This window comes from Mesorhizobium sp. WSM4806 (genome assembly GCF_055811635.1).
In genome coordinates this window covers 1-57,671 of sequence record NZ_JBVVQZ010000026.1, presented here as the reverse complement: position 1 = coordinate 57,671, position 57,671 = coordinate 1, and the positions used below count along the sequence as shown (strand labels likewise).

At 57.5% G+C, this 57,671-nt stretch carries 39 protein-coding genes and 14 pseudogenes; 36 read left to right on the top strand and 17 right to left on the bottom strand.

The genetic code is table 11. The annotated features are described in order from the left end of the window. Positions 1-601 precede the first annotated feature (601 nt). From AC0L2M_RS30665 to AC0L2M_RS30655, 3 genes and pseudogenes are all read left to right on the top strand, one after another. On the top strand, positions 602-3,076 hold the full coding sequence (locus AC0L2M_RS30665) for a GcvT family protein (protein WP_473536775.1): 2,475 nt from the start codon (positions 602-604) through the stop codon (positions 3,074-3,076). A 226-nt stretch (positions 3,077-3,302) separates the two neighbouring features. Continuing rightward, positions 3,303-4,729: pseudogene (locus AC0L2M_RS30660) on the top strand (aspartate ammonia-lyase). Between the two features lie 169 nt (positions 4,730-4,898). Beyond that, positions 4,899-5,366 (top strand): hypothetical protein, encoded by a 468-nt coding sequence (locus tag AC0L2M_RS30655; RefSeq protein WP_473536774.1) that lies wholly within the window; start codon positions 4,899-4,901, stop codon positions 5,364-5,366. Positions 5,367-5,695: 329 nt separating this feature from the next. Here AC0L2M_RS30655 and AC0L2M_RS30650 read toward each other — a convergent pair whose 3' ends face one another. From AC0L2M_RS30650 to AC0L2M_RS30640, 3 genes and pseudogenes are all read right to left on the bottom strand, one after another. Then, positions 5,696-7,081, bottom strand: coding sequence for an MmgE/PrpD family protein (locus tag AC0L2M_RS30650; RefSeq protein WP_473536773.1), 1,386 nt, complete (start codon positions 7,079-7,081; stop codon positions 5,696-5,698). 290 nt (positions 7,082-7,371) lie between these two features. Next, the gene (locus AC0L2M_RS30645; protein WP_473536771.1) at positions 7,372-8,133 is read right to left on the bottom strand and encodes an SDR family NAD(P)-dependent oxidoreductase; all 762 of its coding nucleotides are present in this window, start codon (positions 8,131-8,133) and stop codon (positions 7,372-7,374) included. Positions 8,134-8,662: 529 nt separating this feature from the next. Further along, positions 8,663-8,885 (bottom strand): annotated as a pseudogene (locus AC0L2M_RS30640) (IS21 family transposase); the annotation flags it as partial. A gap of 46 nt (positions 8,886-8,931) precedes the next feature. Here AC0L2M_RS30640 and AC0L2M_RS30635 point away from each other — a divergent pair. Beyond that, positions 8,932-9,132 (top strand): annotated as a pseudogene (locus tag AC0L2M_RS30635) (IS66 family transposase); the annotation flags it as partial. A 61-nt stretch (positions 9,133-9,193) separates the two neighbouring features. Here AC0L2M_RS30635 and AC0L2M_RS30630 read toward each other — a convergent pair. Beyond that, entirely contained in the window at positions 9,194-10,336 is a 1,143-nt protein-coding gene (locus AC0L2M_RS30630) for a M20 family metallopeptidase (protein WP_473536770.1), read from the bottom strand. Between the two features lie 31 nt (positions 10,337-10,367). Next, positions 10,368-11,558 carry an aminotransferase class V-fold PLP-dependent enzyme gene (locus AC0L2M_RS30625; protein ID WP_473536768.1) on the bottom strand — a complete coding sequence of 397 codons (1,191 nt, stop codon included), beginning with the start codon at positions 11,556-11,558 and terminating at the stop codon, positions 10,368-10,370. A 255-nt stretch (positions 11,559-11,813) separates the two neighbouring features. On the opposite strand from AC0L2M_RS30625, the gene AC0L2M_RS30620 reads away from it, so the two are divergent. Then, positions 11,814-12,275 (top strand): Lrp/AsnC family transcriptional regulator, encoded by a 462-nt coding sequence (locus AC0L2M_RS30620; protein WP_292662723.1) that lies wholly within the window; start codon positions 11,814-11,816, stop codon positions 12,273-12,275. 488 nt (positions 12,276-12,763) lie between these two features. Next, positions 12,764-14,158, top strand: coding sequence for an MmgE/PrpD family protein (locus AC0L2M_RS30615; RefSeq protein WP_473536766.1), 1,395 nt, complete (start codon positions 12,764-12,766; stop codon positions 14,156-14,158). Between the two features lie 300 nt (positions 14,159-14,458). Here AC0L2M_RS30615 and AC0L2M_RS30610 read toward each other — a convergent pair. Then, positions 14,459-15,212, bottom strand: a pseudogene (locus tag AC0L2M_RS30610) (IS3 family transposase); the annotation flags it as partial. 348 nt (positions 15,213-15,560) lie between these two features. Here AC0L2M_RS30610 and AC0L2M_RS30605 point away from each other — a divergent pair. The 10 genes from AC0L2M_RS30605 (at position 15,561) to AC0L2M_RS30560 (ending at position 28,303) form a co-directional block, all read left to right on the top strand. Beyond that, a complete protein-coding gene (locus AC0L2M_RS30605) occupies positions 15,561-17,144 on the top strand; it encodes an ABC transporter substrate-binding protein (RefSeq protein WP_473536765.1) in 1,584 nt (527 codons plus the stop codon). A 220-nt stretch (positions 17,145-17,364) separates the two neighbouring features. Further along, complete coding sequence (locus AC0L2M_RS30600; protein ID WP_473536764.1) at positions 17,365-18,951, top strand: GMC family oxidoreductase; 1,587 nt, start codon at positions 17,365-17,367, stop codon at positions 18,949-18,951. Between the two features lie 156 nt (positions 18,952-19,107). Continuing rightward, positions 19,108-20,538 carry an aldehyde dehydrogenase family protein gene (locus tag AC0L2M_RS30595; RefSeq protein ID WP_473536762.1) on the top strand — a complete coding sequence of 477 codons (1,431 nt, stop codon included), beginning with the start codon at positions 19,108-19,110 and terminating at the stop codon, positions 20,536-20,538. Positions 20,539-21,250: 712 nt separating this feature from the next. After that, positions 21,251-22,840, top strand: a complete 1,590-nt coding sequence (locus AC0L2M_RS30590; protein ID WP_473536761.1) for an ABC transporter substrate-binding protein — start codon at positions 21,251-21,253, stop codon at positions 22,838-22,840. Positions 22,841-22,851: 11 nt separating this feature from the next. Beyond that, positions 22,852-23,811 carry an ABC transporter permease gene (locus AC0L2M_RS30585; RefSeq protein ID WP_473536759.1) on the top strand — a complete coding sequence of 320 codons (960 nt, stop codon included), beginning with the start codon at positions 22,852-22,854 and terminating at the stop codon, positions 23,809-23,811. Between the two features lie 9 nt (positions 23,812-23,820). Further along, a complete protein-coding gene (locus tag AC0L2M_RS30580; protein WP_473536757.1) occupies positions 23,821-24,645 on the top strand; it encodes an ABC transporter permease in 825 nt (274 codons plus the stop codon). Continuing rightward, on the top strand, positions 24,645-26,297 hold the full coding sequence (locus AC0L2M_RS30575; protein WP_473536756.1) for an ABC transporter ATP-binding protein: 1,653 nt from the start codon (positions 24,645-24,647) through the stop codon (positions 26,295-26,297). Before AC0L2M_RS30580 ends, AC0L2M_RS30575 begins: the two co-directional genes overlap by 1 nt. A 74-nt stretch (positions 26,298-26,371) precedes the next feature. After that, entirely contained in the window at positions 26,372-26,533 is a 162-nt protein-coding gene (locus tag AC0L2M_RS30570) for a hypothetical protein (protein WP_473536755.1), read from the top strand. 281 nt (positions 26,534-26,814) lie between these two features. Beyond that, positions 26,815-27,099, top strand: coding sequence for a hypothetical protein (locus tag AC0L2M_RS30565; RefSeq protein WP_473536754.1), 285 nt, complete (start codon positions 26,815-26,817; stop codon positions 27,097-27,099). A 421-nt stretch (positions 27,100-27,520) separates the two neighbouring features. After that, entirely contained in the window at positions 27,521-28,303 is a 783-nt protein-coding gene (locus tag AC0L2M_RS30560; protein ID WP_473536753.1) for a maleate cis-trans isomerase family protein, read from the top strand. 163 nt (positions 28,304-28,466) lie between these two features. Here the strand turns inward: AC0L2M_RS30560 and AC0L2M_RS30555 are convergent. Beyond that, positions 28,467-28,791 (bottom strand): annotated as a pseudogene (locus AC0L2M_RS30555) (transposase); the annotation flags it as partial. A gap of 337 nt (positions 28,792-29,128) precedes the next feature. On the opposite strand from AC0L2M_RS30555, the gene AC0L2M_RS30550 reads away from it, so the two are divergent. Then, positions 29,129-29,482 carry a hypothetical protein gene (locus AC0L2M_RS30550; RefSeq protein WP_473536752.1) on the top strand — a complete coding sequence of 118 codons (354 nt, stop codon included), beginning with the start codon at positions 29,129-29,131 and terminating at the stop codon, positions 29,480-29,482. Positions 29,483-29,834: 352 nt separating this feature from the next. On the opposite strand, the gene AC0L2M_RS30545 is transcribed toward AC0L2M_RS30550, so the two are convergent. After that, positions 29,835-30,296: a transposase gene (locus AC0L2M_RS30545; RefSeq protein ID WP_473536750.1), complete on the bottom strand. Its 462-nt coding sequence runs from the start codon at positions 30,294-30,296 to the stop codon at positions 29,835-29,837. 294 nt (positions 30,297-30,590) lie between these two features. On the opposite strand from AC0L2M_RS30545, the gene AC0L2M_RS30540 reads away from it, so the two are divergent. The 12 genes and pseudogenes from AC0L2M_RS30540 to AC0L2M_RS30485 all read left to right on the top strand — a co-directional run bounded on the left by AC0L2M_RS30540 (position 30,591) and on the right by AC0L2M_RS30485 (position 44,851). Continuing rightward, the gene (locus AC0L2M_RS30540) at positions 30,591-31,676 is read left to right on the top strand and encodes an ABC transporter substrate-binding protein (protein WP_473536749.1); all 1,086 of its coding nucleotides are present in this window, start codon (positions 30,591-30,593) and stop codon (positions 31,674-31,676) included. A 70-nt stretch (positions 31,677-31,746) separates the two neighbouring features. After that, complete coding sequence (locus tag AC0L2M_RS30535; RefSeq protein WP_473536748.1) at positions 31,747-32,571, top strand: ABC transporter permease; 825 nt, start codon at positions 31,747-31,749, stop codon at positions 32,569-32,571. A gap of 3 nt (positions 32,572-32,574) precedes the next feature. Beyond that, positions 32,575-33,402 carry an ABC transporter permease gene (locus tag AC0L2M_RS30530; RefSeq protein ID WP_473536747.1) on the top strand — a complete coding sequence of 276 codons (828 nt, stop codon included), beginning with the start codon at positions 32,575-32,577 and terminating at the stop codon, positions 33,400-33,402. 4 nt (positions 33,403-33,406) lie between these two features. Then, the gene (locus AC0L2M_RS30525) at positions 33,407-34,489 is read left to right on the top strand and encodes an ABC transporter ATP-binding protein (RefSeq protein ID WP_473536746.1); all 1,083 of its coding nucleotides are present in this window, start codon (positions 33,407-33,409) and stop codon (positions 34,487-34,489) included. A gap of 328 nt (positions 34,490-34,817) precedes the next feature. Then, positions 34,818-36,653 (top strand): CocE/NonD family hydrolase, encoded by a 1,836-nt coding sequence (locus tag AC0L2M_RS30520; protein ID WP_473536745.1) that lies wholly within the window; start codon positions 34,818-34,820, stop codon positions 36,651-36,653. 662 nt (positions 36,654-37,315) lie between these two features. Next, a pseudogene (locus AC0L2M_RS30515) lies at positions 37,316-37,914 on the top strand (transposase); the annotation flags it as partial. A 550-nt stretch (positions 37,915-38,464) separates the two neighbouring features. Continuing rightward, positions 38,465-40,048 carry an ABC transporter substrate-binding protein gene (locus tag AC0L2M_RS30510; protein ID WP_473536743.1) on the top strand — a complete coding sequence of 528 codons (1,584 nt, stop codon included), beginning with the start codon at positions 38,465-38,467 and terminating at the stop codon, positions 40,046-40,048. A 19-nt stretch (positions 40,049-40,067) separates the two neighbouring features. Then, complete coding sequence (locus AC0L2M_RS30505; RefSeq protein ID WP_473536742.1) at positions 40,068-41,006, top strand: ABC transporter permease; 939 nt, start codon at positions 40,068-40,070, stop codon at positions 41,004-41,006. Between the two features lies 1 nt (position 41,007). Continuing rightward, positions 41,008-41,901: an ABC transporter permease gene (locus tag AC0L2M_RS30500; RefSeq protein WP_473536740.1), complete on the top strand. Its 894-nt coding sequence runs from the start codon at positions 41,008-41,010 to the stop codon at positions 41,899-41,901. Then, positions 41,898-42,917 carry an ABC transporter ATP-binding protein gene (locus AC0L2M_RS30495; protein WP_473536739.1) on the top strand — a complete coding sequence of 340 codons (1,020 nt, stop codon included), beginning with the start codon at positions 41,898-41,900 and terminating at the stop codon, positions 42,915-42,917. The genes AC0L2M_RS30500 and AC0L2M_RS30495 overlap by 4 nt, the downstream gene beginning before the upstream one ends. Continuing rightward, on the top strand, positions 42,914-43,933 hold the full coding sequence (locus AC0L2M_RS30490; RefSeq protein WP_473536738.1) for an ABC transporter ATP-binding protein: 1,020 nt from the start codon (positions 42,914-42,916) through the stop codon (positions 43,931-43,933). The genes AC0L2M_RS30495 and AC0L2M_RS30490 overlap by 4 nt, the downstream gene beginning before the upstream one ends. Before the next feature lie 696 nt (positions 43,934-44,629). Continuing rightward, positions 44,630-44,851, top strand: a complete 222-nt coding sequence (locus tag AC0L2M_RS30485; RefSeq protein WP_473536736.1) for a hypothetical protein — start codon at positions 44,630-44,632, stop codon at positions 44,849-44,851. A gap of 38 nt (positions 44,852-44,889) precedes the next feature. On the opposite strand, the pseudogene AC0L2M_RS30480 reads toward AC0L2M_RS30485, so the two are convergent. Next, positions 44,890-45,051, bottom strand: a pseudogene (locus tag AC0L2M_RS30480) (IS630 family transposase); the annotation flags it as partial. Between the two features lie 9 nt (positions 45,052-45,060). Here AC0L2M_RS30480 and AC0L2M_RS30475 point away from each other — a divergent pair. Continuing rightward, positions 45,061-45,358: pseudogene (locus tag AC0L2M_RS30475) on the top strand (transposase); the annotation flags it as partial. Positions 45,359-45,371: 13 nt separating this feature from the next. On the opposite strand, the pseudogene AC0L2M_RS30470 reads toward AC0L2M_RS30475, so the two are convergent. After that, positions 45,372-45,548: pseudogene (locus AC0L2M_RS30470) on the bottom strand (IS630 family transposase); the annotation flags it as partial. Positions 45,549-46,782: 1,234 nt separating this feature from the next. Further along, positions 46,783-47,428: pseudogene (locus AC0L2M_RS30465) on the bottom strand (helix-turn-helix domain-containing protein); the annotation flags it as partial. 961 nt (positions 47,429-48,389) lie between these two features. Here AC0L2M_RS30465 and AC0L2M_RS30460 point away from each other — a divergent pair. From AC0L2M_RS30460 to AC0L2M_RS30450, 3 genes are all read left to right on the top strand, one after another. Next, positions 48,390-49,784, top strand: coding sequence for an MmgE/PrpD family protein (locus AC0L2M_RS30460; protein ID WP_473536735.1), 1,395 nt, complete (start codon positions 48,390-48,392; stop codon positions 49,782-49,784). Between the two features lie 59 nt (positions 49,785-49,843). Continuing rightward, the gene (locus AC0L2M_RS30455) at positions 49,844-50,155 is read left to right on the top strand and encodes a hypothetical protein (protein WP_473536734.1); all 312 of its coding nucleotides are present in this window, start codon (positions 49,844-49,846) and stop codon (positions 50,153-50,155) included. A 160-nt stretch (positions 50,156-50,315) separates the two neighbouring features. Continuing rightward, positions 50,316-51,311 (top strand): aldo/keto reductase, encoded by a 996-nt coding sequence (locus tag AC0L2M_RS30450; RefSeq protein WP_473536733.1) that lies wholly within the window; start codon positions 50,316-50,318, stop codon positions 51,309-51,311. A 90-nt stretch (positions 51,312-51,401) separates the two neighbouring features. Here the strand turns inward: AC0L2M_RS30450 and AC0L2M_RS30445 are convergent. Further along, positions 51,402-52,057, bottom strand: a pseudogene (locus tag AC0L2M_RS30445) (transposase family protein); the annotation flags it as partial. A 326-nt stretch (positions 52,058-52,383) separates the two neighbouring features. On the opposite strand from AC0L2M_RS30445, the gene AC0L2M_RS30440 reads away from it, so the two are divergent. Then, positions 52,384-53,361, top strand: a complete 978-nt coding sequence (locus AC0L2M_RS30440; RefSeq protein WP_473536732.1) for a D-alanine--D-alanine ligase family protein — start codon at positions 52,384-52,386, stop codon at positions 53,359-53,361. A gap of 296 nt (positions 53,362-53,657) precedes the next feature. Here AC0L2M_RS30440 and AC0L2M_RS30435 read toward each other — a convergent pair. From AC0L2M_RS30435 to AC0L2M_RS30415, 5 genes and pseudogenes are all read right to left on the bottom strand, one after another. After that, positions 53,658-54,075, bottom strand: a pseudogene (locus AC0L2M_RS30435) (transposase); the annotation flags it as partial. Between the two features lie 526 nt (positions 54,076-54,601). After that, a complete protein-coding gene (locus tag AC0L2M_RS30430) occupies positions 54,602-55,183 on the bottom strand; it encodes a hypothetical protein (protein WP_473536731.1) in 582 nt (193 codons plus the stop codon). Between the two features lie 384 nt (positions 55,184-55,567). Next, positions 55,568-55,873, bottom strand: coding sequence for a hypothetical protein (locus tag AC0L2M_RS30425; RefSeq protein ID WP_473536730.1), 306 nt, complete (start codon positions 55,871-55,873; stop codon positions 55,568-55,570). 259 nt (positions 55,874-56,132) lie between these two features. Beyond that, positions 56,133-56,372, bottom strand: a complete 240-nt coding sequence (locus AC0L2M_RS30420) for a recombinase family protein (protein WP_473536802.1) — start codon at positions 56,370-56,372, stop codon at positions 56,133-56,135. Next, positions 56,346-56,629, bottom strand: a pseudogene (locus tag AC0L2M_RS30415) (IS110 family transposase); the annotation flags it as partial. The pseudogene AC0L2M_RS30415 and the gene AC0L2M_RS30420, both read right to left, overlap by 27 nt. 334 nt (positions 56,630-56,963) lie before the next feature. Here AC0L2M_RS30415 and AC0L2M_RS30410 point away from each other — a divergent pair. Together AC0L2M_RS30410 and AC0L2M_RS30405 are read left to right on the top strand one after the other, a co-directional pair. Next, positions 56,964-57,092: pseudogene (locus AC0L2M_RS30410) on the top strand (IS110 family transposase); the annotation flags it as partial. 148 nt (positions 57,093-57,240) lie between these two features. Next, positions 57,241-57,671: transposase (locus AC0L2M_RS30405; RefSeq protein ID WP_473536729.1), on the top strand; the 431-nt coding region annotated here is incomplete at its 3' end.

Below are 57,671 nucleotides of genomic sequence, written 5' to 3'. Positions count from 1 at the left end.
GCTCGATCGCTTCTTTTCTCAACTGCTCTCCATTCCTGGGTGCCGCCGGCCAAGGTGCTCAGCGCGTTCAATGGCCTTTTGCGCACGAGACCTTCAATCTCTGATCTACCCGGATCGCGTCGACGATATACCAGAAAAGCAAGCGCCGACCGTAGGTTGGCGCTATTTCGCCATCTGCAGAGCCGTGTCGGGCAACTACCAGACCGGTTCCGGCGACTCATAGTCGGGCAGAGACACCGGGTCGCCGTAGATCTTCCGCAGGGTCGTCTGCGTCAAGGACCGCTATCTGGAGAGGCGGGCAGGTTCCGATCTGGGACCTCGGACACGCGGCGCAACTGTTCGCTATCGCGCCCATACCGCGTCCGTTGGCGCCGCGCGGACCCGCGCCCGCAATAATTCAGCGCCGAACTTGCAAAATACGCAGAACGACACCGTTTTGCGCCCCCAATTAGGACGAACTGCGCGAGCTTCGCCCCTTAGTCTGCTGGAGACCAATGATCATGGGCTGAAAGCACGGAAACGCTGCCACAGAAGCTGGAGCTGGCTGAACTGTCGAAACACCATGGCGCTGCCATTTCCGCGTAACCGAACAGGGATACATATGATCACCAATCCAGCTTTCCGGCCTCGTGAAGTCCCGACGCGCCACCACGAGATTCTAATAGTTGGTGGAGGCATCGCGGGAGCGAGTATTGCCTTTCACCTTGCAAAGAGCGGTAAGAAGGACGTCGCGCTCTTAGAGCGCAACAGCCTTACGTCCGGCACAACTTGGCACGCAGCGGGTTTGATCATGCAGACGCGTGGTACTCACGCGCTAACGGAGATCGCAAAGTATAACGCAGAACTCTACTCCGCTCTGGAGGCCGAGACCGGACAAGCTACCGGATTCAAACGAAATGGCACGCTCGGGGTCGCCAGAACCAAAGAGCGCCTATACGAAACTGCACGCAATGCTTCGATCGCGAAAAGTTTTGGGCTTGAAGCCAATATCATCTCGCCGAGCGAGGCGAAAAAACTCTATCCAGCCCTCAACTCGTCAATCATCGAAGGTGCAGTTTTTATCCCTGGAGACGGTCAAACAAATCCTGTCGACACATGTATGGCTTTAGCTATTGGCGCCAAGAAGAATGGTGTAAAAGTTGTTGAAAACGCTGAAGTCACAGACCTTTGGCGAACATCAGACGGCCACTACCAAATTCGGACTAACGATGGGGTCGTTGAAGCTGATGTTCTCGTTCTTGCATGTGGACTTTGGACCAGAGACCTTGCCGCCAAGTTAGGTGCACGAATTCCGATCTACGCGGCAGAGCACTTCTATGTAGTAACCGACGCAATGAATTTTGTGACGCCAACCTTGCCTGTGCTGCGCGACCCGGACGGACATGTATATCTGAAAGAAGACACCGGAAAGCTCCTGGTGGGTGCGTTCGAGCCTTGGGGTAAACCGTTGCCGATGTTGAAGCTTCCGAAAGAAACGGCCTTCATCGAGCTTCCGGAAGACTGGGAACACTTTGAATTGCCGATGACCAAGGCAATAGAGATTGTTCCTGATCTCGCGAACGCCGGCATTGCCAAGTTTTTCAATGGTCCTGAAAGCTTCACCCCGGACCTTCTATTCATGATTGGTGAAGTTCCTGGATTGAAAAATCTTTTCGTTTCGACCGGTTATAATTCAGAGGGCATTGAATACGGCGCGGGAGCAGGTCGAGCTCTGGCAGAGTGGATCATTGCCGGCGAGCCTCAGATGGATATCAGCTTCGTCGATGTCGCCCGATTTCATCCCTTCCAGATCAATAAACGATATTTGCACGAACGCACGGCCGAAGTGTTGGGCCTCCACTATAAGATGCACTGGCCCGCTTACCAGCCTGAGACATCCCGAGGTGTCCGCAAAAGCGCTCTTCACGACCGGTGGGCGAGGCTTGGAGCTAGCTTTGGGGAAGGGATGGGATGGGAGCGTCCCATGTGGTTCGCGGGGGAGGGGGAGTCGACCGAAAACATCTACTCCTACGACGAGCCGAGCTGGTTCAAGTACACCAGTCAGGAGTGCAAGGCTGCCCGTAACAATGCTATCCTGTTGGACCAAAGCTCTTTCGGCAAACACTTGGTTCAGGGTCGCGATGCCTGCCGCTTTCTTCAGTGGCTTTGCGCGGGCAACGTGGCTGTACCGGTGGGAAAATTGGTGTATACCCATATGCTCAATGAAAAGGGCGGGATAGAGACAGACATCACTGTAAACCGCTTGTCGCAGACAGAGTTCCTAATTATCTCGTCAGCGACCGTCCATCCCCGGGATAAGGCCTGGATTACAAAACATATTACTGGTGAATGGAATGTCACGGTCACTGATCTTACGTCGGGGTACGCTGTCCTGTCATTGCAGGGTCCGCGATCGCGCGAAATCCTGTCCCAAGTAACCGATACAGATTTGGCTAACTCGGCGTTCCCATTCGCTACCAGTCAGGAAATTGATATCGGGTATGCTCGCGTAATAGCCAATAGACTGACTTATGTCGGAGAGCTTGGTTGGGAGCTTCATATTCCAACCGAAATGGCACAGCATGTGTTTGACGTTGTTTGGGAGGCCGGTCAAGCGTATGGCCTCAAGGCTGCAGGATATCACGCGCTTGAACATCTGCGATCGGAGCGCGCGTATCGAGAATACCAGCTCGATCTTACACCAGTGGACACGTTGCTTGAAGCTGGTTTGGGATTTACAGTGGACTGGAACAAAGAAGGCGGATTTATCGGAAAAGAGGCGTTGACGTCTCAGAAAAATGCCGGGCCACTAAAAAAACGGCTGGTATCATTCAGGCTTCGCGATCCGAGACCTGTTCTCTTTCATGAAGAGCTTATCCGCTGCGACGGGGGGATTGTCGGATATATTTCGTCTGGCGTGAAGAGCTTTACAATCGGAACGTCGATCGGAATGGGATATGTAAACGATCCGGCCGGTGTCACGAAGGATTTGATCGAAAACAGTCGATGGGAAATCGAGATCGCCGGCAAACTTTATGAATGCGACGCGTCGTTCCGGGCGTTTTTCGATCCAAATGGGGATCGGGCTAAGCAATAGGTTGTGCGCCACCATGGACGCGAAGGGAACTGGTTTTCTTCCGTCCCCGGACGGATCCGCTCCGCAACTACTTTCGAGGCCCGGCAGCCTCACTCTCCCTATGGCCTATTGGACCGCTCAGCCGCGCAGGCGGCCCATATTGCGAGGCTTGGACCAACTCCGCCTGGAGGATTCCAACTAACATCCACCTCCGGCCAACTGCGCCAGCGAAATGGCTGAGGTAATCATGGTGACGAGCGCTCCACAAACCGAACGCATCGAGAAAGACCCGCTTGGCCCCGTAAGCATTCCAGTCGATGCCTATTACGGCCCGCAGACGGCCCGGGGCATCGCCAACTTCCCGATTTCTGGTATCCGGATCAGCCATTTCCCGAACCTCATCAAGTCGCTTGCCTAGGTGAAAATGGCAGCGGCACGCGCCAATGCCGCGCTCGGCGATCTCGACAAGCAAAAGGCCGATGTCATCTGCCAAGTCTGCGAAGAAATCGCGGCGGGCGGGCACCTTGGCGAATTCCCGCTCGATGTGTTCCAGGGCGGCGCCGGGACCTCGACAAACATGAACATCAATGAGGTCATCTCCAACCGCGGCTTGGAGATCATGGGGCTGCGACGAGGAAAATACGACCAGCTGCATTCCAACAACGACGTGAACTTCGCTCAATCGACAAACGATGTTTATCCGTCGGCGATCCGCCTTGCGATCCTTCTTTCACGGGGGGCGCTGCAGCGAGCTTTAGAGCAACTCGCCGGCGAGTTGGAAGCCAAGGCCGAGGGCTTTTCGGACGTGATCAAGCTTGGCCGCACGCAGTTGCAGGACGCTGTTCCGTGACGCTGGGCCAGGAGTTTCAGGCTTTCGCAACGACACTACGCGAAGATGTAGCCCGTCTCGGTGAGATTGCCGCTTTCTTCCACGAAATCAACCTCGTGGCACGGCGATTGGCACCGGCATCAACACGAACCCCGACTATCAGGCGGCAGCTGTCGCGGAGTTGCGCGCGATATCCGGCGTGCCCGTCGTCTCGGCCGGAAATCTGATCGAAGCCTGCTGGGATACCGGCGCCTTCGTGCTCTTCTCTGGAATGCTAAAGCGGACGGCCACGAAGCTCTCGAAAATTTGCAACGATCTGCGGCTGCTATCCAGCGGCCCGCGTAGCGGCCTAAACGAAATCAATTTGCCGGCCCTTCAGCCCGGCTCCTCGATCATGCCCGGAAAGGTCAATCCTGTAGTGCCCGGAGGTGGTCAACCAGGTCGCCTTCCAGATCATCGGTTACGATCTCACGATCACTCTTGCCTCCGAAGCGGGGCAGCTGCAGTTGAACGTTATGGAGCCGGTCATCGCCTACAACGTACTGCACTCGCTCGAGCTTCTGACCAATGCCGTCGATGTGCTTCGCACGAAGTGCATCGTGGGCATTACAGCCAATGCAGAGACTTGCCGCAAACATCTCGAGGCCAGTACAGCCGTCGCAACAGCACTGACGTCTGCGATCGGATACGAACGGGTGGCGGAGCTTGCAAAGCAGGTCTTGTCCTCCGGCAAAACGATTCGCGAACTCCTGGCCGAGCAGCCGGACCTTTCGGAGGATCTAATCGCGCAGACTGCCGATCCGCACCTTTTGACCCGGCCAACGCGATCGCGATTGGCCTTGTAACAGGGGGCTGAAGATTGATCGACTCATTTGCGCAGCGGTCCTGCTGGCCGGCACAGTAGCCGGCGGTCTTTCTGTCGGCGAGCCGTTTCGAACAACGGACCAGGGACCGCTCAGAGGTGAAGCGGGTTCTTGAGACAGCGGCATAAGCTGGATCGAAGGACGATCTGGCATGAAGACCCGCAGACGTTTCTGGCCGAGTTCAAGGTTGCGGCGCGATGACGAAGCTGGCTACCCGCGCCAGAATAGCGGGCCGCTTGTGAAGCTGCAGGATCAACTTCGCAAGCGCAGCATTTTGACCTGCTCGGACGCGACATTTCGAAAATGGGGCACGATTGCGCAGGGTATCCGAACCTCCCGAGGGTCTTGGATGGATCGCACCCGGAAAGCCGGAAAGCGCGAGCAATGTCGACTGGCCATCATCGAGCAGCTTATTAGAGAGGCAACGCGGTATGCCGAAAGGGAAGGTGATTTCCGAAAATGCGCGGCGATTTTCGCTGGTCGCAGTACAATCAGGATAGCAGTGAGTGTGCAGCACGTTGAAGGCTATGCACCCGCCATAGGGTCGATCGACAATCTAAAGCCGGGAGTGGCGGGGTACGAAATAGCCGATCAAATTCATGCCTCAGAATCGTATTGATTCGCTTTGCGCAGGGTCTCGGTTCTCAAAGCAGGAAATCGGGTTTTCTCGTTGGCCACGTCGTCGAGCATCGCTTTGCGCCATATTACGTCAGCGGCTCACATCGTCGATGACCCCAACTCTGCCGCCGTGCGGTGTGCGAAAGCGCGCCGCCACCGCGGCCAAAGTCCGAACGAGTGATCCAGCGAAAGCGCCGTCGACATGCCTGCCGGTTGGCAATCCGGCAGGCAGTTTGAAGCAACTCCAAATTGATGCATCGCGAATTTAATCCGAGCTGTCGAGTCCCTCTTGTGCTTGAGACCTGTTGGCTATTGCCGAAATGCCTAGGGTCACTTGAGAGAAAGCAGAGGAAGGATGCTTGAAAACTGTTCAGCGTGCTCAATATCAAGGCACCGCTCAATAATGTGATCAACCTGACTTTCAGTCAGCTTGTTTTGTGAGCAAAGCAAAAATTTCTTGCGCAAATCGTCGTCTTTCATCGGATGGCTAGGATCCCCTTTCAGATCTTGCGGACCAATGAGTTGGTACAGCTCTCGTCCATCTCGCGTCCGAATTCGTACTTCGGCGGCCGGTAGATTGGCATCGAACTCAGGACCATGCACGAGTTCTACGCGATCGATCAAACTCCGCACTCGGGGATCGGTAAAGTTTTTCTCCTCGTAAATTCGCGGGGTTATCTCTCCATGCAGCACCGCCATCGCCGTAAGAAAGTAAGAGCTATGGTCGGCAGATTCTTTATTTCGCGGATATTTTTTTACTAGATCCCCGGTGTGTACGACCGCGCGTTTATTGGTACGAACGGTAATCTTCTCGATGTCGTCGGGGCTAAGCTTATGATCTCGAACCAGAGTCGTCGTTGCTTCCAAGTGGCCTAGCGTGGTTGATTCCGCCGGAACGTTCTTGATCTCTACCCTGGAAATAAACCACCGTTCGCCCAACGATTTTGGCAAATAACCGTCCGCGTTGCCAAGGATTGCATGGGCGAAGCCCTTGATTCCTTCAATAATTCGCACCGGACCTGTAAATCCTTTGGCCGCCAATTGACAGGCGAACAAACCCATTTCCGAAAGGACGCCGTCCGCGATATTTTTAGTCATCACATATTCCTCTCCGGTGGCGTCCAGAATATCTAGGCCGACCGAAAGACTGCCCGCAATCCCCATAGCATTTGCAATTTGCTCGGCATCCAGTCCCATAAGGCGGCCAGCAATGGCTGCGCCTACGTAAGGGTGTAGTGAACCATGATGAAAGGCCCGAGCCTCGAGCGAAGTCGTGAGGGCTTCGACCATGCAGCCGTAGACCTGATAGCCGGCGACAAGAGCTTCCAAAAATTCTTTGCCAGAAGCGCCAACTAATTCACTGACCGCGATAGCAGTCGGCAACGAACCGCTTGGATGTCCGCCGGCAACATCTCCATGCAAGAGCGAGATGCCCACCGTATCGTTGTAGTCCAGGAAACGCAGCATGCCCTCATTCGCGATTATGGCTCCCCGCAATGGCACACGAGTGCTCTCGCCCAAAATCGTCGCCTGCGCCGGCCCTTGTAGCTCATGGGCAAATTCACGGCAGATACGTCCAGTGGGACTATCAAAGCCCCCGATGATACAAGCAAAAGCATCAATAAGTAAGTGCTTTGCATGACGAGCAATATCATCCGGCAACTTATTGAAATCTACCGCAAGCGCTACTTCGGCGAGATCACGCGCTACACTCATTTCCAGCTCCTTTTGGGCTATTCTTTTCCATGATCCCTGTGGAATCCGACTCTGACCACTGGGGGCGTCGCGCCTTTTGGGTATCGGGCGCGTGTAGTCGCTGCCGACCCCGGACCGCCCTGTGAGCAATGATGTTTCCCAAGAGTTTCGCCGGGTGGAATCGGGATTCAGCCCGAAAATAGCGTCGGTATCGACAACCTTCCGCCAACACACGTTATTCGACCTGATATTTTCAAGAGTACTCCTGATGCTACGTCGCTGCCAGGCGCACTGTACTGCTGAATTGTCAGTTACAACATGCAGTCGCCGCCATCGACGTAAATTGTGTTGCCAGTCACGTACCCACCCATTTCCGACACTAGGTACAAGCAGGCGTTCGCGATATCTTCGACAGTGCCGAGGCGGCGCAATGGCAGTGTTTCCCTCGCGTGTCGATATATGTTTTGAATATCTGGATAGTTTTTCAAATCTCGATCTGTGTCGATCCAGCCGGGGCATATGCAATTGGCCGTTATTCCGTCAGAACCCAGCTCGAGGGCAATTGATTTTGCCAAGATGAGCATACCCGCCTTTGCCACGTTGACGTGGGCGCGGTTAGGCATAGGGACTACCCCTTCGGATCCCGAAAGATGAATAATTCGTCCAAATTTTTTCTCGCGCATGAATGGCACAACGGCCTTGGCAAGGTAGAAAGCCGAGTTCAAGTCAATGTTGATAACCTTATGCCAATCGTCGACAGAGATATCTGTAAATGCCTGGTGAGGCCTGATCCCCACATTCGATACTGCAATGTCGATCGATCCGAAATGCTTAGCCGCTTCTTTTACGACATCGGAAATTGCGTCTGGATCGGCCGCGTCAGCAAGGACGGCGTAAGAGTCGACACCAAGGGTGCGGATCTCCGCCGCCACCGCTTCGATCTTCTCATTATCGCGAAGCCCGTTAACAACGATGTTCGCGCCAGCACGCGCCAGAGTTAGAGCAATTGCTTTTCCGATGTTTTGGCCTGATCCAGTGACGATCGCCGTTCGTCCCTTTAAATCCTGCGTCATGCTCTACCTCCTGCACAATTGACAACGCCGAGTGCCGTCGCAAGGCCGCGAAATTCACCTACACTCACTCCCAGCTCCTTTTGAAAAAACTTAAATCCATGATCCATGTGGGGTCTGCGTCACGGTTCCGGTCCTGGCATAGGCAAGCCTGGATCGATTTCCGAGCCTACCCAGCTGGCGAAAGTTTTTGGCATGGGGTGTCGTGGGCATTGGCAGACTTTTCAGAACTGTATGTCCCCCTGTTTCTTTGACGATGATATTAACTTCGATGGGCCGCGTTGCGCGAATTATGATGTTGCGAACGCTGAAAATGAGCGCGTTTTCGCCTCCCACGCATCTAAGCAGCGATCGTTGGTTAGGAGTGGAAAATTCCCCGTACTTTGGTGATGGACGGAATTGGGTCCACCAAAGTTAGGGTTGTCCCAAGGCGCTGGATAAGTACAAACGATCACCGATGATTGACAAAGAGATGGGGAGGTACGGTAACTCACGCCAACCTAGTTCCGGTGCCGCCGCTACTCTTACGCGCGACGCCGGTGGTGCCGTGCTTACGCTGGTCGGCAATCTCGCGCGCGCACCGATCCAGATGCGCCTCGAACGCCGCCCAGCTCTCGAACCGACAGCCGGCGATCGCGTCTTTTTTGACGTAGCCGACTCCGTGCCGTTCGTTCGGCCGATAGGGAGCACAGGCCCAAGCGTGATGCCGCCGTAACGGCAAAGACGTGCAGCCGGACGTTGAATCTGATATAACGGCGTCACCGCGTCACCGCGTCACGGTGTTCATGTCGCCTGACATAAGCGTTCAATTACCGTCTCAAACGGTGGGCGAGCTTTACGCTGTTCTCCGAAGATGGGCGCGTTTCCTTGTGCCATAACGCCGCCGAAAGAGGGCTGCGCGGCATGGCCTGGGTAGAAAGTCATGGCGTCTTGCGGGTCCGACCACGGCGGACAGCGCGCTGCGGCCATGGCTACAGTCTCATCGTCACAGCCAAGGTGAACGCGTCAATCCGCAGGAGAGACGCCCTCAGATGCAGTAGAGCATTACAGAGTACAATGTTGCCTAATAGCTCAGCATAATTTTTTGGTAGATTTCGACTGCTTTGGTTAGCTGCTCTATCTCCACGAACTCATTTGTTGTGTGGGCCTGATCGATACTTCCTGGGCCGAGAATAACGCAGGGAATTCCTGCCAATGAGAGCTGGCTTGCATCCGTACCATAAGGCACGCCGACGTGCTTACCCGTCCCGGCAACTTCAGCACACGCTTTGGCCGACACTGCGGCAATTCTTGTCGCCTCCGCGCTCGGGGGGGCTGGATCTTCCAAAGCAGGTAGCAACGAGCGCACCTTGATCTTATCCGCACCTTGGCGCAGTTTTTCCAATATGTTCTCAACTTCCTGAAGTGCGTCCTCCGGGCGCTCTCCAGGCGTCAGTCGTCTATCGATCCAGACGCGGCATGATGGCGGAACAGTCGCCAACTCTGCCCCTCCTTCAATGAGAGTGACTGTGAGAGTCGGAGGACCGACCAACGGATGCACACGTTGTGACAAAGTCGCATTGATTTCATCGATCGCCAATATCACCTTGGCCATTCCTGTAATCGCGTTGACCCCAAGGTGAGGCTTGGAGCTATGAGCGGGCACACCCTCCACTTCAACCTGCCAGCGAACCGAACCTTTATGTGCGACGACAAGCTCCAGGTCCGTGGGCTCACCGACTACGGCTGCATCGTATGAAACACCTGATTGAGCAATTGCTCGAGCTCCCTTCTTGCGGTACTCCTCGTCCACGCTTGCGGCCAGTACGATCGTGGCTCTGGGCTTTCGCTCTCCAAGGGTGCTGAGTGCGATCAACATCGCTGCCAATGGGCCCTTATCGTCACAACTTCCTCGGCCATATATCCGTCCTTCCCTTTCCTGTGGGGAAAATGGATCTGCCGCCCAATTGTCAACGGGTACAGTGTCCATATGGGATATGAACAAGACGCGCTTAGCGGGGTCCTGCCCTGGGATCCAAGTAAAGAAGTTCGAACGGCCGTCAGTCACTTCCTGATATTCGAAGGGTAGATTTCGCTCCCTGCAAAAGGCCTCGAGATACTCGGCGACCTTTTGTTCCCCGCTCCCCTGTGCTGACGCTGATGGGTTGACGCTCTCAATCTTGACAAGTTGCTGAAGGAGCTCGACGGCCTGTGTTCTAGTAGACATAGTACCCCTATTTCTTAAGATGTGTTTGCGGCTAATCCAGCCAATCCTTAGCCAGGCTGACGACCCGGTCAGCATCGTCTGCGGTATTGTATAGATGAAGTGAGAAGCGCAGCATGCCCCGGCGTACTGAGACGATCACTTGATTGTTCGACAAATACTCGTGCAGCAAATGAATGCGGCTATCGGCTTCGCGCGAACCATCAAGCGCTGCTGAATCTCCAAGAGCAACAATACTTCCGGTGTGACCCGCGGGTGCTCCACCGCATACGGGTAGCCCGAGGTCTAACAAGCCCGATGCCAGTCGCCTTGCGACGGATGTAACGCTTTGTTCAATGGCCGGAATGCCGATTTCCATCAGTTGCCCCATTGATGCGTAGGCAGCTATTACGCCCGGAAAATTGTAATGCCCGATTTCGAAACGAAGCGCGCCGGCGCGCAATTTTACGGTATCGAATATGGGAGCCGATTCTAGCGCGTTCCCGAGATCGACACTAAAGCGGGCGAGGTAGGCGGGGCTTAGGCGATCAGCCCATTCTTGGCGGCAATACAGAAATCCCAACCCATACAGGCCCATCAACCCCTTGTAAGATGATGCCACCAGACCGTCGACGCCAAGCCGAGTGACATCAGTGTGAAGTATACCAACTGATTGGGACGCGTCGGCCAAAAGAAAGGCGCCAACCCGCTGGCAAGCTTCGGCAATCGGCTCCATCACTGTCTTGAAGCCCGGGACCATTGTGACCGTCGATAGGGTGACGATACGGGTGCGAGAGTCGATGGCCTCGGTAACAGCATCGGACGGAATTGCACCGCGATCAGCTTCTACTATCCGAAGTTCAATTCGGTGCTTGTCCCTGAGGCGTAGCCAAGGCAAGATGTTGTTTGCGTGCTCCAATTGCCGGCAAAGGACCACATTGTCTCCGGGCCTCCAAGCAATCGCGTTTCCGATTATATTGACGCCTTCCGATGCGTTCTTCGTGACAGCGATTTCATCTTTACCGGCGCCGACGAGTTGAGCGAATCTGGAACGTGTCCGCTCGACAAGTTCCATCATTGCTTCTTCGTCATTCAGGCCATTCAGTCTATTGTCGAGATGCTGATCCATAGATCTGCGTGTCGTTCTTGATATGAGCCCCTGATTTGCAACATCCATGTAAATGGCGCTTTTAATGGCCGGAAACTCCTGCCGGAGGACGTCCAAGGGAAGAAAGTGGCTTGTCATGTTCCTCATCAGTTCCGTGTTCGTGGGTAGGGAGTCCACGTGTGGGCAACAAATCAGCTTTAACAAACCGCTTCGCCGCTCTTCGCGCCAGCGGTCCACGGGTCCGATTTGCCAGTAGATCCACCGCGGCGGGGGTGGGGCAGCGGCTGTGCTAATAATCTCATTTTATAGCTTGATCATTGCGGAAGTGAGGCTATTGTCGCCAGAAGTGAGCAGTTTTTCTGCGCAATTGTACTCATTTTTGCAGTGATCGTTATGGACCTGGATCGAGTTGATCGGAAGCTTCTCAATGCAGTGCAGCGCGACAATCGGCTTACGACAGCCGAGCTGGGCGAACTTGCGGGCCTTTCTGCGACCGCTTGTCAGCGGCGGCTGAAGCGACTGCGGGACGATGGTGTGATTGAGGCTGATGTTGCCATAGTCTCGCCACAAGCCGTGGGTCGGCCCATGCTCATGCTGGCGTCTATCAGTCTCGAGCGCGAGCGGGTAGATATCATTGATCGCTTCAAGCAAGCGGTTCGGCGCACGCCTGAGATCATGAGCGCGTATTATGTGACGGGTGAAGCCGACTTCCTTCTTATGATTTCTGTGCGCGACATGGCAGAGTACGAGGCATTTACCCGTCGATTTTTTCACGAGTCTGATATCAAGGCAGTTAAGACGATGGTCGTAATGGATCGCATCAAGGCATCGTTGGCTCTGCCCATTGAGGAATAACGGCGGTATTCGCTCGCTTAAACTTTTGCGCTGCGACTTTGCTTGCTGAAACGCATAGTTCTTATTGTAGAATTACTGTATTGCTCGCCGCGTAAGTGCGCGCGGGCGGCAACATCGATGACATCGCCTACGGTCGGCTTCACTTGGGCTTCAGGAACTGCGGCGCGATTGACCGTCACGCACGTCCGTGAGTTTGTCGGCACAAAGGTGCCGAAACGACAGCCCGGTGACCGCTGGCGATTCGGCGGTCTCCACTCCCAACAGTCCTGGTTGTGCGCGCGAACAGCAGAAAAACGCAACTTTCCTGCGTTGGAATAGGGAGAATTACGCAAAGCGCACGCTGATGGGGCTGTACATCTAAATAGCAGCTTCGGCCTCATCGCGCGGATAGGATCGATTCGAGATAGTCTCGGCGGGCAACGTCGAGGGAAGGTGATTTACCTGCTCGCGCAAGGGGCTCTCGATCCACTTCGCTTGGAGGTTTGGCAATGGATGTAACGACGCAAATCATTAGGCACGTTCTCAATTCCGGGTTGGAGACGATACCTGAGAAAGCGATCGAACGTGCAAAGCTCTCCATCCTCGATACGATAGCGTGCGCGGTCGGCGGATCGAACGATCCGATCGCGCACCGCGCGCGCCAACTGGGCGCGCTGTCCGGTGGTAAGCCAGAATGCACAGTTTGGATTTCCGGAGAAAAGCTCCCATCGAGCTTGGCGGCACTCGTCAACGCAACGACAGCCAGAGCTCTCGACTTTGACGACACCTACGAGATTGGCATTAATGGCTGCCATGCGAGCGCATATAATGTCCCGCCGGCGTTGGCACTGGCTGAACGCGATCCCTCCATAACCGGAGGCCACTTGGTGTCGGCCCTTGCCACCGCTATCGATCTGCATATTCGTCTGGCGCGTAGCATCACTACCAATGCCATAGACACAGGCCGTGACAATATGGTTGCGGTCTGGGGCGCCACAGCGGTTTGTTCCAAATTGCTACGGCTTGACGAACAGAAAACGCGCAATGCGTTCGGAATCGCTTACGCCCACGCTGCAGGCGAATTCCAAATGTATGAAGAGAGTGCACACACGGTGGCGCTGCAGCAGGGATTAAGAGCCCGCTCAGGTCTTGAGTCTGCTCTCTCCGCCATGGTGGGCTTCAACGGCCCGCGAGATCCATTCTTTGGTAGGTATGGCTTCTACAACGCCTTTGAACCGGCCTATGATCTTGATTTACTTATGGACAAACTCGGCGAGGATTATGTGAACGCTTCTATTAGCTTCAAGCCCTGGCCGTCGTGCAGGGCTACGCATCATGGAATTGATGGTCTGCTTCAACTCCGTGGGAGGCACAACTTCACCGCCGAGGATATTATTTCAATTCAGCTCGGGTTAAATCAGCGCGCTGAGGGCGTCGTGGGCCAGCCGCGCGATCAAAAGTGGAACCCAAATGACCCGGTTCTGGCGCGGTTCAGCCTTCCATACGTCGTCGCTGTAGCGGCGGTCCGTGGCGGCGTAGGTATTAGAGATTTCCGCGCCGATGCCCTGGACGATCCCGCTGTGCGCCAAGTGATGGCGGCCACCAAAGTCGAAGTTGATCCACAAATCGATCTCACTCACGGCAGGTACGGGAATTCGCCGACTGCAGTTAAAGTGCAGCTAAGGTCTGGAGCACAGTATTCCATACGCATCGACAAGCCATTCGGCCATCCGGAGAGCCCGGCTTCGCTCACGGATGGTATGCTAAAACTTAAGGCTTGTGCCGAAATGTCGATGTTGTCGTTCTCCGAGAAGCAGCTCGGGTTGATAGGCGAGTTCATAGACGACCTTGATAAGCGGCCCACGTTGGCGCCGCTGTTCGATCTACTCCTTGGCGCCAAATAGGCGAGGGTCCTAGGAGTTACAAAGGAGTTTCCTTTGTGAAGCTACACTTGGGCGAAGCCGTTGTGCTTTTCAGATAGTTATGAGACAGATCTGCGCGTTCCATACGCGACGGCGTGGACTTGCAACGAGTGTCTGCTGCCCTACTCGGTAACCATTCAGCCAGGGCCGAGGTGATTTGATCTTCGGGCGACGGTTTCGCGGTGGGGTTGGTCGGTGTGTGACTCCGAGCCTTTGCGCAACGACGGATAGATTTGCTTTGAGCAACGACGGGTTCAGGTCCAAGGCGCTCAGCTTGTTGTCAGTCAGTTCCCGAGCAACGCGCCGACCGGAGATCGACGTGTCCGGGATCGCGGCAAGGCAATCTCGCGTCACGTCGTCGACGATGTTCAGCACCCGGAACCCCGCCCGCAGGCGAACTGGTCATAGACGAAGTCCAGCGACCAGCGCGTTCGGCTTCGCCTCAACCAGGATCGGCGCCAGCGTGCCGACCGCTCGTCGCGTGCCCGGCGCTTGCGCACCATCAGCCCCCCCTCGCGGGAGCCGGTAGATGCGATTGACCCCTGATGGCTCGCCCTCTCGCTGGAGCAGATGAACAGCCGTCGATAGCCGAAGCGGCGGCGCTCGTTGGCTAGGTCGCGCAACCTTGTGCGCAGCTCCGTCTCCGGCGGACGCCGGGACCGATAGCGGACCATCTTGCGATCGGCACCGACGAAGGAACAGGCCCGACGCTCCGACACGCCCATGACGGCCTGCAGATGCGCGACGGCTTCGCGCTTGGCGGCGGGTCCTACCATTTTTTTGAAAGAAGCTCGCGCAGTGCCGACGCTTCGAGCATCAGGTCGGCGAGCAGCTTCTTCAGCTTTGCGTTCTCGTCTTCCAAGGCTTTCAGCCGTTTGGCATCGGAGACGTCCATCCCGCCATATTTCGCCTTCCAGTTATACAGCGTCGCCTCGGAGATCCCATGCTTGCGCGCCAGGTCGCCCGCCTTTGCTCCCGCCTCATGCTCACGCAGAACCGCGATGATCTGCTCTTCCGTAAACCGCTTTCTCTTCATCAGTCCGTCCTTCAATCGAGGCCGGACTCTAATCTCAGATGAGGAAATTACCCGTGGCAGGTCAGCGGCCTTTCGCCTCGCCCGCGATCGCAGAATTTTGCTTGCGATCGAACACGCAGTCCGCGTTTCCTACTCCTCACCGACATTGTCGGGGGCGGAAATTTCACTCTCTCCGCTAGCGATGCGTTTTATGCGTGTGCAGCCAGAAAAACGCCGATTTGCTGCGTTCACAAGCAGTATTTGCCCAAAGTTGGCCAGTTGCGCTGGCGTACCATTCAGTTTGTAAGAAAGGGAAGCCAAGCGCATGGTTTGCGCTAGCGCAACACCTCACAAAAATGGGAGATCTCTATGTCACAGGAACTCGATTATCTCAGCCGCCGCGTCGCTGCAGGGGGGATGAACCGACGTGAATTTCTCGGCCGGGCGACGGCGCTCGGCGTCAGCGCGACCTTCGCCAACTCGTTGCTTGCCGGTGCTGCGCTTGCCGAGGGACCCGTTCGGGGAGGCATCATCAAAGGCGGTCTCAGTGGCGGTGAGGCGACCCAAGACCTTGATCCGGCGAACTTTATGATGGCGCCATTGACCTTCGGCAAATGCTGGGGCGAATATCTCGTTGCAGTTGATGCCGACGGCGGACTGGAGCACCGCCTCGCCGAGGAAATCGGCTCGTCGAAGGACGCTAAGGTCTGGACCTTCAAGATCCGTCAGGATGTGGAATTCCACAACGGCAAGACTGTTACGGCGGAAGACGTGATGGCTACGATGGAACGTCATTCCGACGAGAAATCGAAGTCCGGGGCCCTTGGTGTCTTACAAGGCATCGAGAGCCTCAAGTCGGACGGCCGGAATTTCGTTGTCACCCTCAAGGAGCCGAACGCCGATCTGCCCTACCTGATGACGGACTTTCATCTCGTCATTCAGCCCAACGGGGGCAAAGATAACCCGACCCAAGGCGTCGGCGCCGGACCGTACAAAGTGACCGTCAACGAGCCCGGTGTTCGGCTAGGCGGCGAGCGCTTTGCTAATTTCTGGCAATCAGACAAGATGGGCTTCGCCGACCAGATCGAGATGATTATCATCAACGACGACACCGCCCGCATCTCTGCGCTGCAGGGCGGCCAAGTCCATATTATCAACGCGGTCCAGCCCAAAGTCGTTGATCTCATCAAGCGCGTGCCCAACTTGAAGGTCGAGACCGGATCGGGCCCGGGCCACTACAATTTCGCCATGTTCTGCAATACGGCGCCGTTCGACAATAAGGATCTCAGGATGGCGCTCAAGCTCGCCATCGACCGGGAGGAAATGGTGAACAAGATCCTGCGCGGCTACGGCACGGTCGGTAACGACTTTCCGATTAACGCCCCCTATCCGCTCTTCTCAGACGATATTGAGCAGCGCGTTTTCGATCCGGAAAAAGCCAAGTTCCACTATAAGAAGTCGGGCCACAGCGGGCCGATCCTGCTGCGCACGTCGGACGTTGCCTTCCCTGGCGCCGTCGATGCCGCGCAGCTTTTTCAGCAGAGCTGCGCCAAGGCCGGCATTACCCTTGAGGTCGGACGTGAGCCAGGCGATGGTTATTGGGCGGAGGTCTGGAACAAGAAGCCCTTCTTCGCGACCAACTGGCGAGGACGCCCGACGCAGGACCAGATGTACTCCACTACCTATCTTTCTACGGCGGAATGGAATGAAACGCGTTTCGTTAACGAAAAGTTCGACAAGCTTCTTATGGAGGCCCGCGGAGAACTCGACCAGGGTAAGCGCAAGGTCCTCTATCGCGAGATGGGTATCATCGTAAGGGATGAAGGCGGCGTGATCTTGCCCATGTTCAATCATTCCATAGACGCGACGTCGGACAAGATCGGCGGGTTTGTCGGCGGCCGTGCTGAGCTGATGGACGGCTACGCGTTCGCCAAATGCTGGCTTAAGGCGTGATCCGTAGCGCGGCGTGTAGGCGGAATTGTGGAATAGATCTGCATCAGCGCGCGACGGTCAGCGCGCTGATGCCTTGAGTCGATTTCCGTAAGCAAGCCGGCGGATGGACCCCACGTCGCCCTGTCGATCATTGGCTAGCAAGCCACGCTGGTGCTCCTTGATAAGTTACAACGTCCACAGCCTGTGCGCCGCGCCTATTCCAAGTGACCGAGGTTGAACAATGGAATTCGACTACATCGTCGTCGGTTCCGGCAGTGCCGGATCCCCAGTTGCTGCTCGTCTTGTGGAGAAGGGAGCCCGCGTCTTGCTGCTTGAAGCTGGCAAGCGTGAAAAACTTCACGTAACGCGGATCCCGGCATCGTCAATGTATACCGTCGGCAACAAGCGCTATGACTGGAATTATATGACTGAGCCGGATCCAACGCGTAATGGGCTCAAGGAATTATGGCCGCGTGGCCGCGTCCCGGGCGGCTCGTCGGCCATAAACGGTATGATCTTCATTCGCGGTGCACAGAGTGACTTTGACGCTTGGGGGAAGCTCGGCAACAACGGATGGGACTGGAATTCTGTTCTTCCGTACTTTCGTAAGATGGAGACTGCGGATAAATATACAGACAATGACGCCTATCGCGGGGGTATGGGGCCACTGCACGTTTCGACGCTGCGTTGGCGCATCCCGGTTGCCGAGAAATTCATCGACAGTCTTGTGAATTTGGGCGTCCCGCATAACCCTGACCTCAATGGAGCCTCACATGAGGGAGTTGCTTGGAATCAGGGCTCCACGAAGGACGGGATGCGCCATTCAGCATTCGACGCATATATTGGACCGCTGCAGAAAGACCCTAATTTGGTCGTCATGGACGACGCCTTAGTCAGCAGTCTGATAATGGAGACGAATCGTGCAAAGGGCGTCGTTTTTACGCGCGGTGGTCAGGTCATCCGCGCAAGTGCGCGACGCGGCGTCGTGCTGTCAGCCGGTGCACTTAATTCGCCACAGATCCTGATGCTGTCCGGCATTGGCCATCCTGCCGAACTTTCGAAGCATGGCATAAAAACCGTTGTGACCAGCCCCGAGGTGGGCCAGAACCTTTTAGAGCATCCGTGCCTCCATGTCCTCGCCGAGATGAATATAAAGACGGGAAACGCTTACGCGTTAGGGTTTGGACGGATTCGCGCGTTCGCAGAATGGGCTTTTGCAAGGAAGGGAGTGCTCACCGAGTCCTTGGCGCAAGTCATAGCATTCCTCAAGTCCACTCCTGATCAAAAAGTGCCCGACCTTCAATTCCATCTTTTGGCCTTCGGATTTTTATTGAAGAATGGGAGGCGACACATCCCACCGCGAAATCTTGTAACGATCTACGCCAATGTAAACCATTCAAAAAGCAAGGGCTTTTTATCGCTTAGATCGAATGATCCCCGAGACCCTATAGCCATTTATCCCCGCCTGCTCGACCACCCAGACGACTTAAAACGGGTCTTGCTCGGCCTAGATTGGGTTCGGCGGCTGGCGTCCACGCCACCCTTCGGCAATCATGTGCTCCAGCTTATAGACGTGCCTCCCCGTGAGGCGGGGCCTGAGGCCGACGAAGATTATGTGCGCAACTCGACTGGGCCTGGCTTCCATCCTGTCGGCACATGCCGAATGGGCATCGATGACCAGGCCGTCGTGACTCCCGACCTACGTGTGCGTGGGACTGAGGGCTTGTGGGTTGCGGATGCGTCGATATTCCCAACTCACATTGCAGGCAACACCAACGCCACGTGTATTATGATCGGTGAGCGCGCGGCGGACCTTATACACCCCTAGCTGAACAAGGACAGGCGTTGCCGCCACGATGCGATGGGACTTTAACCCCTCCTTGAGCCAAAGGACATTGCCAAGGTTCAGTCTGAATTTGGTATCGAATTCTCGGAAACTCGGCGTCGAAAAGGCTCAACGCCAAGATTTAACAGGGAGTGAGAATTGCAGCACGAACGCGAACACTATGTGAATGGGGAATGGGTCGATCCCTTGGAGTCAACTCTACTGGACGTGATTGACCCCTCATCCGAGGAAGTATTCACTCGCATCGCTGGGGGCGGACCAAGGGATGTTGATCGCGCCGTGGCTGCTGCTCGCGCAGCGTTTCCTAAATTTTCTACAACTACTCCACGTGGACGCTTGGATCTACTCCGAGATATCCTTTCAGAATACGAGAAGAGACAAGAAGACATTGCTTCGGTGCTTTGCACGGAATTAGGTGCGCCGCTTCAAATCGCCCGCGAGTGGCAGCTGGCATCGGCTGACCTTAGAAGCGTTATAAAAGTCCTGGAGCACTATCAGTTCGAAGAATTACAAGGAACGACCAAGATCATCCGAGAACCGATCGGAGTCGTCGGATTGATCACACCTTGGAATTATCCGGTGCTTCAGATCATAATGAAGGTTGCTCCAGCGATTGCCGCGGGTTGCACGATGGTGCTCAAACCTTCCGAAGTGGCCCCGTTGAATGCTATCATTTGGTCCGAAATCATGCATGCTGCCGGTGTGCCCGCTGGCGTGTATAACATGCTCCAAGGGGAAGGCGCTGTTGTGGGCGAAGCGATTTCAGCGCATCCCGGAATAGAAATGGTTTCTTTTACTGGTTCGACACGCGCCGGTATCTTGATTGCTCAGTCAGCCGCGAGAACCGTCAAACGTGTAGCGCAGGAACTTGGAGGAAAATCGGCGAATATTCTGTTGCCTGATGTGGACTTCGAAAGTGCTGTCACGAAGGGTGTGCTTGGAGTGATGCGCAATAGCGGCCAAGCTTGCAGCGCACCCACCCGTATGTTTGTACCAGCAGACCGCCACGACGAGGTGAAGGGGATCGCCAAGGCGGTCGCACAACGGCTGATCGTTGGGGATGTACGTGACCTCAAAACAAACATCGGTCCAGTAGTCAATAGAAACCAATTTGACAAGATACAGGGCTTTATCCAGGCTGGCATCCAAGAGGGAGCAGATCTCGTCACTGGCGGGCTTGGTAGGCCGGAACATCTGAACCGAGGCTATTTCGTCCGGCCAACAATATTTGCTGGCGTCCACAATGACATGACTATCGCGCGAGAGGAGATTTTTGGGCCAGTTCTGTCAATCCTACCGTACCGGGATGAGGACGAGGCGATCGAGCTCGCCAACGATACGGTTTTTGGCTTGGCAGCATATGTTCAATCGTCGGACCTTGCGCGCGCCCGCAGGGTGGCAGCCCGTATGCGGGCCGGCAGTGTGCATATAAACTATCCAGCATTCGACCGAGCCGCGCCGTTCGGTGGCTACAAACAATCGGGAAATGGGCGCGAAAATGGCAGATGGGGCTTGGAGGAGTATCTCGAAGTGAAGGCGCTGCATGGCTACGACGCCCCTATGGCGTAATCTGCGTCGCGTCCATATAGGCCTTGTGAGACTAATCGTTCGTTGGCGCGTCGTGACCGTTTTTCTTTTCCTTTCGGTCGATTTTCCAGCGTGGACGACATCGCCCAGTCGATCCAACTACCCTGTTATCTGGACAGTCCGAGAGGGTCGGACTGTAGCGTACTGGAATGTAACAGCAGCGGCTGGGACTAACGGCTAAAAACGGCTGCTATGTCAATTCGCCAATTCGCTGGCGTGTGTGAAGGCATGCGAAGACTGCGGTTTCAGAACACAGATAGGCGTCGGCGAGCGAGGCGTATTGATAATCCACCGAGGGAGGCCTTGGTAGTCGAGCAGGCACGCGCTGCGGCTCAGGAAAGCTTCCGAATGTGCAGTCGAACTTGCCGGGTGCACATTATCAGATCTCCAGCCGGGTAGCCGTTGCATGTCGCGTATATAGCAGTCCTCGAGCCATAGTAGGCAAGTGAGTTTGTGTGTGTCGGCGATCATTTGCAATCTAGTCTGACCGGTGCAAGTGCGTGACGTTGAGGTGCCGTAAAACCCCAACACGGGAAACGCGGGACCTCGTTGACCGTCGCATTACGTACATAGAGGCAGGAAAATGCCGTATTCCTGCATGGAGAAGAACATCATTTGGGTAGAACGGCTCAATTGCCGAGTTACGATCAGCAAACGAACGCCATGTTGTCGGCACTAGGAAAAGGACGAGCCAATGTCGCAGGAACTCGACTATCTCGGCCGCCGCGCCGCTGCGGGCCAGTTGAGTCGACGTGAATTTCTCCGCCATGCGACGGCTCTCGGCGTCAGCGCCACCGTCGCTAATTCGCTTGTTGCCGGTGCCGTTAAGGCGCAGGCGCCCCAAAGGGGCGGTATCCTGAAAGCTGGCCTTCAAGGCGGTGGTGCCACCGACAGTCTCGATCCAGCGCTTCCGGCGGGGGCACCCCCAATCACTTTTGGCAGATGTTGGGGCGAGATGCTGATGGAAGTGACCCCCGATAACGGCCTCGAATACCGCATCGCTGAGGAAATTGGCTCGTCGAAGGATGTCAAGACGTGGACTCTGAAAATCCGGAAAGGCATCGAATTCCACAACGGCAAGGAAGTGACGCCCCAAGACGTTGTGGCCACGCTAGAGCGCCATTCCAATAAGGAGTCCAAATCCGGCGCCTTGGGCATCCTGAGCGGTATTGAAGCCATCAAGGCCGATGGTCGTGACGTCGTGATCACGCTCAAAGAACCCAACGTTGATTTGCCCTATCTCATGACTGACTATCACCTGATCATCCAGCCCAATGGCGGCAAGGACGATCCCGCCGCGGGCATCGGAGCTGGCCCGTATAAGGTCGCGGTCAACGAACCGGGTGTGCGGCACGTCGGGGAAAAGTTCAAGGATTACTGGCAGGGTGACAAGCTCGGCCACGCCGATCAGGTCGAAATCCTCGTCATCAACGATGCCTCAGCTCGAATTGCGGCCCTACAGGGCAATCAGGTCCACATGATCAACCGCGTCGAGCCGAAGGTCGTCGATCTGGTGAAGCGCGGCCCCGGTGTCACCATTCAGAATGTGACCGGGCGCGGTTGCTATCTCTTCAATATGTTCTGCGACACCACGCCGTTCGATAACAACGATGTCAGGATGGCGTTGAAGCTTGCATTAGACCGCGAACAAATGCTGGACAAGATCCTTCGCGGCTATGGCGCAATAGGTAACGACTTTCCTATCAACGATGCTTATCCGCTATTTTCCGATGACATCGAGCAGCGCGCCTTCGATCCGGAAAAAGCCAAGTTCCACTATAAGAAGTCGGGCCACAGCGGGCCGATCCTGCTGCGCACGTCGGACGTTGCCTTCCCTAGCGCCGTCGATGCCTCGCAACTCTTCCAGCAGAGCGCGGCCAAGGCCGGCATCACGCTGGAGATCAAGCGGGAGCCTGGAGATGGTTATTGGTCGGAGGTCTGGCAAAAGCAGCCCTTTTATGCCTCCTACTGGACCGGGCGCTCAACGCAAGACGAGATGTACTCGAGTGCCTATCTGTCAACGGCACAGTGGAACGACACGCACTTCTTCAACGAGAAGTTCGACAAGCTTCTCATCGAGGCACGCGGCGAACTCGACCAGGACAAGCGCAAGAACCTCTATCGCGAAATGGCCATCATCGTTCGTGACGAGGGCGGCGTGACCGTGCCGTTTTTCAACCAGTTCATCGACGCGACGGGGCCGGACGTGAAAGGCTTCGTGAAGTATCCAGCGCGGGACATGTGCAACGGCTACGCATTGGCGCAATGTTGGCTCCAAGTCTGAAAAGCATGCTTATGGGCTCGCCTGTTCTGAGTCTGGTGGCCCAGCGCATTGCGCTGGGCATCCTCCTTTTGTTGGCCGTATCGGTCCTGATCTTCGCCGGCACCCAGATCCTGCCCGGCGACGTCGCGCAAGCCATCCTGGGACAGTCGGCGACACCGGAATCGCTCGCCAATCTGCGCGAGCAGCTCGGCCTCAACGATCCGGCCTTTATCCGCTATTTCCGCTGGCTCGGCGGCGTCGTGACCGGCGATCTCGGCACTGCCATGTCGAGCGGTCAGGATATTGCGACGTCGATCCAGGGGCGGTTATGGAACACGCTGTTCCTCGCCTTCTGGGCGGCGGCCGTCGCGGTGCCGCTGGCGATCATCCTCGGCCTGATTGCAGTGCGCTACCGCAATGGCTGGGTCGACAAGCTGATCTCCGGACTGGCGCTTGCCTCGACGTCGTTTCCCGAATTCTTCATCGGCTACGTGCTGGTCTATTTCTTTGCCGTGAAATACCAGATCTTCCCCGGCATCTCGACGGTCTATGACGGAATGCCTTTCGGCGAGCGCATGCAGGCGATCATGCTGCCGGCGGCAGCACTGACGCTGGTGGTGCTCGCCCACATGATGCGCATGACGCGCGCCGCGATCCTCAACGTCATGCAGTCGGCCTATGTGGAAACCGCCGAGCTCAAGGGGCTTTCGGCATTTTCCGTCATCCGCAGGCATGCCTTCCCCAATGCGATTGCGCCGATCATCAACGTCGTCATGCTCAACCTCGCCTATCTGATCGTCGGCGTCGTCGTGGTCGAAGTGATCTTCGTCTATCCGGGCATGGGCCAATATCTCGTCGACCATGTCACCAAGCGCGACGTGCCAGTGGTGCAGGCGGTCGGCCTGATCTTCGCCGCCGTCTACATCAGCTTGAACATCATTGCGGACATAGCGGCGATCGTCGCCAATCCGCGTCTCAGACATCCGAAATAGGGAGCGGGCATGCTCGACATAAAACGCATCCCCATCCCTGCGCTGATCGGCCTGGTGCTGACGGCATTGTTCGTGCTGGCGGCGATCTTCGCGCCCTGGATCGCGCCTTACGGCAATGGCGAGATCGTTGGCGACGTCTGGGCACCGATGTCGGCGACACATTTGCTGGGCACCGACAATCTCGGCCGCGACCTTCTTTCGCGCATGATCTACGGCGCCCGCGTCACGCTGTTCATCGCGGTGCTGGCCACCGCGCTGTCGTTCTCGCTCGGCGCCATCCTCGGCTTCTCGGCGGCGGTTTTCGGTGGCTGGTTCGACACGCTTATGTCGCGCCTCGTCGATCTCCTGATGTCGATCCCGACGCTGATCATGGGCCTCGTCGTGCTCTCGGTATTGCCAACCAATCTGGTGACGCTGATCCTGGTCATGGGCATTCTCGACTCGACCCGCGTTTACCGCCTGTCGCGGGCGGTCGCCGTAGACATCAACGTCATGGATTTCGTCGAGGCGGCCAAGCTGCGCGGCGAAGGCAGCGCGTGGATCATCTTCCGCGAGATCCTGCCCAATGCGTTGTCGCCGCTGGTTTCGGAACTCGGCCTGCGCTTCATCTATGCCGTGCTGTTCCTGTCGACGCTGTCCTTCCTCGGCCTCGGCGTGCAGCCGCCTAGCGCCGACTGGGGCGGCATGGTCAAGGAAAACAAGGATGGTATCGTCTTCGGTATAGCGGCGGCACTCATCCCTGCCGCGGCGATCGCGATGCTGGCGATCTCCGTCAATCTTGTCGCCGACTGGGTGCTCAACCGCACGACAAGCCTCAAGGGAGGGCGCGGATGATGGCTGACCAGCGAGCAAAGTCCATGCTGCTCGACATCCGCAATCTGCGCATCGAGGCCACCGTGTTCCCGCCGGGCGAGGCGCCCAAGAACATCGTGCTTGTCCACGACGTCTCGCTGACGCTCGAGAAGGGCAAGGTGCTCGGCCTGATCGGCGAGTCCGGCGCCGGCAAGTCGACCATCGGCCTGGCGTCGATGGGCTATGGCCGCGGCGGCGTGCGCATCACCGGCGGCGAGGTCATCCTCAACGGCCGCGACATCCTCAAGGGCGGCAAGGAGGGCTTTCGCAAGCTGCGCGGCCGCGAGGTCTGCTATGTCGCGCAATCGGCTGCTGCCGCCTTTAACCCGGCGCACAGACTGATGGACCAGGTGGTCGAGGCGACGCTGCTGCATGGCACGGCGACGCGGGCCGCGGCCGAAAAACGCGCCATCGCGCTGTTCAGGAAGCTCAGCCTGCCGAACCCCGAAAGCATCGGCGAACGCTTTCCGCACCAGGTGTCCGGCGGCCAGCTGCAGCGCGTGATGACGGCGATGGCGCTGTGCTCCGAGCCCGACCTGATCGTCTTCGACGAGCCGACCACGGCGCTCGACGTGACGACGCAGATCGACGTGCTGGCGGCGATCAAGGACGCCATCTGCGACACCCATGTGGCGGCGCTCTACATCACCCATGACCTTGCCGTGGTCGCCCAGGTCTCCGACGAAATAATGGTGCTGCGGGACGGTAAGATGGTGGAGCACGGGGAAACCCGGCAGATCATCAAGGAACCGCGCCAGGAATACACCAATGCGCTGGTGTCGGTGCGTTCGATTGAGCATGAGGAGAAGCAACCGACGCCGAAGCCTCTGTTGTCGGTGAGGAGCGCCACTGCTGCTTATGGTGGCGGTGCCGTGAAGGTTTTGCAGGACGTCTCGATTGACGTCCATCACGGCCAAACGCTCGCTGTCGTCGGCGAGTCCGGCTCCGGCAAATCCACCTTGGCCCGCGTCATCACGGGGCTGCTGCCGCCCATCGCCGGCAGCATCACCTTCGCTGGCCGCACGCTCGCGCAAAGGCTCGCTGACCGATCCAAGGATGATCTTCGCGAATTGCAGATGATCTATCAAATGGCAGATGTAGCGATGAATCCGCGGCAGACGGTCGGCACCATCATTGGCCGGCCGCTTGAATTCTATTTTGGCATGCGAGGAAAGGAGCGCGACGCCCGCGTCGGCGAACTGCTCGACAAGATCGAGATGGGCAAGGGGTTCATCGACCGCTACCCGGCCGAGCTTTCCGGCGGGCAGAAGCAGCGCGTCTGCATCGCCCGCTCGCTCGCCGCCAAGCCGAAGCTGATCATCTGCGACGAGGTGACATCGGCGCTCGACCCGCTTGTCGCCGATGGCATCCTGAAACTGATCCTTCGCCTGCAAAAGTTCGAGGATGTGGCCTATTTGTTTATCACCCACGATCTTGCGACCGTGAAGGCGATCGCCGATTCCATCGCTGTCATGTACCGCGGCGACGTTGTCCGCTACGGCTCCAAGACGTACGTGCACAGGCCTCCCTTCGATCCCTATACCGAACTATTGCTCTCCTCGGTTCCTGAGATGGAGGTTGGCTGGTTGGAAAGGGCCATCAAGGGACGCCATATGGAAGGCGCGGGACACTGAGCGTCAATGGGGCGCAGGCAGAGCTTGCATACTACCTGGTGCTGTTTCATGCAGTCCATTCGGAGCAGCCGGGGGTGCCGAGACTGCCGACCGCTGCAGCCGCGCTTGGTGGAAGGCTCTATGCACGCGAATACAATCCAATAACCGAGATCTTTGAAAAACGGCTCGTCAATCTCGAAGGAGCTGAAGCAGGGCTGGTCGTCGCCTCGGGCGATGGCGGCTTTTCGGCACGCTGATCCTGTCGCTGCTGTCCCAAGGCGACTAACTCATTGGCCATAAGACCTTTACGCGAACATCTCGCCATGGTCGAACAGGCGGTCCCGCGTTGGGATCAAGGTCATCGCGGTCGATCTGTCACAAAATACATCAGCGGCCATGGCGATGTCGGCGGGGCCATCCTAGGTGATGCGAAAAAGACTCCACACGTTGCACGAAACCGGATTGCGCTACATCACCGGAGCGGCGGCACAGCGCGGTCGCTCTTTCGACCGAACAAGCGCTCAAAGCGCATCCTGCGGTGGCATGGGTGAGCTATCCGTCTCGACTCGCATCCCGATCAGGCGATTGCAGGAAAGCAGATGTCCAAAGGATCAGGCATGTTGGCTTTCGGCCTCCACGCAAGACGATGGACCGGCTCAACCTGGTCACTCGAGCGGTTAGCCTCGGTGTTGCTGACAGCCTCATCTACCATCCGGCCAGTCTGACACGTGCCCGTAAAAGCATCTGCAAGGATGCTCATCTGCCGACGGCATCGGCCAGCCTCATGTGTCTCTCGCCGGTCTGGAAGACGCCGGCGACTTGATCGCCGATCTGAGGCAGGCGCTGGACCTGCTCTGGCCTACACCACATCAACTTGGCACATTGCGATGCCGTTGGTGAGGACGGCAACCCCCGTCTTGTTCTGACCCGCATCAGCGAGCCGGACCGACCGCATCGGGCTGCCGTCGTCGGCGATTCGAGGCCTCCGCGTCCAATTGCGACAAGCCGGCCGACGGCTTGGGCGAATGATCTCACGAGATCCCGCCAGTTGCTTAAAACCGGTCTCGGGCGGCAGCTAGGGTGCTGTGTAAGTTCGATGCAGTTTTGGAATCGGCGTTGCGATTCTCCAACTTTGCCGAGAAGGAAGCAGAATTCCATCCCGATAATGAGTGTTTTCGGCGACATTTGATTTGCCGCGCGCGGTATTCTGCGAGATCCCAACAACCAACAGCCAGGGTATTCGAATGCCTGCCGCAGCGAAAAACGACACCACGCGCCGTTTCGGGCGGGTGGATACCACCGCCGAATTCGATGAGGGCCCGGGGAAGTACAGAATCGGGCTACTCGCATTGTCCAATGATTATGCCACTGAACGCGACTTTATGAATATGCGGCCCCACGATGACGTGGTCATCTATACGAGCCGATTATTTCATGCATCTGACTGTTCGGTGATGTCGCTGAACGAAATGGCGCCGCTCATCACCGACGCTACTCGCCTCCTTGTGCCAGAGGGGCGTTTGGATGTGGTTGCGTACTCCTGCACGTCGGGAACGGCAGTAATGGGGTTCCAAAGGGTTCAAGAACTTATTCAAGCGGGGCGTTCCGGCATAGCTTGCAGCACCCCTATCACAGCCGCCTTAGAAGGGCTTGAACGATTGGCAGCACGACGTATCGCCGTTCTGACCCCCTATACCGACGATGTGAATGAGATTATCGCCAGCAATATTGAAGCATCCGGAATGAAAATAACAGCATTCAACAGCTTCAATATATCAGACAATGAACTGGTGGCGAAAATCACGCCAGAGAGCATTTTTCATGCCGCTGCCGAGATGGACACATCTGCCGCAGATGCATTGTTCATTTCGTGCACAGCCATCAGGGCCGTTGAGGTGATCGAAAAGATCGAAGAGAAGATAAAAAAGCCGGTGGTCACCGCTGTACAGGCGCTATTTTGGCAATCTTTACGGCTTGCGGGATATAGCAAGCCAATTCCTGGGTACGGAAGGTTGTTGAGGCTGTAGGTCCAGTATAATAGTATGATGGGCGCAGATGAAGGTAAAGCAGCGGATGGATGAGACTGGTCTTGACCTCGTCGTCTGGTGAGACGGCTGCATTATGGTCCGGTCTTGCTCAAGTCCACCACCGACATTTCGCAACATCAGCAGCTATTTTGACCCGTTGAGGCATCTCCGCAAGCGTCGCCACCAAGGCCCGCTCCGAACGCTGGTAACGCTCGAAAAGCTCGGTGGAGAAGCGGCCGGCCCGGTCCTGCGGAACTCGCAGCTCAAGCTTGCCGACACGGGTGACAAGAGGGCGGCCATAATAACCCGAGCGATAGCCGAGCCGCTCCGGTGTGCGCTCGCCTTTCGAAGCACCCAGAGCCTCGTCCATCTCGGCCTCGTAGCACCTCCTGCATCACCGCCCGGATGACTTCGTGCAGACCTTGCGGGCCCGAAAGCAGAATGTCTTTGACGGCGGCGCTGGCGGTCTTACTTTCAGTCTTGGTCATGGTGGCGTTCCTTCGCGGGAATCAGGTGACGTTGAACATCACCAGCCTGCCATGACCGCCCCCTCTCAGCGAATTGCAGAACTCTCAGCATACTACCCGAACAGGCAGGATCTTGCAGACCCGGCTGGCGCAAACAATAAGCCGAAGGGGATGCGGTTCGGGAATTCGGAGCGCCCCATAGTACCATCGAAAGCGGGGAACCGTGGCCAGCGCAACCGGTCGAGGGAAGGGGGCGTCGAATGTAGTCCCCACCGACTTGGAAACATCGGAGGGGAGCCCCACACGTGTACACAAACAGCAGTGGATAGCCGAACAGGCGAGGGAGCACCCGGACCGGGTGCTTACGTCCCTGCACCCCCTGATTGACCCTGAATGGATGTTCGAGGCGTGGGCCCTGACGCGCAAAGATGGCGCGGCGGGCATAGACCGCCGTACGGCTGCCGACTATGAGAGGGATTTGGAGGTGAACCTTGAAAGCACTCTGTCGCGGATCAACTCGGGCAGCTATCGCGCGCCGCCGGTGCGGCGTCACTACATACCGACAACAGGTGGGTCGAAACGTCCGCTGGGCATTCCGACCATTGAAGACAAAGCTGGCGCAACGGGTGATCTTGATGCTTCTGGAGCCGATCTACGAGCAGGACTTTTTGAACTGTTCTTTCGGCTTTCGGCCGGACCGTTCTGCTCATGATGCCTTACGCCGATTGCGCGTTGGCATCATGGGACAACGACAGTATTGGGTGATTGACGCGGATGTCTCGAAGTACTTCGACAGCATCGATCACAGGCATCTGCGATCCTTCCTCGACCTGCGGATCACTGACGGCGTCATTCGACGCAGAATCGACAAATAGCTGAAGGCAGGAGCACTCGAAGGAGGCTCCCTGCAGAACTCGGTGACTGGAACCACGCAGGGAGGCGTGATTAGCCCGCTTCTCGCGAACATCGTTCTGCACCATGTGCTGGACGAATGGTTCGTGGAGGCGGCGCAACCGCGCCTTTCTAGGTGAAGCCAAGCTGGTGCGTTCAAGCTGATGACTTCGTCATAACCGTAGCTTGGCTTGGTGGCCAAAGGGCAGCCATAGTTTGATTGAGGCGAGGGCCACGAAGCCAAGATAGGATTCCTTGGTCTTGTGGTAGCGTGTGGCAATACGGCCCCAGTTCTTCAGCTCGTTATCCAGGCGCTCGACGAGGTTGCGCCAACGGCGGGGATGACCGCCTCGAGCTTTGGCGATATCTTCGCGGATTGCGTCGGAGTCATAGCCCTTGTCCGCCAGGAGCGCCTCGATACGGTCGGCGATCATTCGAAACAGCGGCCCGAAGCCTTGAATATCATGCGCGTGGCCAGATATCAGGACGAAGCCCAGAGGTCGACCTTTTTCGTCGCACCGCGCATTTTTTTGGTGGTAAAGCCGGCGCGCGATCGGCCAAGCGCCCCCAGTTTCCTGAGTCCTTTTTATGCCGACTGGGGGCCGGCCACCTCTAGATACTCCGACGTCTTCCACTGATGCGATGCAGGGTTGTCACCAAATGGATCGCCTCGCGCCAACAGCCCGCCTGCAAGCCACTGCCTAGTCTAGTCAACCGTGAGTGAACAACAGAGATCCTTCCCGCGCGGCCACGCGAAAAGACGCCGGGGTCGATGTGCGCGTACGCAGAATTTCGCCAGACTGCCCCCGCGATACGCACAAGACAGTCGCGGCTTGGGCAAAATTCGACGGCAAAAGCATTGCGGGCACTATTATCATGAAAATGTAGAAAAATTTACACTAAATGCGTACCAAAATGGGGAGCAGGTCATGATGTTTAAGGCCTCGCGACGTGAATTTCTCAAAGCCGCCGCTTCCACTGCGGCTGTGGGCACTGGCATGTGGCTCGCAGGCCCCGGTAGATCTCGGGCCGCGGAGACCATCACTGCGACCGAATGGGGGGGGGTCTATGTGGACTCCATCAAAGCGGTTGCAAGCGAGCAATCGTTTGTTGAGATCAATTGGCAACTTTATACCGGAAGTGGCGCCACAATTCTGCCAGTTATCAAAGCCCGCTGGCCAAAACCTGGCATAGACCTTGTAGCGGGATGGACCGGCATGTGGAAAACTATCGCCGACGAGGGCTGGGCGGAGCCAGTCACCGTGGAAAAAGTTCCAAATCTCGCCGACATTCCACAAAAGCTACTCTACAAGGACAAAGCGGGAAACATTATAAACATCCCTCGCAAAACAAGTAGTATCATATGGTTCTATCGGGAAGACACTACTCCCTTCGCGTTAACCAATCTCGATGACCTCTTGGACCCCCGCCTCAAAGGCAAGATTTGTTTTCCGGTTCCTACGTTGAGCAGCAACCTTCATATGGTATCAATGGCCCTGCACAAAGGGGGCGACGAACGCAATATGGAGCCCGCCTGGGATTTCATGAAAAAATTGGCGAGCAGCGGAAATATCGGACGCATCGCAAATTCGGATATCGACATTCAGAATTCCATCACTTCTGGCGAAACTAGCGTTACCATTCAGGCCAGTAGTGCTGTTGCGGCCATGTCTTCGGACTTCAAAATCCGATATCTGACTAAGATGGAACGGCAGACCGGCTTCGTAACGTTTATTTTCGACGAGGGCTGGTGTGTTCTGAAAGGCGGGAACACGGAAGCCGCGTTCAAGTTCGCGAACTTTGCCATTAACCCGGAGAACGACGAATTGCTGAATCGGATTAGCGGCGGTGTGCCTGCTAATATCAAGTCGAAGGCGTCCGACCTAATGAAGCCCTTCATGCTCAACAACGAAGAGACGGATCGATACGCCTACATACCGGACTGGACCTACCTCTCCGAACAGTCAAATGCCTGGATGCAGCGCTGGGAACAGGAAATCGTTCCTCTGCTTTAAGCCGAAAGCGCTTAAGGCGGGGCGGGATATCGGGTGGAGAGAACTAGTGATCCCTGCGAGAGTGAGCCTAATGCTACTGCTGCCTGCGGTGGCCGTATTTCTGCTATTTTTTCTGCTCCCGTTGTTGCTCGTTCTCGAGGAGAGCTTTCGCGCATACGTACCCGGCCGTATCGGAGGGGTGGAAGGGGTTCCGCTTACTGTAAAGAATTATACTGAACTTCTTCACCCAGCATATGCCCGCTACTTTATTCAAACGTATTTCCTGTCGTTCTGCGGGTCCGCTCTCGCTATTCTGATTGGCTTTCCAATAGCTTACAACATTGCAAGGAACGCCTCCCCGCGCGTGCAAAAGGCTTGGATAGCCGCGTTCATCGGCCTGTTGTTCCTGAGTGCACTAGTTAGGATCTTTGCAATTCAGTTGACATTCGGCTCCGTTGGGATGCTTGCACCGATCACCACCTTCCTGGGTGTCAACATTAATGGTGACACCTACACCAACTTAGTCATCATCGCGGGATTGCTTCATTATGAGATACCTTTGTCTGTCTTGATCTTGATGGGACCGATATTGAGCCTTAATCCCCGCTTGACGGAAGCTGCTCAGTCCCTGGGAGCGTCGAAACTGGAGTCTCACCTAACGGTAACAGTGCCCTTGTGCATCAAAGGACTAGTCGCGACATTTCTGGTGTCAATGACATTTGGCGTAAGTGCGTTCGTCATACCTTGGATACTGGGGCGTGGGCGCGTAGTATTCATCTCAAACCTTATTTACAGTCGATTCAGCGAAACTGCCAATCACCAGAGCGGGGCTGCGATCGCTATCGTCATGTTGGTGCTTTCGGCGCTGTTAATTTTCGCTCTCTCCAGATTAACTACATTGTTTGATCGGAGCTGAAAATTGCTCACCAAAAGAATCGTTGACTTAGGTATCACCGTTTTCATAAGATGTATTACGCTATTAACGGCATTTTTTCTGCTTTTGCCAGTGATCATAACCATTCTAATGTCCTTCGACTCGCGCAACTACATTGGAGTGTTTCCTCCGCCTGGCCTGTCTACTCAATGGTATGTCAAATTGTGGAAGAATGATTATTTGTGGTCTGGCCTCTACACAAGCCTGCAGCTGGCGATTGCAACGACCGTGCTTGCCACCGTAATTGGAGCGTTGGCGGCGCTGGCGATCAACCGAATGCCGCCTCAGCGGCGCGACTTGTTCACTACGGCATTCCTGTCGCCTCTCCTGTTGCCCGGGGTTGTACTTGGGTTCGGACTGCTTATGTTTTTGTCGAGTTTCACTTGGTTGCCGCTGTTTCCGCAGCTGCTCGCCGGTCATCTGATCATCTCGCTCCCCTTTACGATAAGGCTGACACTAATCGCGCTTTCGGGGGTAAGTGAAACGCTTCGGGAGGCGGCATTGAACCTCGGCGCGAACGAGCGGCAGACATTCTTCACGGTCACGTTGCCGCTGGCCAAGAACGGCATTGTTGCGGGGGCGGTTTTCGCATTTGCGTTATCCATGGACGAGCTGGTGATCAGTGTCTTTCTGAGCAATTTTGAAACCTATACACTTCCAGTAGCGCTCCTTACTCTGATGAGATCGCAATTTGACCTTACGCTCGCTGCGGCCGCGGTGGTGCTGACGGGGCTGGTTATAATCATGCTGTTTGCTCTGGATCGCGCGCTCGGTCTGGAACGAGTAATAGGCCAGGGTCCCTACAGGGTTTGATCTTATGAATGTCCTCGAACTGAAAAACGTCACCAAAAAATATGGACAACTCTTAGCGGTCGATGATGTTTCCCTGGAGGTAGAGCGTGGGCGCGTGATCTCGCTGCTGGGGCCAAGCGGCTGCGGAAAGACGACTACTCTTCGCATAATCGCGGGCTTTACCTCGAACCATAACGGATCCGTGGAAATCGGTGGCAAAGACGTTAGCCAACTGAAGCCTTATGAGCGCAACGTCGGCCTGCTTTTCCAGGATTACGCTCTCTTTCCTCATATGACGGTCGCCCAAAATATCGCATACGGCTTGCGGTACCGCAGAACGCAGGCATCAGCGATACCTTCTCACGTCGACCGAATGCTTTCGCTCGTGCGATTGACCGGTATGCAAAGCAGGTACCCGAGAGAGCTGAGCGGCGGCCAACAGCAGCGTGTGGCACTCGCACGAGCGCTCGCGATCGATCCCCAAGTTGTCCTTCTAGACGAACCTTTGTCGGCGCTTGACGCGAAGCTTCGACTGGAACTGCGCATTGAGTTGAAGGAGATCCTCAGATCGGTCGGGGCGACTACGATCGTCGTCACGCATGACCAGGAAGAGGCTCTCAGTTTGAGTGATGAGGTCGTCATAATGAATGCAGGAAGGATTGTACAACGGGGATCACCGACTGAGGTCTACGACACGCCAGCCGACAAGTTCGTCGCCGAATTCGTGGGGAGGTCTAATTGGTTCCATGGATCGAGGCGTGACGGTCCGGGTGACGTTAGCTCCTATGTCACCGGCGATGGACTCGAAATTCGGGCGAGATCAGCCCCATCCGGGTGGCAAGGCAGTGCCGACCTTTGCGTTAGGCCGGAAAATATCGAGATCATTGACGGCGCTGCGGCTAAGGTGACGGAAGGTTACGATTCTAATCTACTGACCGGCGTTGTGATCGATATTGCGCCCCTTGGCGCCGACGTGCACGTGGTCGTCGAATTGGCGGGTAAGGTCCGGTTACTCGCGATCCGCAAGAATTACGGGAGAGTTCCGGAATTCGTTGCTGGACAGCCTGTAGTTGTCCTCTTTTCGGCATCCGATGTCCTCGTGTTCTAAGATCTCAGAGCGTCTTTGATTCTAAGCGCTGTCCCGGTGGCACCTTTCGCGCGTTGACGTGAGGGACGATGTTGGGAAGCTCTTGAGGGCTTCGGCACATGACGATTTCAGAGCTTATGCTAAATCCAGCGATCACGAGCCCGCGCGCCGGTTCGAGGTGTTCACAGCGCCGCCCATCGTCTCGCGCATAAGCTCGCAAGCCGGTCCTTGGGGCGTGCTCCTCGCGTGGAGATGGCCCGCAAGCTAGACCGGCAAACGACCCGACACTTTGTTACCAACGTGACAGTCGCGCAGTGCTCATCAACCCGACAACCGAAGGAGCGTCAAGATGACCCAGGACTCAACGATGGCGAACGTGCAGGCGCGCGCGCGCCCCACCGGCCAGGTTGCCGCACCCGCCAGCGGCCAAGCGGCCGATCCCGGCGTCGTGCCATTTCCAAAGCCCCAGTTCGAGGTGGATCTGGAGCAGGATGTCCGCGTCCCCATGCGGGACGGGGTCGGACTCTACGCCGACATCTATCGTCCGCGGGGCGCCGGGCAGCGGCTTCCGACGATCCTGATCATGACTCAGTACAACAAGGAGCCCTATCGCGAGTGCGCTTTGAATACGCACGCCGGCGTCCCCTATATGTTCGCGGGCCAGGGTTTCACGGTCGTGGTGCAGGACATTCGCGGCCGCTTCCGTTCTGAGGGCGTTTTCCGTCCACACAACGATGCCGACGACGGCTACGATACCGTCGGCTGGGTGGCTTCGCAGCCTTGGTCAAACGGTAAGGTCGGCATGTACGGCTGTTCGTCGCTTGGTATCAACCAGGTGATGATTGCGACGCGGCGCCCGCCTGCCCTGGCGGCCATCCTGCCGCAGGGCTCAGGCACCGCGATTCGTAACAAGCTGGGTGGGTTTATCAACTCCGGCGTGCCGGAGCTCGGCTGGGCATTCGATTGGTTCCGCACAGACGGCAATCGGACATCCCAGAGCGGTCCAGACATCGACCTCCAGGAATTCCTGAAAACCCTGCCCCTTGCCGACATGACCGAACGGGCAGGCGGTTTCCCCAACGACTGGCGAGATGTGGTAACTCATGAACTGGGAGACCCTTATTGGCGGCAGTTCGCCTCCTTCGACGAGAAGTCGTGTCCCAACGTGCCTGCACTGTGGGTCGAATCCTGGTATGACAATGCGGTCAACGACACCTTCGAATTGTTCAATGGGTTCAAGAAACAGTCGACAACGGAACGCGCGCGGCACAATCAGTATGTAATCATCTCCCCCACCGGTCATTGTCAGAGCGAATCCGCCCGGACGCCGTTCATAGTGGGTGAGCGCGACGTCGGGGACGTCCGCCAGGACTACTGGTCGATCTATCTGCGCTGGTACGACCACTGGTTGCGTCGCGACGGCAAGGGCGATCTCAACATGCCGCACGTCCAATATTACCTGATGGGGGCGAACCGCTGGAAGACCGCCGACGAATGGCCGCTGCCGGGCACTCGATTCACCCCCTTCTACTTCAGCAGCGGGGGACACGCGAACACTAGTAATGGCGACGGCAAGCTGTCCACAGCGATGGCGTCGGGACCCGCCGACCACTATCGCTACGATCCTGCCGATCCCACCCCCAGTCCTGAAGCCATCCGTCGATGCGATGCCTCCGGCAGCGCCGCGGACCAGCGCGAGGTCGACTTACGGTCTGACCGCTTGGTCTACACAACCGAGCCGCTTCGGTCAGGCGTGGAGGTGACGGGTCCACTGCGCGCCGTGCTTTACGTTTCATCATCCGCGCGGGACACCGACTTCGTCGTGACATTGAGCGATGTTTATCCCGATGGCCGGGTTTTCAATCTGCAAAAAGGTATCGCGCGAGCGCGCTATCGCGAGGCCTATAAGGCGCCGGTGCGCTATCTCGAGGATTATAGCCGTCCTAGTCTGATGACGCCGGGGAAAGTCTATCGCATCGATGTGAACATGGCGGCGACGGGCAATTGGTTCGGTCCCGGCCACCGCATCCGCGTGCAGGTGGCGAGCAGCAGCTTCCCGCACTTCGCTCGCAACTTGAATACCGGCGGCGACAATGTCACTGAAACCGCGGGTGTGGTTGCGGAGAATTGCATCTACCACGACCGCGGCCACCCCTCGCATGTCATCCTGCCGCTGGTGCCGTGAGACGGACGCCCTCAACGTGACGGTCTTCAATCGGAGAGCGCACGCGCGTCCACGCTCATCCGCTGCAGGATCTGCAGGGCGCGGCCGAAATGGTGGCTGCATCCACTTCGTGGAAAGCCCGCAGGCCAGGCGCCCAGCACCCTCCTCACGCCAAGCAGGGGGTGGCTCGGATCCGGCGCATAGAGGTGACCAAAACCGGCTTTCTTGTCAGCGTGCAGATGGCCGTGACGGTCCCGAGCAGCGTCTCGGCTTGCTCGTCCAGAGGCCTTTCTTGAGGTGGCCTTCAGGAAGGCGTGGATTGGCGCCAATTCCGATACTGGACGCAGTGATGTCGTCGCTCGCCAATTCAGGCAGCCGACAGGTGCCACTGAAGGAGAACTTGGGTCGTTTATCCCTAAAGGAACTCAGCGCCTGGCGGCCTGCATTCAGGGAAATCTAGTTCCAAGCGGGCGCTATTATACCCGACGACCTGAACCCACGCTCTTTCGGAGTTGTTAACGGCGTCCCAGACACGCGTTCAGTCGGGATCGTGAACCTTGAACGGAAGCTGCCACCTGTTGCGGAGCCTGCCGCAGAGCACTTCTACGTCGTCACCGAGCCAATCCCCGGCCTTGGAACGCATTTTGATTCACTTCGCCTGGTGATTTGCTCGGAGGCGTTGGATGCGGGGACAGGCGGGGTTCTGGGACATTGATGAGCGTTATGTGCGGCTGAGCGAGGCCGGCGATCCACTGGAGAAGCTGAACACGGTGGTGCCTTGGGAGGTGTTTCGCAAGCCGCTGGCCAAGGCGCTGAAGCGTTCCGATGGCGCCAAAGGCGGCCGGCCGCCCTTTGATGCGGTGATAATGTTCAAGATCATGGTGCTGCAGGCGCTGTACAGTCTCTCGGACGATCAGGCCGAATTTCAGATCCAGGACCGGCTTTCCTTCATGCGCTTCCTCCGGCTGGGGCTCGGCGACAAGGTTCCGACGCCAAAACGATCTGGTTGTTTCGGGAGCACCTCACGCAGGCCCGGGCAGTGGAGAACCTGTTTGCCCGTTTTGACAAGCACCTCAGCAAGGCCGGCTATCTGGCGATGGGCGGGCAGATCGTCGACGCGACGATTGTGGCGGCGCCCAAGCAGCGCAACACGGACGCCGAGAAGGCCGACATCAAGGCGGGCAAGGTGCCGGACGAATGGAAGAACAGACCAGGCAAATTGCGTCAGAAGGACCGGGATGCGCGCTGGACGGTGAAGTTCTCAAAGGCCAAGGCCGACGAGGTGATGGGCTAACCCGGGGATGGGTGGCATCCCCGCGGACTTCTGTTTCGATCAAACTGCCGGACGACCTCGATCATTTCTTGCCGTACTTCTTCGCAATCCGCCACTGCGGGGGCGGCGCAGATGAGCCGGCAATCCCGAGGTCGATCTTCCAGACTGAGCCGGATTATCGGAGATATTTTTCGATGAAGCTCTGCGGCGAACCGAGTACCACGCTCGAAAGAGTGGCAGCGGATTGTTTCGAAAAACGGCGATCCTGCGGTTCCCACCACTCCCCTTCTCGTGCTCGTCGGAACTCTCCCTCCGCCCTGTCCGGTTTTGGCGGCCCTACGTGTGCCTAAGCCGAAGGAATTAACATCTCCCGTAGTACAGCAGCGGCTACGTCGCTGCAGAAAAAGAGCGGGCCTCTGCGGATGATCGTAAGAGATTGCAGTTTTCCTGCGCGGATCGGTTTCACTTTGCACATCCCCGCTCGGGAGTTGCACTAAACTAAGTTGCGTTAGTCTGAAAGCGAGCAGCGGATCGCTTAACCAAAAGGGAGGAAGAAATCATGAATCACGTCGCAGGCAGCGTGAGCCGCCGAACTCTTCTCAAAACCGGTGCCGCGCTCGGTGGAGGAATCGTAGCTGCCGGCATGCCGCTCTCGCAAGCCATCTGGGCCGCCGAGGGCAAAGTGCTCACGGTGCGCTCATCTGCGGATGTCGGCCAACTCGACCCCGCGTACTACGGAGGGCACGAAAACTCCGAGGTAATGAGCTGCATCTATTCGAAGCTAATCCGGTATAAGGCGGGTTCTGAATGGGGCTGGGAACTCGAAGCGGCAGAAAAAATCGAACAAGTCGATCCGACCCACGTCCGTTTTAAACTCAAGAGAGGCATAAAGTTTTCGGACGGCTACGGCGAACTAACCGCCAAGGATGTCAAATTCTCGTTTGAGCGTCCGATCAAGCTAAAATCAACCCAAAGTGATGATTTTGGCCCGCTTGATCACATCGAATTGGAGGATGACTATACAGGCGTAATCGTATTCAAGGCGCCGTTCGCGCCGGCTTGGACCCTCGCGCTTCCCTACGGCTTAGGCCATATTGTTTCCGAGGCTGCAGTTGTGAAAGCAACCAAGGATGGCGGCGGTTTTGGCATGAAGCCTACTGCCTTCTCTGGCCCGTATGTTTTCGCCGATTGGAAGCCGAAGCAGCAGGTGCTATTGACTCGTAATCCGGAGTGGTCTGGCCCGAAGCCGGGATTCGACGAAATCCGTATCGTGCCGATTGTTGATATCAAGACGGCGGAACGCGCCTATCAGGCCGGCGACGTCGATTTCACTTCTATTAGCGTCGATTCACTTGCAAATTTCAAGAGCAGTCCGCCCGCTGACACTAAGGTCGAGGAAAAGCCCTCACTCGACTTCACCTATGTCGGCATGAATATCGACCACCCCAAGCTGAAAGATATCAATGTCCGAAAGGCGATCCAGTGGGCGATCAATGTGCCGCAGATCTTAGATTCAGCCTATGCGGGCTATGCGGAGGCGGCAACCGGCGTACTTGCACGAGGTCTAATTGGGTATCGCGATAGAGCACTCGTCCCGCCGGAGGGCGACCTCGCAAAGGCAAAGGCGTTTATAGAAAAGGCCGGTGTGAGCGATCTTACGCTGACCATCGATTGTTTAAACCAGAGCGAGTATTTGACAATGGCCCAAGTGCTGCAGGCGCAATTGTCGCAGATCGGCATTGCCGCCGAGATAAACGCCCAAGATTCCGGCTCGTTTTACACGATCGGCATGGAATCCAAAGGCGATCGCTGGAAGGAAATGCAACTCATCATCCAGCATTTCAGCATGGTGCCGGAGCCGTATTATGGTATGTTCGGCTATACACGTGATCAAATCGGTAAATGGAACTGGGAGCGATTCAGTAACGAGCGTTACGATGAGCTCCACGCAAAGGCGATCACGGTCTACGACCCGGGCGAGCGCGCGAAACTTTACCAAGAGATGCAGGATCTGATGGAGGATTCAGGCGCCTACCGGTTCCTGACCACCGGTGCGTCACCGATCATGTACCGCATTACTCGAATGCAGCCTGCAACCCGCCCGGACGGACGACCGTCTTATGTCGAATTCAAACCGGTTTAAGTTCGACTGGTCTAGGTAGATGTGGCTCTATCTTCTCAAAAGAACCGTCCTCGCGGTCGCAATTATTGCGACCGCGGTGACGCTGCTGTTCCTGATGATCAGAGCGGTGCCCGGCGATCCTGCCGCGGTTCTGCTTGGACCCCGGGCGACATCCGAAATGATGGCGCTGCTGCATCAGCAGATGGGGTTGGATAAGCCGCTTGTCGTGCAGATCGCCATGTTCTTCCGCGGGCTGCTCCACGGCGATCTCGGCTTTGACGTATTCAGTCAGAGGTCGGTTGCCGACATTGTCTTTCAGCAATTGCCTTATACGATCGAACTGATTCTGGTCTCGATCTTCTGGGCGGTCGTGATAGCCGTTCCGCTCGGCTGCTACTCAGCGATGCGGCGCAATTCCTTGGTAGATCAGGTGGCCGGCGTCGTGACGGTCGCCACGATCGCAATTCCTTCCTTCGTCGTGGCGGTCTACGCGTTGATGATTTTTGCGGTGACTCTGCGCTGGTTGCCAGCGGTCGGAGCCGGCAACGGTTTCTGGGACGGACTTATCCATCTCATCCTCCCAGCCTTTGCCATGGGGATTGGCTGGGTCGGCTACATTTCCCGACTGGTACGTGCATCAATGCTTGAGATCCTAAGTGAAAACCACGTGCGCATGGCTCGCTCGTTCGGAATCTCGGAATGGCGCATTGTTGCGCGCTACGCGCTGCCGCTCGCGATCCTGCCGACCGTGACCATCCTCAGCGTAGGCATAGGTTGGCTACTTTCATCCGCGGTTTTTATCGAAGTGGTCTTCGCGAGACCTGGCATCGGCGCTTTGATTGTGAACGCGGTCAATACGCGCAACTATCCGATTGTGATGGGCGTCGTGCTCGTGAGCACGTTCCTCATTGTTAGCGCTACGACGCTCTCCGATGTGGTCAACGCATTCCTCGATCCGCGATCCCGGGAGAAGCTCTGACATGGTGAGTATGGAAGCCATCCGTCCCGAACTCAGCGATGCCATTGATACCGGCGCCTTTCGCACGTTTTTGAGGGAATTTCGCAAAAACCGCCTGGGCATGCTCGGAGCAGTGCTTGTCATACTTATAGCAGCAATCGCGATCTTCGCTCCACTGATTATCACGCATGATCCGATCCGGATCATGGTCGGACCGCGTTTGGCTGCACCTTCACTGGACTTTCTGCTGGGTACCGACCAACTGGGCCGCGACACGTTTTCTCGCGCTATCATGGGCGGCCGCATCCCGCTCCTTGTCGCTTTCGCCTCCCTCGGCAGTTCACTGGCAGTCGGCCTATTACTTGGTTTGATCGCCGGGTTCGGTCCACGCTGGCTCGACAATTTGCTCCTGCTTTTCTTCGATACGATCCGCTCGTTTCCAGGTATCATTTTTGCGCTGGCCATGATCGCGCTTCTGGGACCAAGCTTGGCGAGTGTCATTCTAGTTATCGCAATAACGTCTATGCCCATTTACGCGCGTGTCGTGCGCGCCCAGACAGAAGCGCTGCGTAGCAGTGAGTACATCGCCGCGGAGCGCAGCATGGGTGCCGGCACGACACGCATTCTCGCCGTGCACATACTGCCTAATGTGCTCGGCCCGCTTCTCATTCTGGTGAGCATGGACGTTCCTGCCGTCATCGCCGTGGAGGCGGGTCTCAGCTTTCTGGGAATGGGCGTACGGCCCCCGACGCCCGATTGGGGAGCTATCCTCAACGATGGCTATAGCTACATCGATCAGACGCCCTGGCTTGTCATAGCCGGCGGTATTCCCATCGTTCTCGCAACGCTTGGCTTCACGTTCCTAGGCGAGGCGCTGCGCGACATATTCGATCCCAAGCTGCGGAAAGACCTATGAGACGAGATGATCCGAGACCGCCGCTCTCATCCAGTCGCCCGCTTCTAGAGATATGCGACCTAAATCTCGATTTCGGCACACCGCGTGGGCGCATTCATGCCCTGCGTAACGTGTCGCTCAATGTTCCGGCCGCCCAGGTGGTTGGCATAGTCGGCGAAAGCGGGTCTGGAAAATCGACGCTCGCATACACAGTGATGGGCCTGCTTCCCCAAAACGCGGATGTGATAGCCGGCAGCATCCTGTTCGAAGGCAAAGACCTGCTCAAAATGCCCGTTCAGGCGCGTCGGAGCCTGCTCGGCGATCGTCTTTCGATGATTTTCCAGGACCCGATGACCGCGCTCAATCCGGTGCGGACCATCGAGAGCCAGATGATCGATATCCAGCACCACGAACAAGGAAGCCGTAGCGAAAAACGCGCTCGTGCCCTCGAGATGCTTCACCGGGTCGGAATTCCCGATCCCGAAAGCCGGATCGGCGCCTATTCGCATCACTTCTCCGGTGGCATGCGTCAGCGTGTTTGCATTGCCATGGCGCTTCTGGTGAAACCAGCGCTCCTCGTCGCCGACGAGCCAACCACTGCGCTCGATGCAACGCTGGAAGTGCAAATCATTCATTTGCTCAAGGATCTGCAAAAAGAAATTGGTTGCTCGATTCTCTTCGTCTCCCACCACCTCGGCGCGGTGGCTGAGTTGTGTGACCGGGTCGCTGTCATGTATGCGGGCGAAGTGGTGGAGCAGGGGGCGGTCCGAGACATCTTCCACAATCCTGCTCACCCCTACACCCGCGCGTTGCTTGAGTGTGATCCCGGGCGTATCAAAATAAGCACACGCACTTTGCCGACCATACCCGGCGAGGTGCCCAGTCTACTTGGCAGCAAGAAAGGATGTATCTTCCGAACCCGGTGTCCCCAGGCCTTTAATCGCTGCTTGCAAGAGAACCCGGTCGAGTACCGCATCGGCCTGGACCAAGTCGCGCGATGCCATCTGCTCGACGAAGAGCGGTTGGTTTCGGCATGAGCGCGCTGCTTCGGGTTGAGGACCTACGGGTCCGCTTCCGTACCATGGGTCCGCTGAAAGCGCTCGCGACCGGGACGAAAGCCCCTTTCATCGACGCGGTATGCGGTGTGTCCTTTGAAATCCGCAAGGGCGAGACGCTCGCCCTTGTCGGTGAAAGCGGCTCAGGAAAATCCACCATCGCGCGCACGATAATCGGTTTGCAGCGGGCTGTGAGTGGCAGCATCAGCTTCGATGGACAGGAAATTGAGGAACTCACCGGGCCTGGACGGAAGCCCTACTTGCGGCGCATGGCAATGGTGTTCCAGGATCCCGTCGGCTCACTCTCCCCGAGGCTGACTGTTCGATCGCTCTTGACAGAGCCTTTTCGCATCCATGGATTAAAACGGCGCGATGCCGGAGGCGAAGCGGAGCGCCTGCTTCGGATGGTCGGCTTGCCTGCGGATTTTGCTCGCCGCTATCCCCATCAGCTTTCCGGAGGTCAGGCCAGGCGCGTGGGTATCGCGCGTGCTCTTGCGCTGAATCCTGACTTGATTATCGCCGATGAGCCGACCGAGGGCCTCGACGTCTCAGTGCAGGGCGAGGTGCTCAATCTTCTCGCGCGGCTTCAGGACGAACTCGGAATGGCCATCCTGATTATCACGCACAATCTTAACGTAGTGCGTCACATGACCGATCGCATGGCGATCATGTACCTCGGCCGCTTTATTGAGGTCGGCTCGACCGAGCGTATCTTTGAGTACCCGCGTCATCCGTACACCGAGGCGCTGCTTGCGGCCAATCCCCAGCCGGACCCGGATGCGGTGCTGAACCGAATAGAGCTCAAGGGTGAGGTGCCGAGTCTGTTGAGGCGACCATCCGGCTGCGAGTTCCACACCCGTTGTCGTTACGCGCAGGATATCTGCGGCCGCGTCTTCCCCAAACCTTCAGGAAGCCCAGATTATACGGAGCACAGCTTCAGATGCCATTTCCCGCTGGAGCGCGAAACCGCCCGTTGGAGTAGAGACAGGTGTCTGTAACTGGTCCAACAATCGCTCCACGTAGCCCATGCGAAGAAAATAGAAGAAACAAAGGTCGCTCAAGTGAGACTGAGTGAATATAGGGAACGATGACATCGGTTGGGCCGCGCTCCGGGCAAAGTGGCATCCGCGATCGATGCGCCTGCCTCGCCGGGCGCACGACGAGGTCAATTCGTGCATCAATGTCGTCATCGAGTTCGACAAAAACATGCTGCGGTCGTCGCCCCGGCACGCACGGGGCCTTTCGAGGGGTGCCATTCCTACGTACTTCGGAGTTACCGAAGCCGGGGAGCCAGCGGGCGTCGCTCGGCGGCGAGACTCCGATGCCCAGTCGCAACCAAACGCAGCGCGCTGAGGCCTGTATGCTTGAAGCCCTCACCCGGCAGCATCTTCGGCGGCCAGAAGCCAGCGCTGGATCGGCAATGAGGCCACTGAAAGACACGCACAGTGCTATGAGCCCCATGAACACCCCTACTGCGAAGGCTACCGCATATCGCTCCACTCCATCGCCAATCCCGACCTCGTAATCGACAACACGCCGCGCTGGAACCTGCCCGACCACCGCCGCAGTTGCTTCCATAACCTCCACACGACGATGCGTTATGCCATGCCCCTGCGCGCGCCCGGTGTGCTGCCGCTCAGGAAGGAGGTTGACTGGACAATCGGCAAGCGGCCAAGGTCGCACGCTATCTTGCCATGCCACATTTCTCAGCTTTGGTCGTGGTGCGCGACGATCGCTTTTTTACGAAGCTTATGCGCCGGATTTCGGGCCCGACAGGCCGCATCCCGACGCTCAACCTGATGCTTGGCCGTGCGGTGGCCGACGGCCTCGTCAATCTCAACGAGCAAATAGGCACTTATCTGCCGGAGATCGGTACGGCTACGCTGAGGCAACCATCAAAGCAGTTGCAGACATGAACGTCGCCAATGATCTAGAGCACGTCTGGTTTAATCAGCTATCCTGCGGCCTTGAAGTAGTTTGCGCATTCTGTTGGCGTAACAAGGTCGACAGCGCGCCGACGGTGTCCCATAGGGCTGCGATTGTCCGCTCGGCCCTCGCCCGCAGGAGCGGCCTTGAGCTTTGCGAAGGCGTTTTCGATGGGGTTGAAGTCGGGGCTTTAGGGCGCGCACTGGAGCAAGATCGCCCCGACATCCTGAAGCGCCGGGGACGGCCAGCTCGACCTCGATCCGGCAAAGCTCGTCTTCATCGATGAGACAGGGCCATCGACCAAGATGGCTCGCCTGCGCGGGAGAGCGCCGTGCGGCGAACGCTGCCGGGCCGGCATGCCGCACGGGCACTGGAAGACCACGACCTTCGCCGGCGCGCTAAGGCTGACCGGAATGACCGCGCCCGTCGTCTACGGCGGCGTCATGAACGGGGTCGTGTTCCTCTCCTATGTCGAGCAGGTGCTGGCGCCAACCCTGGCGCGAACCCTGGCGTGTGCAGACTTTTTTTGAACGTCCAGCCGTGCCCCCGCGGCCAGCCGCTCAACGTGCTGCGGCCGATGCGCATGGACCGCCTGGCCAAGAGCCGCTCCACCATCTCGTTCAGCGTGATGTCCTTGCGCTCCTCGATCATCCCGACGATGAAGTCGGCATCGGCGTCGAGAGACGCGAGCCGGCCGTCGTCCCTGCGGTCGATCCCGAACCGAGCCGCGGCCTGGCGAGCCGATGATTCTTCACCCGCAGCCTTCACGACACGTGACCGCAGATCCTCACCAAGTGCTCTCGCCATCATCCACCTCATAAAAGTGGACTTTGAATCAGCCAAACCGATTTGCGTCACATCACAATCGATTCATCGATCCCCGGACGTGCTCTTGCGACCCCTACGCGGCGATCTACAACTGGGAATCCGCCAACGGCTGGCGCTTGCCTCCTGAGGGCCAGAAGGAAGGGCCGACACGCTCCTTCACGATGTACTCGGCTGGATCATCGAACGCGTCAGCGACCGGCCGCTGCGCGACTGGCTGATCGAGATTGTCGAAGCGCAGGCCTCGAGGGATGCTTTCACATCACCTGCGACCGCGCGGGTGTGCCGCTGGTCGACGGCGGCGTCTGCCTCGCCGCCCGCGATCTCGCGCGCTACGGCCTGCTCTTCGAGCGCTAGGGCGAGGGCGTCGACGGTCGCCGCGTCGGCAATCCCGATTTACCCAAAGAGGCCGAGCATGCTGGAGCCTTACGAGGCCCGGATTCGGACATGGCTTATGGCCGAGCCGACACTCTCGGCAGTCACGGTGCTCCCTGCCCTGCCGACCAGCCTGTCGAAGGTCTCTTTGACGAGGGTATCCGCTCGGCGCGAGGCAAGCTGTTCAGCTATGAGAACATCTGGCTCCTAGGCCACCGTCGCGGAATCCCTGCAGCCAAGATCCACGGCGTCGCAGCCAATCCGCCGCGCTGGCCTGATGGAACCTACTCTGTACAGGGCGCAGCCACCGCGATCGGCGTGACGGCTCAAACCATACTACCTCGCCCAGGGCCTCACGGTCGGCAAAGCACGAAAGGCCAGCCTTGGTAGATCCGCCTTTCCAGCGACCAGATCGATCAACTTCAACGCCGACTGAGACCAGGCGATCAAGGAAATGTGCATCATGAAGCAATCGCGGATCCCACGCTCGGTGATGCGATCCTCGTTCACAACGCTCACCGCCTTGAACTCACTGCGCGCCCATGCTCTTGACGCAGTCGCAAACACCTGAATCAATGAACAGGTCGGTCGAAGCGGCCGCTCATGATCGCGTGAAATCCCTGCTCACGATCAAATGAGATGAGCGCTCACCATTAAGGCGGAGTTGCGCCACGTCGCCCGCAGCCCGAGGCGCACCAAGAGCAGGACGATCGTGCGATCACGGCACCATGCGGTTACTGAGGAGATCGGCGGCGGTGATCGGCGTCATAGAGCTTGGCGAAGGCGACCCTTCGAATAGGCGTCGAGCAAGGTCTGCTGGTAGATGCGTCCGACCCCCTTCAGGTTGCCGACATGGAAGGTGTCCTGGCCGCCTCAATAGCCCGGGCATTCACTCTCGAACTTACCGTGCGCCTCCTTGTCCAGCTTGGCCTTTCCCAGCGCCGCCAATTGGCTCTCGGCGAGCACGATACGTCCTGGGCGAACTTGGCCTCCAACGCCTTCAGCCGCTGCTTCATCGTGTTCAGATCGTGACGCTGCCACACCCCGCGGACGCCCGACGGCCAGACCGAGTGACCGAGCTTGCCCATTCGTCGGCGATGCGGGTCTGTTCCATAGGCGGGATATTCCAGCGTCAGCTCGAGGATGATCGCCTCAACCTCGGGCGGCGTGCGGTTGGCCAACAGCGGCTTGTTGCGCGTCAGTTCCTCAGCGCCAGTTCGCCGCCGGTCTCGTAAAGCTCCTTGAAGCGGTAGAAGCTGTCGCGCGAATAGCCCATCATTTTGCAGGCCCTGGCTGACATTGCCGAGCTGTTTGGCCAGCTCCAGCAGCCCCACCCTGGCTCGGATGATCTTTTGGTCCTTGGTCATGTCAGTGTCCTTTCCAACGCCGAGGCCGGGCGCTGCGAACCCTGACCACGCCGCGCCAGCAGCCTAGGGCACCGTCTGTCAGATGAAGTTTAAACTTTTGCAGCTTAGCTCTTGCAGTCCAAAACAGCGACGACTGCGGATCGCCCCGCGCGTCCGGCTCCATGAGCGCTCGCAACTCGTCAATCAGGCTCGGGATTCGTTTCGCTCTTCAACTTGCCGCCGGCCTCTGGACGGCGCACGCACCCACATCAAACTCCCCGCCGCTGCGCACCTCGCGCAAGTGCCCGTCCAATCGAGCTGGGGGCGACGCCAGTGCCCGCGTACCGCAGCAATCCCACAGCACCCAGCCGGCAACGCCTCGACCTTGCAAAGCGCCGCCGCGAGTGTTCGTCGAACACAGGACGAAGCGAACCATGATGCGCCCGGTCCGCAAAGCCATCGCTTGCCCTCTCGAGAACCAGACACAGCTCACGATCCATGTCGTCGAGACCGCCGGCGAGCCCTGAAACAGTCGCGAGCGCGATCCTTCAACCATCCAGATCGCCACCTTCGGAAGCGGGCCCGCCTATACGATCAGGCTGGCCTGAGGTTCCCAGCGGGGAATGACGGTAGGCCAGATCGTCGGCCGAACAACTCTGTCAAGTAAATTATCGCAATAAGATACTTCAAACAACTTTGCAGAACTTTCGCAATTCAGGCTCGTCGACAATGGTATATTCGGCAAGTCTGAGGTCAGGGAGGATTAAAAGTCAGCGCCTATTTACGCTCAGGCCGCCGCATGGGACACAACGGGAGTGGATGCCAATGGCAATAAGAGCGCTCATCCTGGATCAAGGCCGCATGAGTATTGGTCCGCTTTACGTGAAAGCGGCCCAGCGGCTTGGCCTCCTTCAATAACCCTGTCGGCCGATCCAGATCGGTACGATGTTAGCAGCCCCATATTTCATTTAGAGGTAAGGTAATGGATGTCACGACGCAAATCATTAGGCACGTCCTCAATTCCGGCTTCGAAAGGATACCTGAGAAAGCAATAGAACGTGCGAAGCTCTCAATTCTGGACACTATTGCGTGCGCGATCGGCGGATCGAATGATCCGATTTCGCACAGCGCGCGCCAACTGGGCGCATTGTCCGGCGGCAAGCCAGAATGCACCGTTTGGGTTTCCGGAGAGAAGCTTCCTTCCAGCTTGGCAGTCCTTGTTAATGCGACCACGGTCAGAGCCCCTGATTTTGACGAGACGTATGAGATTTGTATCAACGGTTGCCACGCAAGCTCATATGATATCCCGCCGGCCCTGGCACTGGCCGAAAGGGACCCATCTATCACCGGAAGAGAATTGCTGACTGCGGTCGCAACAGCTATCGATCTGCACGTGCGTCTCGCGCGTAGCGTTACCACATATTCTTCAAATACGGGCCGCGACAATATGGTCTCGGTCTGGGGCGGGGCCGCAGTTAGTACCAAGTTGTTACGGCTCAACGAAGAGAAAACCCGAAATGCGTTCGGAATCGCTTACGCCCATGCTGCGGGCGAATACCAGATGTATGAAGAAGGTGCCCATACTATAGCGCTGCAGCAGGGATTAAGGGCCCGCTCGGGGATTGAGTCGGCGTTATCAGCTATGGTGGGCTTCAATGGCCCGCGGGAACCGTTCTTTGGGAAGTCTGGTTTCTACAAGGCCTTCGAACCAGAGTTCAACCTCGATATGCTTATAGACAAACTGGGCCACGATTATGTGAACGCTTCCATGAGCTTCAAACCCTGGCCGTCTTGCAGGGGTAATCATTTCGGGATCGACGGACTGCTGCAACTGCGCAAGAAGCACAACTTCACGGGCGAGGATATTGTTTCAATTGAGCTCGGGTTGAATCGTCGCGCTGAGAGTGCTGTGGCCCAGCCGCGCGGCCAAAAGTGGGATCCAAAGGACCCGGTTGTAGCGCGTTCCAGCCTGCCTTACGCCATCTCTGTCGCGGCGCAGCGCGGCCAAGTCGGAATTCGCGATTTCCATCCCGAAGCGCTCCAGGATCCGGCCGTGCGTCGGATTATGGCCGTTACCCAGGTCGAAGTTGATCCAGAGATCGAACGAACTCACAGCCAGCATGGCAATTCGCCGACAAAGGTTAAAGTAAGGCTAAAGAGCGGGTCAGAACATTTTATTCGTGTGGACGAGCCGTTCGGACATCCGGAAAACCCAGCTTCGCTCAATGATGGCATGCGGAAACTCAGGCATTGCGGCGAAATGTCGATGCTGCCGTTCTCCAAGCAGCAACTCGGTTTGATAGGGGACTTCATCCGCGAGCTTGATAAGCAGCCCACTTTGGCGCCGCTATTTGAGCTGCTAGTGGGCGGTAAGTAGTCTCTGGTGAATGGGGTCACACAGGTCACCTGATACAGCGGCGATTTTCATGAAACAAAATGTCAATGGTGCTAACTCGCTGTCGAAAGCAGGTTCTCCACATCGTCCGAAAGAAGGAAGCAGCCGTCGCCGATTTGGATGGTGTTCCGACCCGCCCCGGCGAACAGCGTGATTGCATCTACCGGATCAACACCGGGACGGCGAATCATACGAAGGAAAGCGGCGCCGACAAACAGTTCCACATCGCCGGTCGCGAACCGGATCGGCGCTTCGTCCACGAGAATGACCCAGCGGCTTACTCTCACGACGGCGAAGACTTGATCGTGTTCGGACCGGGAAGCGGATCTTCCAGCGCTCGCCGCCTGAGGTGAAGCCGCCCGTCACCAGCGTTCCGCCCCGTCAGCTTAAGAATGTCGGAAAACGGATTGTTCGCCATTCTCCTACTCCCGCAAGCTTTGCGGATTTGTAGCATTCACCGTACGACCCGCAATTCATATCTTTGCCTCTACACGTTTTCATAAGGGTGATCCCATGACATTAAGCAAGCGGCGACTGGGTACGCGAGGCCTGCGGGTTGGCGCGATCGGCCTCGGTTGCATGGGAATGAGCCAGTACTACGGGCCGGCGGATGAGGAGGAGTCGATCACTGCGCTGCACCGGGCGATCGAGCTCGGCTGCGATTTCTTCGATACCGCGGAAGCCTATGGTCCGTACACGAATGAGGAACTGCTCGGCCGCGCTTTTCGCGATCGGCGGGACAAGGTGATGATCGCCACTAAGTTCGGATTTCGCTACAAGAACGGCCGTCAGCTCGGCGCCGAAACCGATAGCCGACCCGACTCGATCCGGCGCGCGGTAGAAGGATCCCTTCGACGGCTCCAAAGCGACCATGTTGATCTGCTGTATCAGCACCGCATCGATCGCGAGGTGCCGATCGAGGACGTCGCGGGCACGGTCGCGGAGTTGGTTTGCGAGGGCAAGGTTCGCTTCTTCGGCTTGTCGGAAGTGGGCGACGCTACGCTACGCCGGGCGCATGCAGTCCACCCAGTGTCGGCCCTGCAAAGCGAGTACTCGCTCTGGGAGCGCAACCTTGAGGGGGACGTGATCCCGGTTCTTCGTGAACTGGGAATCGGGTTGGTGCCTTTCTGCCCGTTGGGGCGTGGCTTCCTTGCCGGTCGCGTCAAACGCGCCGAGGAATATGCTGAAGGCGATACCCGCCGGTTCGATGAACGTTATCAGGGCTCGAACTACGACAGCAATGTGACGGCGGCTCAGGTTGTGTTCGACATCGCTGAAGCCAAGGGCGCGAGGCCCGCGCAAATCGCGCTCGCCTGGTTGCTGCACAAGGGCGACGACATCGTCCCGATCCCAGGTACTAAGCGGCGCGCCTATCTGGAGGAGAATGTCGACGCAGACAATATCCAACTGACTGCCACGGACATGCAGACGCTCGACGAGACGCTCGCGACAGGAACGGTTTCCGGCAATCGCTACCCCGACTGGGTGATGGCCGGGATCGATCGCTGATCGTCGGATCCGTCAACTACCCGATGCCGTAGTATCGGTGCTTGCCAGGAAACAATAGAAACGATTTTGTCGACTGTGAACAATTGATCGCTAAGCGGCAAGCGGCTTCGGCCGGTTCAGAAACGCGGCGATCAAGAGCCACAAAAACGCCTTCAGCACCTGAGCAGGAGGGAGAAGTTGTAACCGGCTGCGGCCAGATGGCGTTGATCGCATCGCCTTGGGTGTGACCGAGGTAATTGCGGCCCATTCTGTGTTCGATTCTTGATGTGGCCGATCACCTCATAGGGCGCGTGCGCCTTGCCCTTACCGATGCATTCCACCTCGTGCGCATGCAAGCTGTAGATTTTACGGCCGCGCTGGCGCTGACGCTGCTCGAGAACGGTGGAGGCCTGGTAGAGCGACCATTTGAAGGGCGCGTCCAGTTCCGCATTGCCGGCGATCTGGCGGGAGATGTCGCCGACGGTACGGGATACGTCCTGAGCCTGCGCAGAGCCTTGTTGGCCCGCTTGAACTGTTGGCGTGGGCATAGAGCTGGTGCTTGATCAGCGCCTGTTTGCCGACCCGGACATAGGACTGGCGCAGGTCGAGCCGCGTCTTCTTCGCAAGCCGCACCAGCCGTTCGCGCGCCGGTGGATGAGCTTGGCGTCGGTCGGGAACATCACGTTATTCGGCTGCACGGTCGTGTCCTAGATCACCTTGCGCGTGTCGGCCGGCTTCATCGCCCCGGTCTTAACCGCAATGCTGAGCTTTCCTGCAGCAGCACCATAGTCCGATCAGCGCAGCGACGATGGATCGGCTCCTGAGGAGTGATCCTTTTCGTATTCAGTTTTTTCCTTTTGAAGGCGGCTATGTGCGAAACCCGACACACTGACGTGGGAATCCGACGCTCTGACGCGCATGTATCCCGCCGGCGCGGCACGAAATCATGGTTTTCTCCTTTACTACTTGCACACCTCTTCGGTGGCACGTCGATTGCAAGGTCAGGCTAGGTCGCTGAGTCCAGACGAGTTGTTCCCGTCGATCAACCAAGCGCGCGCGATGCCAACAGCGCGCAGCATTCAAGGAGTAGCTGATGCGTGTAGCCGTCGTATCGAACCAAGATAACACGGGCGTGATCAACCGATTCGGTCAGCCTTGCCCGGAGTTCATCGACCGCGAGCAGGTCGAAAACATAGTCGCGGCACTGCAGGAGGGCGGCCATGAGACGCTGCTGTGCGAAGGCGATAAAGGACTGATCGCTGCACTGGAAAGGTTCATGCCACCTGATCCGCAAGGCCGTCCCTCGGGAATCGTGTTCAACTTGGCGTGGGGGATTCAGGGCGAGGGCCGTGACGCCCACGTTTCGGCTATGCTTGAGATGGCCGGCGTCCCGTACACCGGACCAAGCCCGCTCGGGCATGCGCTGGCGCTCGACAAGGTCATCACCAAGAGGCTCATCCGTGATCGCGGCGTGCCGACGCCGAACTTTCGCGTGATGCGTCGCGGCACCGAGAGTACGGGCGACCTGCGATTCCCAGTGGTAGTGAAGCCAAGTCAAGAACAAGCCAGCTTCGGATTGCAGCTTGTACAAGAACCCGCTCAGTTGAGACAGGCGGTAGAAGCGATCGTAACGCAGTATGCTCAGGATGCGCTCGTGGAAGAATACATCGATGGGCGAGAAATTACCGTCGCACTGCTTGGAAATGGGGAGCTTGAGGTGCTACCAATGATAGAATACGACTTCGGCGACCGCGAAATCCGTCATCTGAGCCGGGAACCTTTGCCGCCGAGGATTTGCCCGGCCAAAATCGGGAGTGAGCTTGCGACGGTGCTGCGGGATATTTCGGTTTCGACCTTCCGTGAATGCCAGTGTCGAGATTACGCCCGCGTTGACCTACGGATCGACCGCTCGGGCCAGCCCTTTGTCTTGGAAATCAATAATATGCCGGGCATCAGTATGCCTTCGGCTTATGTCCTGGCCGCAAGGTCCGCCGGATACAGCTTCTCAAGCTTGATCAATCGCATCCTCGATGTCGTCCATACGCGGTATTTCGGAATCGGCGTCCCCTAATACTACGTTGTCGGATCAATTGATTTTGTGATTCCCTTCGGCAGGTTAAGAAGGAGGGAGCCATGTCTGTCGTTTCATGGTCGGGGTCGTTGTTGGCTTGGGAGCAGGAGTTCACAGTGACATGACCGCTCTCATGCCCAGTGTACCGGAAATCCGCTACCTCCTGGCGCGGCTCTGCTCTGGCCGCCAATCAGCGCCTCCTTCATCATCGCCTGGCCGCTCTGGCGCAGGCAACATCAGGCCGATGCCGCCATCGCCCACTACAAGCCTCGATCAATACGCAACTGTAGTACTGGTATCGGTCCGACAGCCTTCGAATTCTTGAACCGTTGCGGAATGTTCGATGGTGCTCGTGAATGCTAGCGATACGACGGGACCGACACCGGGGATCGTCATCAACAGCCGGCACTTCATCGTTGTGCACGATGTCCAGAACTTTCTTGTGCAACCGGGCGAATTTACGCCTCGCTGTCAGCAGCGGCTCCATGATGTTTTGGAGATCAGCCATGCTGTCGACCAGCTCGCGGATACGCTCCTCGTATTTGAACGCTCCGACGTTCCGACCTTCAGGCCAAAATTGCGCAACAGTCCGCGAATGTCGTTTTCAATGGCGATCGCCTTTCCTTACAGCAGCTTGCGCGCCGTCAGCAGGGCTCGCCGCTTCTGGCTCCTCAGCGTTTTGAGGTGCACAGGCCGATACAGGTTGATCCGCAGATCTGCGCGATGCTACCGGCAGTTGTCTCGCATGCGATGGACGCCTTCTCAAGTTTGGAGCCTGCGGCAAATCCGACGAGTTCCGTTGCAACCCGGACAGCGGTGTGAAATGGTGATTCCATAGGAGGGCCGCTTTTGGCGCAAAACTTGCACTGTCTTGTGTCACATTATTGCAATGTAGAAGAAAAGTTAAGGCTCGCCAAATTGGATCGAGTTAACTCTAGCTCATCAGGCTTGGGGCGGCGTTCGCGGCCGTGCATGTAATTTGCGAAACCGGAAGCCTGTCCCGGAGAGGGACCAATGAGGGAGAACAAAAAACGACGGGTTGATAAAACCGCAGACGCTGGCGATGGTCGGCATGGCCGACAAGCGTGACTTTTCCAGGAAGCGGGCGTGTCGGTCATCATTTACGGCCCGGCTCCATCGAGCAGGCGCACAAGGCCGACGTATTTGTCGACCTCGATCAGCTGACGAGCTGCTTCACGATGCTGTCGCGCGCAAATCGCACCGATGACGGGGATCGTCATCAATCGCCGAGCGGCTCCAACTTTCTTGCGATCCTTACGCGATCGCTCAGAGCGGCGATGCGGTCATCCAATGTTGAAAGATGATCGAGAAGCTCTCTGCCGAGTCGGCGACAGCCGGCGAAAGGGTTGCTTCCGGATCGTCGAGGGCCCTGGCCAATATTCTGATGCCTTGCGGTGCGATAACTCGTGCTCCGCGAGGTGACCGAGGAAGCGTTGATCGTCTGGGTGCGGGTTCCGACGTGAAGCCGGTCGCCATTCCGATCAAAGACCGGCCACCATTCCGACTTGAAGCCGACCACCATTCCAACTTGAAGCCGACCACCATTCCAATCAAAAGTCGGCCAGTTTTCGGCACTGAACATTACATGGTGGCGGGCGTGGGTGGTCAACGTCTTTGCCCTGGAGAGCTCCAGCCGCAATGTTTCGCGAAGGAGCTGGCCGATGCGCCGGTTGATCTCCTCGGCTTCGTGTCGGGGGGCCGCTGAATCTGAGCAGCCAATCATCCGCATACCGGACATACAAAAGCCGTCGGAAATCGGGGTCTTCAGGGTCACGGGAAGGCATGGCTTGCGCTTGCTCACGCAGGCACTTGCCTCCTCATAGTTGCCTCGATCCCGTGCCCGCCGACCGGCGTTGATGATGGCGTTGAATCTGGGGTCATTTCTGCGTCGGTTATCCCGATTGTAGATTGGGAGCAGGTTCTCCTCTACGAACCGATCTAACTTATCAGGTTAGATATTGGAGAGGAGTGGGCTGAGCACCCCGCCTACAATGGTGCTAACGGTTTGAACCGCCAGAACCCGGATCGGGCGGCGCGGAGCGACACGGAACACCACCGTGTCGTTGCGATCAATCTCAAGGTGCTTGACCAGAAGGCGGATCAGATCCCGCTGGAGAGACCAGTTCACCGCCGATAGTCGATCACGAACCTGTCCGGCAAAATCTTCAAGCCGGCTGACAATCAGCTACAGCGCTACACGTTGGGAAGCCTCGTCACGCAGGGCGTCAGCCTGCCCTTCCCACCCCTTGATCGGCTGCGGGAGTCCGGTGATCCGCGGCTCGAAGTCAGCCTTGTGGATCAAACCCTCGGCATAGCCATCGATCAGCCGCCCCATGCCGCGGCGCAGCTTGGCGAGTTGTGTCTCGATGCCAGCCAGGTCGGCCGCTCCTGGATCACGGCCTGAATCACGCGCCGCTCGTGTTCCGCTGCAATCAAGCTCGGCCTGCAATACTCGCTCGACCTCACGCCGCGCCCCTGTCGGTTCGAGCACACGCGCTCGCCACCAAAAACCGTAGGTGTTACTGCCGCAGCAGCGATAGGAGGCGTAGTCACCTCTTGCCCTACGCCGAACTCAGGCTGATGGCCTTGCCGTAATAGGCATAGCCGCTGCTGGCAGACAATGAGCCCTTGCAAAAGATAACGCTGGCCCTGTTCGTACTCGGCCACCATGCCCCTAACCTGCAGCAACAGATCGTCCTCGATCGGCCGATTGAGAAAGCGTGGCGCGACAATGAAGCTGCGGCTTCTCATCAGGATTGTCGCGCCACAAGAGAGACGATCTCAACCCCGGCCCGACGGATCTCTTCCATCAACAGCATCTGATAGGCGTAGTGCCGGGCCAGCCGGTCGGGCGAATGCACGTAAAGACGATCAATGCTGGCCGCATCATGCCGGATGAGGGCTTCACCGACGAGGGCTACAGCGGAGCCACTCCGGTGCGGCCGGCCCTCGAGCGCTTGCGTGTTCGCGTCGGTCTTATTCGGCGCCATATCGAGCGCAGCCTTGGCATGGCGAGCATCGATGCAGATCGCTGGCAGCCTTTCCGCACGTAGCGCGTGACAGAACCAGACGGAAAGGGGGCCAATGTAGAACACCACGCGTTGGGCCGCCTGGCCCGCTTACGGATAAGCTCGGCAATGATCTTCGGATCAGAGGCGCACTTCCCGCGCCAGAGGCGCTTGCCTTCACGTCGGATCGACACCGCTGTCTCTTTCATCGACACGTTGAGACCGATATATTCTTCCATGGCTGTTCTCCATCAGATGCTTGGGCCGGCGTCAGGTCGTGAGCCCGTATTTCCATTCTATCGGGGAACAGCCTCCCTCCAAGGATATGATTGGTTCTCTGGGCGACTCGCTCCCGCGATTACCCATGTGGACGCTCCCCGACGGCATTGCTGTGCCAGAATGGAGTTGCAATTATTCGAAGGGAGGCGTCCGTGCCTGAGGTTACCACGATCGGTCTGGATATCGCCAAGAATGTGTTCCAATGCGCATGGTTAGGATTCATGCGGTCGAGGCGTTTTCTCGAAGCGGCTGAGCCGGGCGAAGGTGCTCGACTTCTTCGCTGCGCAACCGGCTTGCACCGCGGCTCTGGAAGCCTGCGGCGGTGCACATCATTGGGGCCGTGAACTGATGGCGCTGGGCCATGACGTGCGGCTGATCCCACCCGCCTACGTTAAGCCGTTTGTGAAGCGGCAGAAGAACGATGCGTTGGCAGAGCGCTACGCAAGCGCGGATAGTGTCCTGAAGGTTCTGCAAAAAGCTTTGGAGAGAGAACAGCCCTTGCTCTGAGGCGAGAGGCGGCCATGGCACGCTGGTGACGTTGCGATCACCGATTCCCGTGGAAGGGAGTGCCATGACCAAGCGAGACGTTAGACTGAGCAGAGGCGAGTTGAAAGCGTTGCTGTTGTCGGATGAGGACGGCTTCCGCAGAGTTTTGCAGACTGTGGTGCAGGAGACTTTGGAAGCCGAGATGACGGAGGCGATCGGGGCCGAGAAAGGCGAGCGGACGACGGAGCGGGTTGGGTACCGGTCCGGCTATTACGAGCGCAAGCTTGTGACGCGGGTTGGGGTCCTGGAACTTCGGGTTCCGCAGGATCGGACCGGCCGGTTCTCGACGGAATTGTTCGAGCGTTATCAGCGCTCGGAGAAGGCACTGGTATCGGCGCTGGTCGAGATGTACGTGCAAGGCGTGTCGACGCGCAAGGTCAAGGCGATCACCGAGGAACTGTGCGGCCATTCCTTCTCGGCCTCGACGGTGAGCGAGGCGACGGCGCGGCTGGATGA

Excerpts from the sequence above, each read along its gene's own strand:
- AC0L2M_RS30585 (WP_473536759.1), top strand. The coding sequence starts at position 22,852 with ATGGGCTCGCCTGTTCTGAGTCTGGTGGCCCAGCGCATTGCGCTGGGC.
- AC0L2M_RS30620 (WP_292662723.1), top strand. The coding sequence starts at position 11,814 with ATGGACCTGGATCGAGTTGATCGGAAGCTTCTCAATGCAGTGCAGCGC.
- AC0L2M_RS30645 (WP_473536771.1), bottom strand. The coding sequence starts at position 8,133 with ATGACGCAGGATTTAAAGGGACGAACGGCGATCGTCACTGGATCAGGC.
- AC0L2M_RS30540 (WP_473536749.1), top strand. The coding sequence starts at position 30,591 with ATGATGTTTAAGGCCTCGCGACGTGAATTTCTCAAAGCCGCCGCTTCC.
- AC0L2M_RS30655 (WP_473536774.1), top strand. The coding sequence starts at position 4,899 with ATGAAGACCCGCAGACGTTTCTGGCCGAGTTCAAGGTTGCGGCGCGAT.
- AC0L2M_RS30580 (WP_473536757.1), top strand. The coding sequence starts at position 23,821 with ATGCTCGACATAAAACGCATCCCCATCCCTGCGCTGATCGGCCTGGTG.
- AC0L2M_RS30590 (WP_473536761.1), top strand. The coding sequence starts at position 21,251 with ATGTCGCAGGAACTCGACTATCTCGGCCGCCGCGCCGCTGCGGGCCAG.
- AC0L2M_RS30460 (WP_473536735.1), top strand. The coding sequence starts at position 48,390 with ATGGATGTCACGACGCAAATCATTAGGCACGTCCTCAATTCCGGCTTC.
- AC0L2M_RS30500 (WP_473536740.1), top strand. The coding sequence starts at position 41,008 with ATGGTGAGTATGGAAGCCATCCGTCCCGAACTCAGCGATGCCATTGAT.
- AC0L2M_RS30490 (WP_473536738.1), top strand. The coding sequence starts at position 42,914 with ATGAGCGCGCTGCTTCGGGTTGAGGACCTACGGGTCCGCTTCCGTACC.
- AC0L2M_RS30560 (WP_473536753.1), top strand. The coding sequence starts at position 27,521 with ATGCCTGCCGCAGCGAAAAACGACACCACGCGCCGTTTCGGGCGGGTG.
- AC0L2M_RS30450 (WP_473536733.1), top strand. The coding sequence starts at position 50,316 with ATGACATTAAGCAAGCGGCGACTGGGTACGCGAGGCCTGCGGGTTGGC.
- AC0L2M_RS30650 (WP_473536773.1), bottom strand. The coding sequence starts at position 7,081 with ATGAGTGTAGCGCGTGATCTCGCCGAAGTAGCGCTTGCGGTAGATTTC.
- AC0L2M_RS30520 (WP_473536745.1), top strand. The coding sequence starts at position 34,818 with ATGACCCAGGACTCAACGATGGCGAACGTGCAGGCGCGCGCGCGCCCC.
- AC0L2M_RS30455 (WP_473536734.1), top strand. The coding sequence starts at position 49,844 with ATGTCAATGGTGCTAACTCGCTGTCGAAAGCAGGTTCTCCACATCGTC.
- AC0L2M_RS30665 (WP_473536775.1), top strand. The coding sequence starts at position 602 with ATGATCACCAATCCAGCTTTCCGGCCTCGTGAAGTCCCGACGCGCCAC.
- AC0L2M_RS30600 (WP_473536764.1), top strand. The coding sequence starts at position 17,365 with ATGGAATTCGACTACATCGTCGTCGGTTCCGGCAGTGCCGGATCCCCA.
- AC0L2M_RS30630 (WP_473536770.1), bottom strand. The coding sequence starts at position 10,336 with ATGTCTACTAGAACACAGGCCGTCGAGCTCCTTCAGCAACTTGTCAAG.
- AC0L2M_RS30495 (WP_473536739.1), top strand. The coding sequence starts at position 41,898 with ATGAGACGAGATGATCCGAGACCGCCGCTCTCATCCAGTCGCCCGCTT.
- AC0L2M_RS30510 (WP_473536743.1), top strand. The coding sequence starts at position 38,465 with ATGAATCACGTCGCAGGCAGCGTGAGCCGCCGAACTCTTCTCAAAACC.
- AC0L2M_RS30605 (WP_473536765.1), top strand. The coding sequence starts at position 15,561 with ATGTCACAGGAACTCGATTATCTCAGCCGCCGCGTCGCTGCAGGGGGG.
- AC0L2M_RS30615 (WP_473536766.1), top strand. The coding sequence starts at position 12,764 with ATGGATGTAACGACGCAAATCATTAGGCACGTTCTCAATTCCGGGTTG.
- AC0L2M_RS30420 (WP_473536802.1), bottom strand. The coding sequence starts at position 56,372 with ATGGCGCCGAATAAGACCGACGCGAACACGCAAGCGCTCGAGGGCCGG.
- AC0L2M_RS30525 (WP_473536746.1), top strand. The coding sequence starts at position 33,407 with ATGAATGTCCTCGAACTGAAAAACGTCACCAAAAAATATGGACAACTC.
- AC0L2M_RS30485 (WP_473536736.1), top strand. The coding sequence starts at position 44,630 with ATGCCACATTTCTCAGCTTTGGTCGTGGTGCGCGACGATCGCTTTTTT.
- AC0L2M_RS30505 (WP_473536742.1), top strand. The coding sequence starts at position 40,068 with ATGTGGCTCTATCTTCTCAAAAGAACCGTCCTCGCGGTCGCAATTATT.
- AC0L2M_RS30575 (WP_473536756.1), top strand. The coding sequence starts at position 24,645 with ATGGCTGACCAGCGAGCAAAGTCCATGCTGCTCGACATCCGCAATCTG.
- AC0L2M_RS30535 (WP_473536748.1), top strand. The coding sequence starts at position 31,747 with ATGCTACTGCTGCCTGCGGTGGCCGTATTTCTGCTATTTTTTCTGCTC.
- AC0L2M_RS30625 (WP_473536768.1), bottom strand. The coding sequence starts at position 11,558 with ATGACAAGCCACTTTCTTCCCTTGGACGTCCTCCGGCAGGAGTTTCCG.
- AC0L2M_RS30440 (WP_473536732.1), top strand. The coding sequence starts at position 52,384 with ATGCGTGTAGCCGTCGTATCGAACCAAGATAACACGGGCGTGATCAAC.